Origin of the sequence: Kribbella caucasensis (assembly GCF_004361855.1) — a bacterium.
GTDB classification, from domain to species: Bacteria; Actinomycetota; Actinomycetes; order Propionibacteriales; family Kribbellaceae; genus Kribbella; species Kribbella caucasensis.
The window spans coordinates 173,015-229,488 of the sequence record NZ_SNWQ01000010.1; the positions used below are offsets into that span (position 1 = coordinate 173,015).

Below are 56,474 nucleotides of genomic sequence, written 5' to 3' on the forward strand. Positions count from 1 at the left end.
AGGTCGTTCCGGCGGCCGAAGCGGTGGTACCTCGGGTGGCCACGGTGGCCAGGTGGCGGTGGGATTCTCCAGGAACATGACTTCCTCCCGGCTGTGTCATCCGTGATTCCACCAGCGTGCGCCTGTGATCTCCGCTGTGGAACCCCCAACTCGGGCTGGACGCCTCGTTTGCCGGACCGGCCGGTCATGACGAGATTCAGGTGTGCGGCGAACTCCTGCTTGGTGTCCGGCGACCTCCAGGAGGCGCCGTTGAGCCACGAACGACCAGGGACGCCGGTTCGCCCGGGCATCAGTCCTGCAGCGGTACAGCAAGACCTCGTTGCCGACGCAGTTGCCACTGGCAACTGCGCCCACCGCGCCCGGGGGTGGTCCGTGTGGGTTGAATGAAGCGGGTGGGTCGGGCACTGGACTGGTGGAGGCAGCGGCAGTTCGACAAGCTGGAGCGCCGGTTGTTCTGAACCGTAGCCAGCGCTCTGAGGCCGCCGCTGGGGATCCCGGGCCGACTGCTGAGCTGACTAGAGTGTCAAAGTATTGACGCGAGCGTCAGGCGCGCTTACGTTGGTGTTCTCCAAGGAAGCGAGGGCGCCATGGCTTATGTCATCGGGGTGGATGTCGGTGGGACGTTCACGGATGCGGTGTTGGATGACGATGCGGGGACGGTTGTCGCGGCCAAGGCGCCGTCGACGCCGGACGACTACTCGCAGGGAGTCATGGATGCGCTGGCCGGACTGGCCGAGCAGCTGGCCGAGCCGGTGGAGGAGATGCTCGGCAAGACGCATCACATCGCGCACGGTACGACATCGTCGCTGAACGCACTGGTGACGGGCAACGTGCCGCCGGTCGGGTTCCTCACGACGGTCGGGCACCGCGACTCGATCTTCATCATGAACGTCGAGGGCCGCTACCTCGGGTCGTCACCGGACGAGTTGCAGAACGTGCTCGGTCAGGGCAAGAACCACGGCTTGATCCCCAAGCGGCACGCGCTGGAGGTGGTCGAGCGGATCGACCGGGATGGCAACGTCGTCGTACCGCTCGACGAGGACTCCGCGCGTACGGCGGTGAGCAGCCTGCTCGCGGAAGGGATCCGCTCGATCGCGGTGTCGCTGTTGTGGTCGTTCAAGAATCCGGTGCACGAGCAGCGGATCCGGCAGCTGATCCACCAGATCGACGCGGGCGTGTTCGTCGCGTTGAGCTCGGAGGTGAGTCCGCGGATTCGCGAGTTCGCCCGCAACGCGACCACGATCATGAGCTCGCAGATCGGCCCCGGCCTGCGCGACTACCTGGGCGCGCTCGAACGCCGGCTCCGTTCGCAAGGTCTCGTGGGTCCGCTTCTGGTGATGCAGAGCAACGGTGGCGCGATCGCCGCGAGCGAGGCACCCTCGACCGCGATCAGTACGGTCGGCTCGGTGCTGACCGGTGGTGTCGTCGGTGCGGTGTCGCTGGGCCGGCAGCTTGCCCACCGCAACATCATCACCACCGACGTCGGCGGTACGACGTTCCTGGTCGGGCTGGTCGTGGACGGCGAACCGGTCCGGGCCAGCACCACCATCATCAATCACCATCCCGTCAACGTGCCGACGCTGGAGGTGCACGCGATCGGCTCGGGTGGCGGCGCGATCGCCTGGATCGATGCCGGTGGCAACCTTCAGGTCGGGCCACGCAGCGCGCAATCGGTGCCCGGCCCTGCCTGTTACGACGCGGGAGGCGCGGAGCCGACCAACACCGACGCCAACCTGGTGCTGGGTATTCTCCCGGAGTCCGGACTCCTCGGCGGTCGCAAGGCACTCGACATGGAGGCTGCCCGGCGCGCGATCCGCGAGAAGATCGCCGGTCCGCTCGGCCTCAGCGTCGAGGACGCCGCGGCCGCGATCTACGCGATCCAGAACGCCCAGACCGGCGACCTGCTGCGCAAGACAGTCGTCGAGGCGGGTCACGACCCGAGGTCGTTCGTCCTGTACGCGTTCGGTGGTGCCGGTCCGGCGTACTGCGCGTCGTACGCCGCCGAGGTCGGTGTGCGGGAGGTCGTCGTTCCGCTGGGGCCGGTCGCGTCGGCGTTCTCCGCTTACGGCCTGGCATCGTCGGACGTCGTACTGGCGTCGGAGCTGTCCGATCCCGGGCCGATGCCGTTCGATCCGGTGCGGGCGGCGGACAACTTCGCCGTGCTCGAGGAGCAGGTGCGGTCTGCCCTGGATCGTCAGGGGCTGAGCTACGAGCGCATCGAGTGCGTGCGATCGCTGGATCTGCGCTACACCGCGCAGTTGGCCGAGGTGTCGGTCGAGGTCCCGAACGGGCCGCTCGACGCGACGACGATGGCCGACACCGTCGAGGCGTTCGAGAAGCGGTACGCCGAGTTGTACGGCGAAGGCACCGGCTTCAGTGCCGCCGGGATCCAGGCGATCACCTTCCGCGTCCGGGGGACCGGGGTGCTGCCGTTCTCGCCCGTGCTGCCGAAGCTCGCCGATGCCGACGGATCCGATCCGTCCCCGGCGTTGCACTCGACCAGGAAGGTCTGTCTCGATGCCCGGGTCGGGTACGTCGAGACGCCGATCTACGACTATCGCGCGCTGAAAGCCGGCCACGTCATCACCGGACCCGCCGTGATCGAAGTGCCCACCACGACTGTCGTCGTACCGCCGGAGATGACTGGGGTGGTCGACCACCTCGGCAACCTGACGATCGACACCCAGCGGAGGTCCTGACCATGTCGATGCAGATCCCCGGTTCGGAGTACTTCTCCAGCCGTCCGGTCGACCCGGCGGTGCTTGCCTCCGCGTTGCCCGCGTCCCTGCCGGTGCATACCGTCACGCAGGAGCAGATCGACGGCCTCGATCCGTTGACCTACGAGGTGATCCGGCACCGCCTGTGGTCCGTCACCGAGGAGATGGGCGAAGCGCTGAAGCGGATGTCCGGCTCACCGATCGTCACCGACGCGAACGACTTCGACTTCGCGATCTGCGACGAGCTCGGCCAGGAGGTGCAGGTCGGTCTCTACAACACGATGCTCGTCGGTGCCGTCGACCTCGCGATCTACTGGACCCTGCGGCACAGGGCCGGCAACCCCGGCATCCGCGAGGGGGACATGTTCCTCTGCAACGACCCGTGGGTCGGCGGCGGTCTGCACCAGAGCGACGTGATCGTGTTCCAGCCGGTCTTCCACGACGGCAAGCTGTTCGCCTGGACCAGCGCGATCTGCCACGAGCCTGACCTCGGCGGTGTGGGGCTGGGTTCGTTCTCCCCAGCGGCGCAGGACGTGTTTGCCGAGGCGCTTCCCACGCCGCCGATCAAGGTTGTGCGCGACTTCGAGCTGCAGAACGACGTAGCCGATGCCTGGGTACGACGGTCACGTGTGCCGATGCTGGTCAACCTCGACCTCCGGGCCAAGATCGGCTCGAACTCGGTCGGCCGCAAACGGCTGGTCGATGTCATCGAGCAGTACGGCGCGGACACGGTCAAGGCGGTCATGAAGCGGATGATGGCCGACGCCGAGAGCCGGCTGCGGCGCAAGCTGACCGCGTTGCCCGATGGGACCTGGCGCGCGACCGGCTACCAGGACCAGTCGCACGAGGGTGACCGCGGCGTCCACAAGATCACCGTCGCGATGACCAAGAAGGCCGATCACCTGACCTTCGACTTCCACGGCACCGATCCGCAGAGCGGGGTCATCAACTGCACCTTCGCCGGCATGCGCGGCGGCGTGATGCTCGCGTTGCTGCCGATCCTGGCCCACGACATCCCGTGGTCGGCGGGCGGACTGATGCGTTGCTTCGACCTGGTGGCCGAGGAAGGGACCATCAACAACGCGACGTTCCCCGCGGCCGTCAGTCGTGGTCCGATCGGCCCGGCCTGGCTCACGGGGACGTTGGTCGCGGAGTGCCTGTCACAGTTGCTCGATCAGTCGGTGGACCTCGGCAAGAGCGTCCAGGCTGCCTGCTGCGGTACGTGGGACACCGCGGTCGTAGCCGGGCTCGACGAACGTGGCGAGTTCCCGATGCCGTTCCTCAACGTGATGATGGAGCCGATGGCCGGCGGATTCGGCGCCCGGCCGCAGGCGGACGGCATGGATACGGGAGGTCTGTTCTGCATCCCGATGGGGCGCATCCCCGACGTGGAGATGACGGAGTTCCTCTACCCGCTGCTCACGCTCTGGCGGCGTGAGGAACCTGACTCGGGTGGTCCCGGGCGGCAGCGCGGTGGCGTCAGCGCCTCGGTCGCGGTGACGCTTTACGGGTCGAACAACCCCGCGGGCCTGGTTCTCGCGTCGGCCGGCAAGGCGGTCTCGCAGAACAATGGTCTCGCCGGCGGCTACCCCGGCAACACGGGTCTCGACGCGGTCGCCCGTGGCGCCGACGTACACAGGCTTCTCAAGCAGGGGAAAGTTCCACAGTCGCTAGACGACTTCGGCGATGGTGTTGAACTCGGCAACTGTTACGCGCAGTCCTATCTAGCACCGGGTGAGGTGCTGTACCTGAGCTGGCAAGGTGGCGGTGGGTACGGCGATCCGCTGCATCGCGACCCGGCTGCAGTTGCTGACGACGTACGGGAGCAGAAGGTCTCACCAGAGGCCGCGCTCCAGGTGTACGGCGTGGTCCTGTACGACGGTGTGGTCGACGGCGAGGAGACCGCCGTACTGCGTGATCGGCTGCGGGACGAGCGCCGTCAACGTTCGCAGGCGCCGGAGACAAACGGTGCTGCGCGGATCGCCCTGGAGGGTGCACGACGGTTGGATGACAACCTGGTTGTCGCGGGCAACGAGGTTGGTTGTGCGCACTGCGGTCACCAGCTCGCCGACCTCACTACCGGCACGCAGCTTCAGCTCGCGGTCTTCGAGGGGCCGTCGACAGAGGCTGGTCCGCAGATCACTTCCGACCCGGCGACGTATGTCGACGACGAGGTCGTGTTCCGGCAGCTCTGCTGCCCGGGGTGCTGGACGGCTGTCTACTCCGCGGTCGTGCCGAAGGAACACGTCGACCATGTGTCGGATGTGGGCCGGTTCGCGCTCGCGGGCGGGTCGCAGTGAAGCTCCGTTCCGTGGACGTGCTGGGCGGGGGACCGGGCGGTCTGTACGCCGCCCGGCTCCTCAAGCTCCGACATCCCGACAGCCGGGTGCGGGTCTTCGAGCAGTCGGAGCCGGCGAGTACTTTCGGCTTCGGTGTCGGTCTGGCGACTCGCACGCAGCGGAACCTCGACGCGGCGGATCCGGAGACCCTCGCGGCGATCGTCGCCAATTCGTGGCCGCACGAGATGTCGATGGCGGTCGGCGGCCGGCAGGTGAGCCTGGCGGTGGACAACCTGATCGCGATCGGCCGGTCGACGTTGCTCGATGTACTGCGCAGCCATGCGGTCGATGCCGGAGTCGAGTTCAGCTACAACTCGCGGGTCACCGCGGACGAGTTCGACGCCGACCTTGTCATCGCCGCCGACGGTGTCAGCAGTGGGACTCGGGAAGCACATGCCGAGGTGTTCGGCGCGCGGGTCGACGTACACAAGGGGCTCTATCTATGGGCCGGTGCGGATGTCGCGCTGCCCAGGGCGGTGTTCGTGCCGGTGCGAACCGAATACGGGACCTTTGTCGCGCACGCCTATCCCTATGCGAGTGATCGGAGCACGTTCCTGATCGAGACCGACGAGGAGACGTGGCGGCGGGCGGGGTTCGACGTGACCACCGAGCGGCTGCCGTTCGATGCCAGTGACGAGGACGCGCTCGCGTATCTCGGTGAAGCCTTTGCCGAACATCTGCACGGGCACCGGCTGATCGGGAATCGGACACGCTGGCTCCGGTTCCGCACGGTCAGCTGCGAACGCTGGCACGACGGCAACCTCGTTCTCCTCGGCGACGCGGCCCACACCGCTCACTACTCGATCGGGTCGGGTACGAAGCTCGCCATGGAGGGCGGCATCGCTCTGGCCGCGGCGATCTCCGACTCCAGCGATCTGGAGGAGGCTCTGGTGCAGTACGAGCGCGTACGGCGGCCGGCCGTCGAACATCTCCAGGAGACGGCAGCTCGGAGCATGAGCTGGTGGGACTCGTTCCCGACGCGGCTCGCGCTGCCGGTGGAGCAACTCCTCGTCTCCTACATGACCCGGGCGGGGAAGGTGTCGATCGACCGGTTCGCTGCGTCGGCGGCGGACGTCGTGCGCACGGCGCTTGCTCAGTATGCGCGGTGCGAGGTGGCAGAGGTTGATGACGGCAACCGCGGCGAGTGGGTGTTGCGGCAACCGCTCGGCAAGTCGTTCGGGACGCGTCGAGTGCGGGCTTCGGAGATCCCTGGCCTGCGCCCGGTGCACCTGAGTTTGACCGATCCGTGGGGATCGGCAGCAGATACGCTCGTGAAGGAGATCGGGGCGGACGAGGCTCTGTCCGGCGTACTCCTGACGACTGCTGCGGATACTGGTTCGGTGCTGACGATGTTCGACGTGGCGGAGCGGATCCGGCGCGAGGCGGGCGCCCTGGTCGTGGCTCAGCTCGACCCGAGTGCGACCGACCTCGCCGTCGGCGCCCTCGTCACCGAACGCGTCGACCTGGTCGACCTCGGCGGTGCCGCGTGATCACGGATGAGCTTGTGCCGCCGTTCCGGCCGGAGCTGGCTGAGCGTTACCGGGCAGCCGGGCTGTGGGGAAGTCGCTCGATTGCTCGTGAGTTCACCGCGGTTGCGCAGCGGCACCCTGGTCAGGTCGCCGTGGTCACCGAGCAAGGGAGTCTGACCTACGCCGAACTTGACGAGCAGACCGATCGGATCGGGGCCGGCCTGCTCGATCTCGGGCTCCAGCCGGGCGACCGGGTGATCTTCCAGGTCACCAACCGGTTGGAGACCGTGGTCGTGTGGTACGCCTGCCTCAAAGCCGCTCTGGTACCTGTCGCGACGCTCGCCGCTCACCGGGCGCACGAGATCGCCGAGATCAGCCGGCAGTGTTCGGCGACCGCTCACCTCGTCGAGGCCGGTCTCCCGTTCGACCTGGTCGCCTTCGCCCATGACATCGCCACGGACCACCCAACCCTCCGCCACCTCATCACCATCGGTGCCGAGGCGTCCTCGCTCGATACACTCGGTGCCGACCTGAGCGAGACGGCGATTCGAGCCCGTATCGATGAGGCCCAAAGTGGCGTCGGGCCTGACGATCTGGCGGCTCTGCAGCTGTCCGGCGGCACGACCGGCGTACCGAAGCTCATCCCCCGCCGCCATGCGGAGTACTGGTACAACGCCGCGGCCTACGCTCGTCGGCTCGGCTGGACGACGGAGACCAAGGTCGGTCACCTGATCCCCGTCATCCACAACGCCGGTATCACCTGCGCGATCCACGCCGCCCACAGCTGCGGAGCGACCCTTGTCCTCGGCACCCCGGACGCCGCGGCCTCAGCAGCCCTGCTGGGCGGCGCCGATGTCGACTCCGCGTTGATCGGGCACGGACACTTCGGCGCTCTCCTGCAGCCAGGCTTCCTCGATCAACTACCGGCCTTGCGGCAGGTCCTGCTGTCTGGCACGAAGGTTCCGGAGACGTTGTTCGACGAGCTCGAGCGTCGCGGGATCTGGACGGGACAGCTGTTCGGCATGGGCGAGGGACTGTTCGTCATGAGCCGGCTCGACGATCCCACCGAGGCACGGCTGCGGACCGTCGGCACACCGCTGAGCGAGTACGACGAGGTGCGCATCCTGCTCCCCGGTGCCGAGGCCGAGGCCCCGTACGGCGGGATCGGTGAACTGTGCTGCCGCGGTCCCTACACGATCCCCGGGTACTACGCGGCCGGTGAACGCAACGCGGTCGCCTTCACCTCGGATGGGTTCTACCGCACCGGTGATCTGGCTCGCTGGGGGACGTACGACGGCAAGCCGCAGCTGTTGATCGAGGGGCGCATCAAGGACGTGATCAACCGTGGTGGCGAGAAGATCAATGCCGAGGAGATCGAACTGCTGCTGCTCAGGCACGCGGACATCCACCAGGCGGCCGTTGTCGCGATGCCCGATGCGCGGTTGGGCGAGCGGTCGTGCGCGTACGTCGTCGCCGGCGCGGCTGTCGACCTTGCGGCCGTCCAGCGGTACCTGGAGTCGCTCGGGGTCGCGAAGTTCAAGTGGCCGGAGCGGGTTGAGCAGTTGGACGATCTGCCGCGCACGAATGTCGGCAAGATCGACAAGTCACGGCTCCGCGACCGCGTCGCCGCCGCTCTGCGGGCCGGGGCCGGCGGTTAGAGTCTGCCCATGACTTCAGGGAAGAAGGCGATCGACGCCGACGAGCGGGTGCGGAGCAGTACCCGCCGCGATCTCGTCGAGAGTCAGATCATCGCCGAGGCGACCCGGCTCTTCGCGGAGCGTGGGTTCTCCGGGACGAGCCTGAAGGACATCGCGGACGCGACCGGGCTGACCCGGCCGGCGCTCTATCACTACGTCAAGAACAAGGACGAGATCCTGGCCAAGCTGGTCAGCGAGCTCGCCGAAGGACCGGCGCGTGCGCTGCGCGCCATCCGCGCACGGAGCGAGCTCGGGTCCGCCCAGAAGCTGCGCGAGATCGCCCACGCCATTGCGTTGCAACAGGCGAGCGAACCGGCCAAGTTCCAGCTGCTGATCCGCTCAGAGGCGGACCTGCCCGACGAACTGGTCGGGCCGTACAACCGGAGCCGTCGCGACGTCCTCAACGAGATCGTCGCCGTGATCGAGGCGGGCGTCGCCTCCGGCGAGTTCCGCCCGGTCGACCCCCGCATCGCCGCCCTCGCGGTCATCGGCCAATGCAACTGGGTCGCCTGGTGGCACCACCCCGGCACGCCCGAGGAGAACAGCCGGGTCGCGACGACCATCGCCGACCTCGCCGTCGTCTCGGTTCTCTCCTCCGACGACGCCGATCCGGGCGTGGACCCGCGGACCCGGGCGATCGAGCGCCTCAAGCAGGACGTTCAGCACCTCGAGAAGATCCTGTCCACCGATCAGACGTGAGCCGTCAGCCAGCTCTCGATCCGCTGTGCCGCCAAGGACGTGCCGGTCGCGGCGCCCTTCGTGATCGGGCCACCGAAGTGGGTACCGGGCACGGACTGCACGGTCAGGTCCGAGGCGGCCAGTGCGGCGCTCATCGCGGTGATGTCGGTGGGGTACGACGCTTGGTCACCGGTGAACTCGAGCAGCAGCGTCGGGACGGTGACGCCTGGCGCGCAGTCGAGGAACGTGGCGTTGGTGGACAGGGCCGACCAGGTCGAGAGCCAGGCCTCGGCGGTCGACAGGCGGCCGAAGCCGACCAGGCCGTAGTTGGTCAGGTCGGGGCGCCGGCCGAACAGTGAGCCGTACGGGCGATCGTTGCGATCCAGCGAGAGATCGAGGTTCCGCAGATCGGCGTCGGTGCGGTAGACGGTCATCAGGCGTGGGGCGATCGCGCGGCGACGATCGGCCGCGTCACCGCCGGTCTTGAAGGCGCGGTTGGCCTGCTGGGCATCCGACACGTATTCGCGAGCTTGCGCGTCCAGGCGTCGTACGCGGTCCTCTTGGGCGGCCCGGTACCGATTGATGAAGGCTTCGTCGTAGCTGCTCGACTGGGGTGCCGGGCGGAATCCGTTGTCGGGGTTGAACGGGTCGAGGTCCGGATCGACGGAGAGCGGGTCGGATTCGTCGACCACGGACGGGTCGATCAGTCGCTGCAGGAGGGCGCCTTGGCCGGGATGTGGAGCGAGGAAGATGCACCCGTCGGGCAGCGGCATCGCGGTGTCGGCCAGCGGAACCGGCCGGCCGGACGGCGTGCTCGCGAGGCGTTGACCAGGACGTAGAGCGGCCTGCTGGCAGTAGAACGCGGCCAGCGTCCCACCGCCGGAATGACCCAACGAGTAGACGCCAAAGCCCTTGTCACGCAGGAAAACGTGACCGGCGGCGAAGTCGATGATCGCCTGCTCGTGCAGCAGGTTCAGGTCGTTGTTCGGCGAACGAGAGCCCTGCGTCCAGACGCCGTACCCCATGGTCAGCAAGTACGGAATCAGCGGGTGGTGCGTGACGTCCTGCCGCGGATGCATGATCGTGACGACGGTCGTCGCTCCTCGTGGCACGCGCAGCACGCCGGTGACCTTGGCGTCGTCGCTGGTGTTGAGCTCGTGCACACTGGTCGCGACAGCTTCAGGCCACTCGATGGTGGACGAGTAGCGACCGGCCCCCAGGTGCGTTGCCGTCATCGCGGGTCCACTCGCAGCGCGTCCTTGTCCCACTGGACGATCCGCCCATCGGCCAACCCGGCGACGCAGCTGTACCAGACGGCGTGACGGCATCCGGTGGCGCGCCGGTCTATGACGATCGGGCCGTTGTGCTCGATGACGAAGTAGGGCCCGAGCTTGTCCACCTGGACGCCGTCGGACTGACCGGCGACGTTCGCCACCGAGATGTTCTCCGGTACGTCGAGCACGTACAGCCGGCTCATACGCGCACCTCCCACGACGGGGCGCGTTCGACTATCAGCTCGGCCTTGCGCGTCAGCAGGTCGTCCATCGTGTGGCCCTCGCGCTGCGCGATGTCGACGAGCGCGTCGATGGTGAGGTTGGCGTCCAGATCCTCCTGCGGAGTCACCGGACGCAGCGCCCGGGTGACCTCGACCAGGTAGCCGTTCGGGTCGTGGGTGTAGATCGATTCGATCGTCTCGTGCTGGACCTGCATCTCGACCGGCCATTCGCTGTGGTCGAGCCGGCGGCGGTACTCCATCAAGGCGTCCCCGGAGTCGACATGGATCGCCAGGTGACGCGATCGGACGAACCAGTCCGGCGTACTGTCGCCGAACCGTGCGTAGGCATCACCCTTCCCCTCCGACGACGGCCGCGGCAGCCCGAAGTAGTAGAAGAACGCGATCCGGTCGTCGTTGCCGATGTCGAAGAAGAAGTGGATGAAGTCCGGATGATCGTCCGGACCCCAGCCGGCGGCGCAGATCGAGTGCACGACCGGGAAGCCGAGGACGTCGCGGTAGAACCGGACCGTACCGACCGGGTTGAAAGTGGGGAAGGCAGCGTGGTCGACACCGCGGGCCAGATGCCGTCCGGAGAGATCGTTCATCGGGATAGTCCTCCTTCGCGCCGGAGCAGCGAACCTGCTCCGGGAATGTCGATCGGTAGATCGGCCGCCTTGAGGATGCTGTAGGCGCCGGCCGTCGCGGCCGAGAGCACCGGAAGCCCGAACTCCTGCTCGGCGGATTCGACCAGCGGCAACGAAGGCATCTGCACACATGCCGAGATCACCAATGCGTCCGCGCGAATCAACTCCAGCGAGCGGGCGGCGGCCATCACCAGGTCGCCTTGGATGCAGCCGACCTGACGGTTGTCCTCAACCTCCAGCGCCCGCCAATCCACCACCTCGAAACCCTCCGCCTCGAGGTAGGTCACCACCTTCTCGGCCAGTGGTTTCAGGTACGGCGTGACAATCGCGATCCGCTGAGCCGGAACAGCCCGAAGGGCCTCGACCAGCGCACCGGCACTCGACCTGACCAACGTCCCGGACCCACCTGTGGCGAGCTGCTCAGCGATCAATCCTTCGACGCGCTGGTGCTCGCCAGGACCAACGGACATCAACGCGACGAGGCACGCGTAGAGCAGCACATCCGGATCGGCGTCCCCGAGCTCCATCACGCACCGCTCCCGCTGCGCGTTCATCGCGGCCAGCTGCGCGGGCGACACCTTGGCCATCCGCATCCGGCTGCCATGGAAGGAGAACGTCGCCCCGGGATGCCGGCCGAGTAACGCCGGCAGCTCGGTCTCAACGGTGACATTCGAACTGGGCACAACAAGCCCGACACGTACGTGACTCATCCAGATCCTCTCGCCTCCTCCAGCATTCGACGGATCCGACGAAAAGTCAACACTAGCGTCAATTTGTCCTGGAGGGCACCTCGTCGCGATCCCGTCGCGCGCCATCTCGGTGACCGTGGACGGGACCTTGCCGGAGGATCTGATCCCGCCGTGCCGCCGATCCCGCCGCACGCCACCTGGGACCAGCTGGAGAAGGCCCTGGAATCGATCGTCCGCGGCGACTCCGACCGCGTCGACGTCATCAAGGAAGGCGTGAAGTCCAAGCTCCAGGAGTTCCTGGCCGGTGGACGTGGAGATTCGTGACAAGCAGGTTTGGGTGCGCGCGGCGCTGGCTACCGGTTGGGGATGACAGCTGAGCCGAACCCGGTGGAACCGCTGGGCATCCCGGAAGAGACCGATCCTGGCCGGGCGACGGAGCCCAATCCCATTGACCCCCTTGGGCGCGAAATCCAGCCCTGACGGCAGCCCGGGGCCTCCTCCGCGGACCGCATGGGTGGGCCAAGCCACGGGTACCGAATGTTTGGAGAGGGGTTGACGATGATCGATCCTTGGACGTACCCGACGGATCGCTACTACTACAACTGGTGGGAAGGCCCGGTGCCGCCGGGTTTGGTGGACGTCAGCAATCAGCTGAAACCTCGCCGGCCAACGTGAGCCTTGGGGTCTGCCGTGCTGATCTATCGGAACGCCTGGCGTGCCGTGTGCTGGGTGTTCGGTGCTGTCGGTGTCGCGGCCGCGGTGATCGTGTTGCCGGGAGATGCTTTGTTGGCGCTTGGGCTGCTGACCTTCATTGCCGTGGTTTGCGCGGTGGTCGGCTACCAGCCGGGAGATGCGGTCGGCAGTGCACCGCGGCTTACCCGCGGTGGGCTCGTTGTCATCGTCATCGCAGCAACGACGACGGTGGTGGCGGCCGTGGGTCTTGCGGCCATCTTGGGTGTGGGCATCGTCTGGTTGGCGCTGTTTCTTGGGCTGGTGTCGCCTGCTGCTGTCCGCTGGTACGGGCGTCGGATGATCCGATCCCGGCGTCCACAGGGGGATCATGACGGGCCGCTGGTGGATACGGCGCAACTGTGTCGGGAGTGGCTCGACAGTTACGAGGCCCTGCGGCAGGCTGTGACACCCGCCGCGCGGCTTCGCATCGTGATGGAGCGCCAGCGGTGCTTGGACGAGCTCGAACGTCGCGATCCCGAGGGCCTGAACGCTTGGCTCAGTTCCAACGCCAGTGCCGCCGGCGATCCCAGCCGCTTCCTCTCTGACAGTGGACCTGAGTCACCAACAGGCAGCTGAGTTAGTAGCAGCGCGGCTCTGTCGCGCCGATGATGAATGAGCGATCCCCAGCTGCTTGAGGATGGCAACGATCTGGCAACCGGATCCACCGGTCGTCAACCCGGCGGCCTTCGCTGCCCGCGATACCTACGACCTCAGACCGAGCTCTTGAGCCTCGCGGAGGAAGATGTCAGCGCCGGTCGGCCCGATGCTCGCCGCCTGCTCGATGTTTGACATCAGGGCCCCGCGGAAACCGGAGATCCGGTGGCCGGCGTGCTGGCTCGAACGTCTGAAGGGTTCGTCGAGCCAGCCCCGGCCGCCCCGGGGCGGCGATCCGGACAGCAACATCCAGTCGACGACCGGCAACGGTCGAAGCGGGTCGTTCGTCGGTCGGGTGGTAGGCAAAGAATCGACCGCCGGAGCCGAAGGAGCGCGCGGAGCCGCAGAGGCAGAAGCCCACAAGCTGATCTCGGGGCGTCGCGCCTCGACGTCGTGGATACACCTTAGGAGGAGCGATGGCGACCATGCCGTCGGCCGCCCAGGACGATCTGGTCGGTGTGATCACGAAGGATCACCGTGAGATCGAGCTGATCCTGGCCCAGCTGCAGTTGGGCGAAGGTACGCCGCAGCATCGGCGGGACCTGGCCGATCACCTGACGACCGAGCTGGTTCGTCACGCGGTGGCCGAGGAGATGTACATGTACCCGGCGGCACGCAGAGTGCTTGCCGATGGCGACGACGTTGCCGATCGGGCGATTGCTGAGCACGCTGAGGTCGAGCACATCCTCAAGGATCTCGAAGGCGTCGATGCTACGGATCGACAGTTCGATGACCTGGTCGGCAGGGTGATCGCGGAAGTCAGGCACCACGTGGTGGACGAGGAGCAGCAGGTGCTCATTCCATTACGGGAGGCCTGCGGCGCCGAGGGACTGCAGGAGTTGGGACGTATGGTCGTCAGAGCGAAGGAGTCCGCTCCGACCCGACCGCATCCGTCGGCACCGGACAAACCACCGGCCAATCTCATCCTCGGACCAGGCGTGGGCATGATCGACAGGCTCAGAGACGCTCTCACCGGCCGGGACCGGTGCTGACGCGGAACCAGTCCGCGACAGGGCGTCGTACGGGATCGTGGGACCTTACTTGGGATCCGGCATCGGCTCGACCGGATCGGGCGGTGGTGGTTCGAGCGGACCTGGCGGGCCTGGAGGTGTCGGTGGATCCGGTGGTGTCGGGGGGTGTGGGGTGACTGGTGGTTCGGGCGGGTCGGTGATCGTGGCTTGCGCTGGACCCAGCATGGTGAAGTCCCTTCAGACTGGTTGCGATGGTGTGCTGTCTGCGGGCGTCGTTGGGCTGGTCTTGGCTTGGCGGCGACGGCCGAGGGCCAGGCCGAGGAGGATCATGCCGGCGCCGAGGGCTAGGTGGAGCCAGTTGTCGGCGGTGTTGACCGGGACGAAGTTGGCGCTGCTGTCCAGGTCGATGACCAGGCCGTAAATCCACAGCGCGAGGTAGACGAGGCCGCCTCCGATGAGGAAGAGGTAGGCGCTGGACGCCGTACGAGCCATGGCGAGACCCACCACACCTAAGAGCAGATGGACGATGTTGTGCAGGATGGAGACCTGGAACAACCCGAGCAACATCGTGTCGGTCTCGTGGCCGGCGACGGTCAGGTCGTCGAGGTTCGTGGTGATGCCGGGGACAAAGCCCAGGACACCGACGACAAGGAAGGCGATTGATACGACGACGGCAGCCTTCTGGATCGGTGTAGCGGCCCCGGTCCGTGTGTTCATGTGGGACATGGTGAGGATCTCCTGCCCTTTGTGCTCGGGAAGGGGATGGCCAGTGCCCTGCGGTCTGTGCGTTCAGCCTGGCACTGATCATCCTCGTTCCGTCCACGCTCCTGAGCGGATGCGAAGAGACGAATATTCGGTACCCAGTTCCACTTCGTCCTAACGTGACTGTCAGTGATGGCAGCACGGGGGCGAGGGCGACTCTGAATGAGTTGCTGGGCATGGAGGCGCTTGCCGCGAGCGGTGCTCGGGATCGGCATCGACTCATCGATCGGCGTCTACGTCATCCAGACGGCCCGGCAGCGGGCACCTCGGCGGTCAGGCCCACTCAACGTCTGAGCCGCGCTGGCCGGGCAGCCGCTCTGCGGGTTTGTGGGTCTCGTGCAGGCCCCCGATTGAGTTGCTTCGGCGCCGTTGGCGAATGAGCGCCGCCCGCCGCGCGAACGAGGATGGGTAGCTCTACCGATGCGGGCTCTGTAGCCGCCAGGGGAGCGTGGCACCACTGAACGAAGGAGTGGTTGCCATGACACGTACGGACGTACCCACCATCACGCGGGTGGTTTCCCGCGACGGCACCGAGATCGCCTACTGGACGAGCGGTGACGGGCCGCCGCTCGTGCTGGTGCACGGCACGACGGCCGACCACACTCGCTGGGCGCCCGTGTTGAAGTATCTGGAGCCGCACGTCACGGTGCACACCATGGACCGCCGCGGCCGAGGTGGCAGCGGCGACGCGGCCGAGTACGACGGGGTGCGCGAGTTCGAGGACGTCGCCGCCGTGGTGGACGCCGTGGCCGAGACCTCCGGTTCGGCGGTCGACCTGCTCGGCCACTCGTACGGTGGGTTCTGCGCGTTCGGCGCGGCGACGCTGACCTCGAACATCCACAAGCTGGTGCTGTACGAGGGCTGGCCCGCCCCGAACCCTGCCGCGTTGGCCATCCCGCCGGAGCTTGAGGAGCGGATGGACGCGTTGCTGGCCGAGGGCGAGCGCGAGCGCGTGCTGGAGGTGTTCTTCCGCGAGATCGTGCGAATGCCCGACCACGAGTTCGAGCGGTATCGCGCCCTGCCCGCCTGGCAGGCACGCATCGCCGCGGCGCACACGATCACCCGTGAGGACCAGGCGCATGGCGCGCGAGCCTTCGATCCCGAGGAGGCGAAGAAGATCACGGTGCCGGTGCTGCTCATGGTCGGCGGCGACAGCCCGCCCGCGATGCAGGCCGACTACGAGACCGTCGCCTCTGCCCTTCCGGATGCGCGGGTCACCGTCATGGACGGCCAGCAGCACATCGCGATCGACCTGATTCCGGAGGAGTTCGCGCGCCGCGTACTCACCTTCCTGCGCTGAGACACCGCGCATCCTCTTCACGAGTAGGCGACGACGCCGACAATCGATCCGGCGCGCCGCGAGCGGTCCCGAGCAGCCGATGATCGGCTGTGATGCGCACCTGCCCGCGCCGTTCGGCGTATCGTCGAGATCGGAGGGGGGCGAGATGGCGACGTTGACGGTGGCGGCGGTGCAGGCGAGCTACGTTCTGATGGATCGCATGGCGACGCTCGCCAAGGTAGAGGAGTTGCTGGTCGACCCCGCGGTACGGGCGGCCGACCTGGTCGTGTTTCCGGAGGCATTTGTGCCCGGTACGCCGATCTGGATCGACGGACCGCCGATCTGGGACGGTGACGAGCAGTGGTTCGCGATGCTCGCCGATCAGGCCGTGGTCGTACCGAGTGAGGCCACTGATCGGCTCGGGGCGGCCGCCCGGGACGCGGGCGTGTATCTGGTCATCGGGATCAACGAGCGCGAGCCGACCGGGAGCACGATCTACAACACGTTGCTGTACTTCGATGCCAGTGGCAACCTCCTCGGCAAGCACCGCAAGCTGATGCCGACCGGCTCGGAGCGCACCGTGTGGGGAATGGGCGACGGCTCGATGCTCGACACCTACCCGACACCCTTCGGGCGCATCGGTGGGCTGATCTGCTGGGAGAACTACATGCCGTTGGCTCGGTTCTACTTGTACTCCCAAGGTGTCGACATCTGGGTGGCCCCAACGCTGGCGAGAGGTGACGGCTGGGTCGCGACCATGCGACACATAGCCCGGGAGGGCCGCTGCTACGTCATCGGTGTGAATCCGTGCCTGCGCGTCGACCAGATCCCGGCAGACTTCCCCGACCGGGAGCGAGTGTGGCGAACCGATCCGGACGACCCCGACTGGGTGGAACCCGGCAACACGGTGATCGTCGGCACGAACGGGGAGATCTTAGCCGGACCGGCCCGGCACGCCGAGACCATCCTGGTTGCCGAACTGGATCTCACGAAGGTGCTTTCGGCGCGGCGGCTGTTCGACCCGGTTGGCCACTACAACCGGCCCGACGTGTTCCGGCTCGCCGTCGACACCGCACCACGGCCGGTCGTCACCCCACTGCGCAACAACCTCGACGACGGCTGAGCAGCCGCGATCCACGCTGTCACACCGGGTGGGCAAAGCCCCCGGGCAGATCGCCCGACCGAGTCAGGTTGCAACGCAACGCAACATCGTTGAATCGGTTACGTCCGGAGTACTGCCGTTGCACGCCCACGGTGCGCCGGCCCTTCTTGGCGTCACCGGTCTCGTCGAAACACCGGCGTCACCAGATCCGGCTCCATCCCATCAGCCAGATTCTCCACCGCGTAGGCGGCAACCTCGGCCCGGACCGTCTCGTGGTCCCAGCTCGCCCGACCCAGCAGGTGCTGTATCCGGTCCGGGGAGCCATGGCCGGCATGCTCGGCCAGGCTCCAGCAGTTCTCGCGTCACACAGCCACGCCGATCCCAGATCCCTTACCAGGAAAGCGAATCAGCCAAGGCAACGATCCACGGCTGTAGTACTGGGCGGCCCAGGCGCAGTGCCTGGGCCAGGGCAATTCTCAGAAGCCGTGCTTGTGCCCATCGTCACGACGCTCGCTCACACGAAGCCGTCATCCCGCCGCCGCGCCGACCATCGCCTCCATGAGATCGGCAGCCTCTTCGCTCGTGAGCGATCCCTCCCGGACGAGCGAGTGCCATGTCACGAACGAGATCGCGTGGCCGACGGCGGCCGCCGTGCGCACGCGCACCCGACCTCGCTCGCGGCGTCCCGTCATCAGTGAACGAGCGACGTGGCGGAAGTATCCGACGAACGCCTCGCGGGCCGCCGGCGGGACAGCATCGATATCGCGGATGCCTACCGAGAGCATCGCCTCCGTTTCCTCGTACCACCGATACAGTTCGCGCACCGCGACGCGCAAGCGCTCGTTGGGTGAGGCGATGCCGACCCACGACGTCGGGTCGGGCATGGGGTGCCGCTCGTAGTAGTGGGCGTTGCACGCCTCGAACAGCACCTGGAGATCGGGGAAGTGGTTGTACACCGTGGCACGCTGCACGCCCGCGCGCTCGGCGATGGCCTTGATGGTCGTCTGCGCGGGGCCGAGCGTTTCGTGGAGCTCGACCGTCGCTTCAACGATTCGTTGCCGGGTCTCGGCTTCGGTGAGCGCACGCTTCGTCTTCCGGTATGGGCGTGGCGACGCTATGTTCGCTGAACACATATGTTAGCCAATCTTGACAGGGCGCTTCGCTGCTGCTTCATTGTACGCATGTGTCAGCCAAATGGAGGTGCGGCATGAGTGCAGGGACTGTAGCGGCCACGACCGTCAAGGTTGTCCAGCCCGGTGAAGGTCGGCGCGGCGGATTGATGCCCGGCGTCGGGGTGATCTTCAAGATCGACGGTGTCGACTCCGGTGGCGCCCTCGCCGTCGTCGAACACCCCTTCGAGGTCGGCGGACTCGTCCCGCCCCACGTCCACCACCGCGAGGATGAGATCTCCATCGTGCTCGAGGGCGAGATCGGCTTCCGGTCCGAGGACAAGGAGATCGTGCTCGGCCCGGGCGGATACATCGTGAAGCCGCGCGGCGAGGTCCACGCGATGTGGAACGCCGGGCCGACGCCGGCGCGCATGATCGAGATCATCTCGCCTGCCGGACTCGAAGAGCTCTTCCGGACGGTCGTCGGCCTGACCGAGCGCGGCGAAGCAGAGATGTCGAAGATCGTCGAGCTCGCGAACCGCTACGAGGTCCCAATCGCGGAACCCGAATGGTTCGCGGACGTCATCCAGCGCTACCAGCTCTCCATGCCGACGCCTTAGTCCGGGGCCGCCTGGACGCAAGCCAGGCGGCCCACACCCGTTCGCGATGGACTACCTGCTCGACAGGAACACGATCACGATCTACGGCTGTAGTACTAGGGACATGAACCCCCACGTGTCCGACGAGGGACACGCACCTTAAACAACACGCCTCAACCTCAACGTCTGAGCCCGTGGGAGCGGCTATCTCGAACCCCGAATCCGCTGATTTCCGATCTGGATTGATCGCCGATTGTGGTTAGTTCGCGAAATGCCTTGTAGCCTCTGGGTTTTGCCAGATCCCGATGTGCGTCTGTCGTCATGGTTTGGCGGCAGGGCGCGCTGGTTGAGGTGCGTAAACGGGTGAGCGGTCCCGAGGCACAGATACAACTCCCTTGGGGTGCAGGTGGAGACGTTCAGGTCGGTGGCTGGTGTGCAACTTGGGCTACGTTGTGTGACGGGCATGGGGCGTCTAGAGGGAAGCGCCGCCGCAGATTGTCAGGTGTTGGCCGGTGATCATGGCGCCGCTGTCGGTGAGGAGGAAGTGGGCGAGGGCGGCGACTTCTTCGGGGTGGATGAGGCGGCCGAGGGGTGGTACGACGGGTGGCGTCGCCGCTCGGGCCGGGTCGGCGAGCATGGCAGTGTCTGTCGGGCCGGGTTCGATGACGTTGACAGTGATTCGCCGGGGCACGAGTTCCGTTGCCCAGGATCGCGCCAGGGCGCGCAGGGCGGCCTTCGTCGCGGCGTACTGGCTCTTGCCGGCGACGCCGATGGCGGTCCTGCTGCCGATCAGCAGGATGCGACCGCCATCCGTCATCCTGCTGACGAGGCCGTTGGCGAGGCGGATCGCGGCGTCGACGTGGACGGCGTACATGCGGCTGCCGTCATCGGGATCGAGGTCGCCGAGCCGGCCGCTGACCTGGAAGCCGGCCGCGTGGATCAGGGCATGCACGGATCCGATGTCGCCGACCGCGGTCGCGGTGCTGTCCGGCTGGGCGAGATCACAGTGCCGCCAGCTGAACCCGTCACCGTCGAAGTCCGGCCGCAGCCGGGACAGCCCGATCACGGTCCAGCCGTCCTGGAGCAGGCGTACCGCGACGGACCGCCCGATCCCGGAGCTGACACCGCTGACGACGGCTGTGCGGTCAGCCGGCATTCAGATGTTCCTGGAGGATTGCGGCCGGAATGTGGAGGTAGCGGATCGCCCGGCGGTGATGGGTGAACGCGACATGGAGGTCGCCGCTGTCGTCGACCACGACCGAGGGATAGCTGAGTTCGCGGTTCAGGCCGTCGCGCGAGTTGTTCGACAGCGCATAGCCGTCGCCGTCCGCGAGCACCCGCCGGACTGGCCAGGACAGTCCGTCATCGCGGGAGACGGCGAGACTGAGCGGTGCCCGTGGTGCTCCCCAGAAGGCGGTTCGCTCGGTGGCATCCTCAACCTCGCGCACCCGCGGCTTCGAGCCTTCGACGATGCCGCTCTCGTCGATTTCGTCGTACAGCGAGACCCGGCGCGCGACCGCGTCGGCCCGGCTGCTGTCGTTGAACACGATCGCGGTCAGTTCGCCGGGCAGGGCGATGGCCTGGATCGATGCGTTGTTGTTCGGGAGCTCGGTCGGCCGTGGCGGTTCCCACGTGATGCCGTCTGTCGAGGTACTGCGGTAGATGTTGTCGGCCCAGCGGCTCCGGAAGTACGCCGTGAGTCGCTCACCCGGCACGATGTTCATGTGCACGCATCCGGTGGAATCCGGCACGGGCACCTCCTGCCACGACGCGCCTTGATCGTCGGAGAACCACACGCTGCTGGTGTCCCGATCGCCTGCCCACTTGTGGCCTTCGATCCGCACGCAGGCGAACGTCGGCAGCAGCCATCGCCCGCTCGAGAGGACCACGATCGGCTGGCGAACGAAGACACCGCCGTCCGGTGAGTTGAGCAGTTCCCGGATCGGTCCCCAGGTCACACCGTTGTCGGCGGAGACTCGCGCCCGGACCACCGCGGTGTCCTGGTCGCCGGCGTGCTGCGCGGTGTAGAGCAACCAGAGTTCGCCGGTGGGCGCGGGGAACAGCACGGGGTTCTGCTCCGAGCGGGTGTCGTCGTCGCTGAGTCGCACTGGCTTGCTCCACGCCCCGCCCGGCGCCAGCCGTGAGAACCACACGCTGATGTCCGCGACGCCTTCTTGCGTCCCCCCGAACCACACGCATCCCAGATCACCACCAGGCAATAAGGCGAGCTGTGCCGCATGCGACTGAACGGTCTCGGTCGGCAGGAACGCCTCACCGAGCCCGTCCGCTCGCTCGCGTACGACGCCATCCGTGGCCAGCTGCTCGAGCGCACTCATCGGTCACCCGCCACGCGCAAGTGCTCGGCCGCCGCCTGATCGAGGTGCACGAGATCCGAGGAGACGGTAGCGAAGGTGAACCCCTCGGCCAGCCTTTGTGCAGCGACCGAGCCGTGAGCGGTATGGATGCCTGCGGCAACGTTCGCGGCCTTCGCCGCGGTCCGCACCCGCTCCAGCGCCGACTCGAACACCTCCGCGACCGCGGGGTCGCCGGGAAACGCGCCACCGACGGCCAAGCAGAGATCCGAAGGACCGACATACACACCCGTGAGACCGGGCACGGCGCAGATGCTCTCCACGTTCGCCAGGCCCTCGGGGGTCTCGATCATCGCGAGTACGGCGATCGACGCGTTCACCTCGGCGGGCTTCGGTCCGACCCGCAACATCGACCGCATTGGCCCGTACGAACGGACACCACCAGGAGGGTACGTCGCAGCCGCGACCGCTCGCGCCGCGTCGTCGGCTGTGTTGACGAGTGGCACGATGATTCCGGCCGCACCGGCGTCGAGCGCCTGGCCGATGTGGAACGGATCGTTCGCGCCGACCCGGACCACGCCGACCGAGCTCCCGCCCGCGTCGATGGCGGTGAGCCCACGCAGGATCCCGGCATACTCGATGAGTCCGTGCTGGGCGTCGATGCAGACGTAGTCGTAGCCGAGGCGCGCGATGCGCTCGGTGGAGACGGGGGAGTCGAGCACGACCCAGTAACCGAGGGCGCGGTCGCGGCGGCGAAGCTTGTCGGTGAAGGAACGGGCAGTTACAGGCAAGGGCTCTCCAAGTGTTATCGGTTGTAAGCAGGCATGGGACCGGACAGCACGCGGCCAACTTCGTCACAGGCGTCGAGGACGTCCTCCGGCAAGCGGCCTTGCTGCGCGGCGGCGATGTTGCTGAGTAGCTGCTCGGGCTTGGAACCGCCGAGCAGTACGGCGGTGACGACATCGCGAGACAGCAACCACCGCAGCGAAAGCTCCGGCAGCGTAAGGCCCGCATCAGCCGCGATGGTCGACAACGACGAGACGGCGTCGAAGAGCGGACGGCTCCAATAGCGATCCCGGTACATCTGAGACAACGCCGACGAGCCGAAACGGCCTTCACCGGGGGTGTCGTCGAACGAGTGCCGTCCGGTCAACAGCCCGCCGCCGAGTGGGTTGTAGACAATCGTGTCCAGGCTGTGCGTCGTGGCGTACTCGACGTACTCGGTCTCGATCCTACGGGCGACGAGGTTGTACAGCTGCTGCGCGACGACCGGCCGGGGCGCACCGGCAGCCACGCACGCGGTGGACACGTCGGTGATCTGCCAGGCGGCGTAGTTGGACACGCCGATCGCGCCGATCAGTCCGTCCCGTACGGCGTCGGCCAACGCTCCGGCGGTCTCCTCGAGGGGCACCGACCGATCCGGCTGGTGCAGATAGAAGAGATCGACCCGGTCGGTGCCGAGACGGCGCAGGCTGGCTTCGAGCGACGACCGGATTCCCTGACCCGACAGGAGCGGCCGGCCGCCGGCGTCACCGGGGTAGATACCGGCTTTGGTCGCGATCGTGACATCGTCCGAGCGGCCGCGGAGGATCTCACCGAGCATCTCCTCGCTCCGGCCACCGGCGTACCCGTTGGCGGTGTCGATCGAGGTGACGCCGTTCGCGACCGCCAGATCGACCATCGATCGCGCGCAGTCGAGGTCGACCGTGTCGCCGAAGGTCATAGTGCCGAGCACGAGGCGCGTCATGAGGCGGCCGCACTTTCGGCCGCACTTTCGGCCGCGCGGGCGGCTGCGATGGCGCGGACGACTTCGCGGGGTTTGCGTCCCGAGATGAGCGCTGGTTCGAGTGCGCTGCGCCGGAGCCGTTGTGTGTATTCGTGCTGTGGGCGCTGCAGTACGTCGGCCGTCGTACCCTGCTCGACGATCTGGCCGGACCGCAGTACGGCGACCTGTTCGGTGACAGCTCCGACGACGCCGAGGTTGTGCGAGATGAACAGGTAGGTCAGCCCCTGCTCGGCCCGCAGCGTGGCCAGGATCTCGAGAACCTGTGCCTGGACGGACACGTCCAGAGCACTCGTTGCCTCATCCAGAACCAGCAGGTCCGGCTCGGAGGCGAGCGCTCGCGCGATGCCGATCCGCTGCCGCTGGCCGCCGGAGAACTCGTGCGGCTTGCGGGTCAGCGCCGATGACGGCAACCCGACCTGGTCGAGCAGTTCGGCCGCACGCTTGTCCCGGGTACGGCGAGATCGTTCGCCGCGGACCGCGATCGGTTCGGCCACGATGTGCTGGGCGTCGAGATGCGGGTCGAGCGAGCCGTACGGGTCCTGGAACACCATCTGGATCCGGTGCCGCAGTGGCCGCAACCGGCGCTCGGACAGGGTCGTCAGATCGACCCCATCGAAGACGATCGAACCGGCCGAGGGTCGGATCAGACGGACCAGCGCACGCGCGATGGTGGACTTCCCGGAGCCCGATTCGCCAACGAGGGCAAGCGATCCACCGCGATCCAGCTGGAACGACACGTCGTCGACGGCCCGGTGTTCGCCGTACTGCACGACCAGACCGGAGACCTCCAGCAAGGTCATGACGCCCCTCCATTCATGAGCTCGAGCTTCCGAGCCGTCGGTACGTCGGTGTCGTCCCACGGGCCGAGCTTCGGGATCGCCTCGAGCAGCTTGCGCGTGTACTCGTGCTGCGGCCGATCGACCACGTCCTCGACGGGACCGCTCTCCACGAACCGGCCGGACTGCATCACATGGATGCGGTCGCTCATCAGCCGCGCGACCCCGAGATCGTGGGTGATCAGCAAGATGCCGACACCGGTCTCCTGCTGGATCTCCAACAGCAGATCGAGGATGCCGGCCTGGACGGTGACATCCAGGGCCGAGGTCGGTTCGTCGGCGACGATCAGATCGGCCTCGGCGGACAGCGCCATCGCGATCAGGACGCGCTGGAGCATGCCGCCGGAGAGCTCGTGCGGGTACTGCTTCAGGCGCTGCTCGGGCCGGCTCAGGTGGACCTGCCGGAGCAGACTCAGCGCACGCTGGCCCGCGTCCGACTTGCCACACCGATGCCGCAACCGGATCGCCTCGACCATCTGCCGGCCGACAGTCGCGATCGGGTTCAACGCGGTCATCGGGTCCTGCGGGACCAACGCCACCGTCCGTCCGCGCAGTCCGTTGATGTGCTTGCGCGTCCCGATCACGTCCTTGCCGGTGAGTTCCGCGTGGCCGGTGAGTACGGCGAGATCGTCCGGGAGCAACCGGAGCAGGGCCATCGCTGTCGTCGACTTGCCAGAACCGGACTCCCCGATGATCGTGACGGTTTCGCCGGAGTCGATGTCGAAAGCCACCCCGTCGACGGCCCGGATCACTCCGGCCGCGGTCATCAGATCGACGGTGAGGTCACGAACACTGAGGATGGGCATCAGCCGGTCACCGCCTTCGCCCGCCGGACCCGGTCGCGCAGGCCGTCGCCGAGCAGGTTGACTCCGAGCACGAGCAGCGCGATCGCGATGCCGGGGATCGTCACGAGCCACCAGGCACCGGTGACGAAGAGTTCACGGCCGTCGGAGATGATGCCGCCCCAGGTCGGGTACGGACGTTGCACGCCGGCACCGAGGAAGCTCAGGGCGCTCTCGAGCAGCACGGCCTGGGCGAGCAGCAGGAAGACGACGACCAGGCTCTGCGACAGGATGTTCGGGATGATGTGGCGGACGATGATCTTGATCCGTCCGAGCCCGAGTACCTGTGCGGCGGCGACGTACGGCTTCTCGCGTTCGACCAGGACCAACGCGCGGGTGAGCCGGGCCGGCTCGGGCCATTGCGCGATCGCGATCACCAGCGTGATCACCGGCACGGACGGGCCGAAGAGCGCGACCACGAGCAGCAGCATGAGCAGCAGCGGCAACGACAGCTGCGCTTCGAGCAGCCGGGAGACGATGGTGTCGACCCAGCCGCCGAAGTACCCCGCGGCGGCGCCGGCCGCGATGCCGAGGACTCCGGACAATGCGATGGCCAGCAGTCCGATCAGCAACGAGGTCTGTCCACCGTGCAGGATGCGGGACAGCAGGTCCCGGCCGTTGGGGTCGGTGCCGAGCAGATGTCCCGGACTGAACGGCGGCAGCGAGGTCTCCTTGAGTACGCCGTGCACCGGGTCGGGCAGCGGCAGCACGCGGGCCAGCGCCACCGGGATGATCACGATGCCGGCGCAGATCGCACCGAGCCAGATCTTGATCGTGCTGTAGCGGGCCTTGCGCGCGGCGGCCGATCGGCGCAGCAACCGCCGGCCAACGTTTGACGGTACGGCCGCATCGGTCATCGGCGGGCCTCCTGACCAAGCCGGACCCGGGGGTCGATGAGCGGATAGAGCAGGTCCACCAGCAGCTGGACCAGCAGGGCGAGGACGACGGTCACCAGGACCGTTGCCTGAATCAACGGGAAGTCCCGCCGCGACAGCGCGTCGACGACGAGTTCGCCGACACCCGGCCATTTGAACACGACCTCGACGATGACCACGCCGTTGAGCATCGCGGCGAACCGGGTGCCGAGCGCGGTGACGACCGGGATGGACGAGTTCGCGAACGCGTAGCCCCAGGTCAGCCGGCGCTCGGAGACCCCGCGGGATCGGGCGATGGTCAGGTACGGCGCGGCCAGGTTCACGCCCATCTCGCGACGGACCAGCCGGGAGATCAGCGCCACCTGGAGTACGACGATGGTCAGGCACGGCAGCACGATCGCGGTCATCGAGTTGAACCCGGACGAGGGAAGCCACTGCAGGTTCACCGCGAACACGATCAGCAGCACGAAGCCGATCCAGAAGTCCGGCATCGACTGGCCGGCGATGGTGGCGATGTTCGCCCCGAGCTCGGGAGCGGTGTTGCCGCGGCGCGCCATCCACACGCCGAGCGGGATCGCGACCGCCGCGGTCACGGCGATGGCCGCGACTGCCAGCGTGATCGTGTACGGCAGTCGGTCCATCACGACCTGCAACGCGGGCTGCCGGAACTGGAACGACGTACCGATGTCACCCTGCAGCAGGTTGCCCAGATACGTGAGGTACTGCGACAGGATCGGCTGGTCGAGCCCGAACTCCTGCCGTACCGCGGCCAACTGCTCGCTGGTCGGGTTCGGCGGGGCGTAGTTCGCAGCCGGATCACCGGGCGCCAGCCGGAGCAGAAGGAAGACGATCGTCACCGTGAACCAGGCCGTCAGGACGGTCTGGCCGAGACGCCTGAGAAAGTAGCGCGGCATGGCTCAGCCCGAGACCTTGACCTTCGAGAGTTCGTAGGAGTTGGTCGGCGACAGCTCGAGGGTGGTGACCCGCTTCCGCTTGGCCAGGACGTTGTCCGGCGTCCACGCCCACATCGCCGGCCACAGCGCCCAGATCTTGTCCTGTGCCTGCTTGAGCAACGCGTCCCGCTTGCCGGCGTCCGGCTCGCTGCTCGCCTGGTCGAGGAGAGTGGTCACGTCGGGAAACACGAAGCCGTGGTACGTGTCGCGGGTCTTCTCCTTGGCCGCCGTACCGGCGTACTGGCCCTGCAGATTGGTGATCGCCAGACCGGTCTGGTTGCCGTAGCCGTTGCCGAGCACGTCCCAGTCACCGGCCTCACCACGCCGCCAGGTGTTGATGTCGCCGCCCTTCGGGATCTCCTTCAGTGTCACTTTCACGCCGACGTCGCCGAGCATGCCGACCAGCGCCTCCATCACCCGGGCCGCGCCGGCGAACTCCGCCTCTTCCCAGATGAACGTCAGCTTCAGGTTCGACACGCCTTCGGCGGCGAGCATCGACTTCGCCTTCGCCGGGTCGAACGTGTACCCGCCGGTCTTCGCGAAGCCGGACAGGGTCTTCGGTACGACGCCCTCCGCGGATGAGACGAGTCCGTTCATCAGGCTGGAGATCAACGATTCGTGGTCGACGGCGTAGCTGAGGGCCTCGCGCACCTTCGGGTTGGTGAGCGGGTGGCCGGCCGGTTTGCGGAAGTTGTAGAAGAGGTGGATCAGCCGGGTGCCGGGCTCCTGGACGAGTTCGATGTCGTTCTTCTTCTTGAGCGCGGTGGCCGACTCGGGCGTGATCGTGTCGATCACGTCGGCCTGGCCGGAGGTGATCGCGATGACCCGGGCGCCCTCTTCCTCCTGGTACGACACGTTGACCTCGTCGAGCAGGGCCTTCTCGCCCCAGTAGTTGTCGTTGCGGACGAGGCGGTAGGTGCCGGTGCCGGAGTCGGCCGAGGCGACCGTGAACGGTCCGCTGCCGATCCCCTCGCGCAGCTCCTCGGCCTTGTTGGCGTTGGCCGGCGTGATCAGGATGTTCGACATCAGCGAGTCCAGCGTCACCACGGGCTTCTTGGTGGTGAGCGTGAAGGTCTTGTCGTCGACCTTGGCGAACGTGGGCTGCTCCGGGAACTGCGAGGCGACGTACCCGGCCTTGACCTGGAAGTACAGCTTCAGCGCGGTCTCGACGTCCTCGACCGTGACCGGCGACTTGTCGGAGTACTGGATGTCGCCGCGCAGCTTCACCGTCCAGACGGTCGGCGAGGTGAGCTCGAACTTCTCCGCGAGCACCAGTTGGGGCTTCAGGTCCGAGCCGATCCGGGTCAGCGCCTCCCGGACCGCGCGCTGCACGGTCACGGCGGCGTCGTACTGGTTCAGCTTGTTGTCCAGGCTGACCAGGTTGCGGTTGAGCACGATGCTGAGCTTCCCGCCGGTGCCTGAGCCGCCGCCTCCGCTCGTCGTACCCGAACTCTGCGGACCGGCGCAGGCAGTGACAGCGGATCCGAGCGCCGTACTCGCGCCGACGATGCCGAAGAACTGCAGGATCGCCCGTCGGGAGACCCCCGTGCCCGACTCGGCGGTATCGACCAACTTCTCGATGTCGGACATGACGTTCTCCTTGAAGTCTGCCAGGGGCGCCCGGTGACGGGCTCGTTTCCACAAGATGACATTCTTGCGTGTTCTGCGCAATAGCTGTAGCGTCATTTGCGTGATCTGATCTTTTGAGGCGGCTGCCTGGACAGGTCGTCCGGTTGGCGTCCTCAGTGCTGCGCTCGGACAGCGAAAGGCCTGTCAACGCAGGGCATTCTTGGAATCGGCGAAGGGAGGGGTGATGCCGGAGCTGGCGATCGTCGCGGACGATCTGAGTGGAGCGGCCGAGTCGGCCGCCGCCTTTTTGTTGCGCACAATGCGTATCTCGGTCGGCCTGTACGCCGCGCACCGGCCTCCCGTGGTCGATTCGCGATCCACGAACCGTGTGATCGCCGTCGACACGAACTCCCGGCGACAGAGCCCGGCGGAAGCGGCGGATTCAGTGCGGTCCGCGATCGCGGCCTGCGGCGGTGTGCCGATCCTCAAGAAGGTCGATTCGCTCCTGCGCGGCAACCTTGCCGCCGAAGTGGGTGCCCTGCGGGATCTGTATGGCGTTGTCCCCATCGTTGCGACGGCTCTGCCGGTCGCCGGTCGGGTCGTGGTCGACGGAGTCCTGCGGGTTGCCGGCGTTCCCCTGCACGAGACCGGATTGTGGCATGCCGAGGACCGGCCCGCGCCGCGCTCCGTCGCGGAGGCGTTGGCGCCGCTGGATACCTGTTTGGTGCCCTTGGCAACGGTTCGCGAGGGCGGTGAGATCTTGGCCAAGGCACTCGCGGAAACCGGCGCGGCGGGGCTCGTCGCCGTCTGTGACGCCGAGTCCGACGACGACCTCGACGGTGTCCACGCCGCCGCGCGCCTGGTCTGTGAGCGGCCGGTGCTGGTTGGGTCAGGCGCACTCGCCGGCGCAGCCGCACGTGCCTTCCCCGCCGACGGCCCGGAGTTGGTTGCCCCGGCACCATCCGTGGCGGAGGCCGTCCTGGTTGTGGTCGGCAGTGCGGCTCCCTCGCTGTCCGTCCAGCTGACCGCGCTGGAGGCCGCCGCTGACGTCGTACTGCGGCTCGACCCCCACGCCCTGCTGCGTGATCCGCGCGGGGTACGTCGTTACATCACGGCCCGAGTCCGAGGGTCCCGGTGCGCGGTGGTGAGCCTGGCCGGAGACGCCGGCGTACGGCCTGAGCTTGCACCACAACTGGCTGCCTCGCTGGCACAGGCCGTCGAGCCCGCGGCCGCGGATCACCGCGCTCTCGTTCTCACCGGTGGTGAGACTGCCCGCGGGGTCCTGGATCTGCTCGGCATCGACCGCCTGACGCCGGTCGCGGAGCGCTGCGGGGCAGTGCTTTCCCGAGCCGGTGATCGACTCGTGGCCACCCGTCCCGGCAGCTTCGGCAGCCCAACTTCGCTCGCCGATCTCGTCGCCAGCCTGTTCACCGAACCCGTACCCGAGGAGCCGATATGAGCAGCACCCCCCAGATCGCCGTCACGATGGGCGACGGCGCCGGCATCGGTCCGGAGGTCATCGTCCGAGCGCTCCTCGACCCCACCATCTCGGCGGCCGCGCACTGCGTTGTCATCGGGGATGCCGAGCGACTCCGGCAGGCCGCGCGGATCGTCGGTCTCGAACCCGACATCGTCGCGATCGAGACTGTGGGGGAGGCGGAGTTCACCCCGGGACGGATCAATGTCATCGATCTGGGGTTGTTGCCGCCGGATCTGCCGTTCGGTGCGGTGTCCGCGGTCGCGGGAGATGCGGCGTACCACTACATCCGGGTGGCGAGCGAGCTCGCGATGTCCGGACAGGTGCAGGCGATCTGCACCGCGCCGCTGAACAAGGCAGCGTTGCAGGCAGGCGGGCACATCTTCCCCGGCCACACCGAGCTCCTGGCGGAACTCACCGGCACCAAGGAGGTGTCGATGATGCTGTCGACGCCCAAGGTGAAGGTCATCCACGTCACCACGCATATCGGCCTGATCGACGCGGTGGACCGGATCGAACCCGGGCTGGTCGAGCGCACCATCCGGCGCGGCCACCAGGCCCTGGTCGACGCGGGGGTCGCGGCGCCGAAGATCGGTGTCTGCGGGATCAACCCCCACGCCGGTGAGAACGGCCTGTTCGGACGGGGCGAGGAGGAGACGAAGATCGCTCCAGGGGTCGAGGTGTGCCAGGCCGACGGGATCGATGTTCACGGTCCGCTGCCGGCCGACACGCTGTTCTTCTTGGCCGGTCGTGGTGACTACGACCTGGTGGTGGCGATGTACCACGATCAGGGTCACGGTCCGGTCAAGATCCTGGGACTCGAGGCCGGCGTGAATGTCACGGTCGGGCTGCCGGTGATCCGGACGTCGGTCGACCACGGTACGGCGTTCGACATCGCCGGCAAAGGCATCGCCGACCACCGATCGATGATCGAGGCACTCCGGCTCGCGGTCGAGATGGCTCCGGAGCGAGTGGCGGGCTGATCTTCCTTGGCTGCGTCATCTTCTTGGGTAGGGTGCGAAGCGTGAGCAGGCAGAAGTCGGGGGCGCGACGCGAGCAGATCGTCCGGATGGCCGCGTCCGATGGGCTGGCCAACGTGGAGGATCTGTCCGCGCGGCTCGGCGTCACGCCCTCGACGATCCGGCGCGACCTTGCCCTGCTGACCGCGCAGGGGAAACTCGCGCGCACCTATGGCGGCGCGCTGAGTCTGGAGCCGCATCCGGAGGCGTCGCTGCGTCAGCGCCTGGGCGAGGCGTACGACGCCAAACGCGCGATCGCGGCCTGGGCCGCTCGCCAGATCGTGCCCGGTGAGAACGTGCTGCTGGACGGCGGATCGACCACGACCGCGCTGGCTCAGGAACTCACCAGCTTCACCAACCTTTCCGTGACGACAACCGCCCTGACCGCGCTCGACGTACTGGCCGAAGCCGAGAACATCGAGGTGATCGTGCTGGGCGGGCGGCTGCGGATCATCAGCCAGTCCTTCGTCGGACCGCTCACCGAGGCCTCGCTCGAGCGGATGTCGTTCGACCGTGCGTTCATGGGCGCCGACGGGGTCCGCGTCGACCGCGGAATCAACGAAAAGGATCTCGAGCAGACGCGGCTGAAAGAGCTCATGATGGGCCGGGCCGATCACGTCTACGTCCTCGCACACGGCGCCAAGCTCGGCCAGGGACCCTTCCACGCGTGGGCGGTGATGCCGCCGCGCTGGACCCTGGTGACCGACGACTCGGCGCCGCCCGCCGAGGTCCGCAGGTTCGAGGACAAGGGAATCGAGGTCGTCCTCGTCCCGGCGATCCAAGCGTCGGCAGACTGACCTGCTGACCCACGATCGGGCCCCGGGAACCTCGGTCCCGGGGCCTGATGCTTGTCCGGTCAGCGCTGCAGCTGGACGTTGTTGCCCTGGGCATCCTTGTTCCATCGGGAGTACCAGTCCCAGAGGACCCGTGCCTCCTCGGCGATGGTGCTGTGACCGCGACCGCGGGTGACGCCGTACCTGGCCACGGTCGTCTCGTCCGCGTTCTTCCAGGAGGAGATGTCGTACCGCCCGACTCGCTGGACCGACGCCGGAGTGGTCGGCGTACCGATTGCGTCGTTGCGGTTGATCCAGTACCGCATGGTCTCACCGACGTACGGCGTCGACAGGTCGGCCGGCCAGAAGTCGAACTCGCCGAACAGCACGAAGAACGGAAGTGTCTCGCCGGTGTAGTCGGTCGTCGACGACGTTTGGCCGCCGGAGGTCGCGCCGAGCGCGGCGAAGTTCTTGGAGAGCTCGAGGTTCTTCCCGGCCGCGATCGTCGTCATGCTCCCGTTCGACTGCCCGCCCAGATAGATTCGGCCCGGATCGACGTTGTAGTCGGTCTTGACCTCGTCGAGAAGCAGCTGCAGGAAGGTCATGTCGATGTGGGCGGCCGTCGTACCCCATCCCGTCCGGTTCTGGGTGTTGAGGCCAGTCGGCACGACGAGGATGAAACCTTCGTCATCCGCAACCTCCCACCACCGGGAGAAATCGAACATCGAGTACATCGTCAGCCCGGAACCGTGCAGCGAGATGACGGCCGGCACGTTCTTACCCTTCCTCGCGGCCTGCTTCGCCTTGGCGGGCACATAGATCATGTACTCGCGCAGCCGACCGGCCAGCTCCATCGTCCTGAATTGGACACCGAGCTCGTCGTAGTCAGGTCGCGAGCCAAGAGTGTTGCCGCCGACGTTGCCGCCGTAGCGGGTGTAGCGCGACAGGAAGTCGTCGTAGATGCCGGCGGCGTTCTTCACCTTCTCGGCGACGGCGACGGCGCTGAGCGAGCCGTCGGCGACGTAGTACTTCAGTGCGCCCTTTCGCTGGTAGAAAATCCTTCCACCGTGGAACCCGGCAGACCTGGTCTCGGTCTGGTTGGCGTCCTTCCAATACCGGACGACACCAGCGGCCTTGGCGTCCAATCGGTCCTCCATGATCCAGACCGGAAGCGGGACGCTGCTGCTCGCGACCCGCTGACCGTTCCAGTCCGGCGTCGGATAGAACGTACTGTCCAGTTGCTTGAGAAATGCGGTGTCGATGTCGCTGGCGTTGACGAAGGTCGCCGCGGCGACGAGGGTCGGGTCCTTCATGACGATCTGCTGCAGCACCGAACCGGGGCTGTCGTACCCGACGACGTAGTAGCTCTCGGGCGGGAGGTACCAGGTGCCGCGGCCGTCGGGGGAGTTGACGCTGATGTTGGCGTAGGCCGTTTCGAGGTAGGACCGCTCCTCGTCGGGTGATCCCCACCGTCCGGACGCGTCAGGCTCGAAGACGTACAGGAGAAACTTGTTCTTCTCGGCCAGGTCGATCCATCCGCTCTCGACCAGCCAGGAAACGGTCCGCTCACCCACCGGGACGTTGAGCACGACCATGGAGGCACCGAGATGCGCAGCCTTGGGGACGTAGAGCTTGGCCGTACGGTCCGTGCCCGAGATGGTGCGCTCGAACAGCCCGCTGATGCCCATCTTGATGCCCGCCATCGGCTCGTAGACGGGCGTCGTGGCGCTGAGCTGCTGCACGGGCGGAAGCCCGGACGCCTTGGCCGCCCGCGCGAATCCCGTCAGGGGAACCATCATCGCGGCCGTCAGAACGATGATCAGGAGCCTGTTCTTCACTGTCTGCCTCCAGTGGATGTCGACGAGCCGGACGTCCGGTCATTTCGGCACAACCTTGGCAGGGCTGCGTGATTCACGCAATGGGTCATGCGCGAACTGTGAGCAAGCGGTCGGCCGTGCCCAGGCAGATCACTCCCCGAAATCGGCTCTTTCTCCAGCTAGGGAGGAGATCCATCTGGGGTGAGCCTGCCTAGGTCGCATCGGTGCGAATGAGGTTCGACGTACAGATACGCAACGAGTTGCGCAGTCTGCGCAGATTTTTTCTGTCAGGTCGGGCTGGAAGGGGGGCAGTTTCAGCCGTTGGCGTCAGCGAGGCAGCAGGATGCCAACCTGCCTCTGGATGTCCTGCAGGATCTCGTCGACGCTCAAGGCGATGTTTACGCTCGCCGCCATGCTGACGAACATGACGGCGGACACGATGCGTGCCAGCGCCGCGGCGTCATCCTCTCCGACCCGCTGGTCGCGGCGCAGCACGGCGGCGACGGCTTCCTCGGTCTGCGCGACGATGCCGAGCGCTTCGCGGTGATGGGGCTCCTCGGGGTCGCCGAAAACCATCTCTCGCAAGTAGGTGCGCCCGTTGTCGATCTGGATGCGGTTGCATTCCACGATTGGCTGGACGATCGCCAGCACTGCATCCAGCGCATCGGGAATGGTTTCGGCATCCGCCCGGCCCCGCTCGAGCGCTTCGGCGTAGTGGGCGTTCTGCACAAGCAGGAGGAGCTCGCCCTTGGTCTTGGCGTAGAGGAACAGCGTCCCGGTGCCGATGTCGGCCTTGTCGGCTATCTGCTGGGTCGTGACCTCATCGACGCCGTGTACGGCGAACAGTTCGCTGGCGGCAGCGGTGATGCGGTCGAGTTTGTCCTGCTTGTTCCGCTCGCGCCGTCCGACCGGGCGAGCGGATCCGGCGGTCCTTCCCCCGCCCGCGCCGCTCACTCCTCGTACCCCGGCAGGATGTCGCCGTTCCTGACGTAGGTGAGGGCGGCGGCGACGTCGTACGCGTGGATCGCGGAGGCGAGTGGTCTCAGCTGGTTCGACAGTTCCTCGATCACCTTGCTGGTGAAGAAGGCGTCCCGTGATGCGGTGTCGGTGAACCCGAGGATGAGCGAGGCGTGGAAGTGCTGGTCGTCGGGGTTGTCGTGGGCGACGTCCGGGGTGTCCCACAGCTTCTCGATCCAGGGCAGGAACGTCTGCGTGCGCAACTCCTTGAGCACTCCGGTGCCGGCGAGTGCGGGAACGAGCTGTTTCTTGATGAACCTCCGGAACTCACCGGCGCCGACTCCGTCTCTGCGGCGGAGGTAGACCAGGGCGCGGGCACCGACCGTCTCTCCCGGGCCGGCGACGTCGTACCAGCGGGACGAGTTCGGCGGGCCGGCGTAGAGCAGAGTGCGGCGGAACACGTTGATCTCGTCCTTGTAGGCCAACTGCGTCTGCTTGCGCCCTTGCAGAGGTGAGAGCGCCGACTGGAAGGTGACTTCCGCGACGCCGTCGACCTTGCGGTCGGCGGGGATCGAGGTCTCCACCCCGTCGGTCACCGGCCACCGGCCGGGGTTGTGCTCGGCGAGGTGGATCTGCCGGTACTCCGCCAAGCCCGGAGTGGCGGAGATGATCCCTGAGTGCGGGCCCTTCCAGTAATCCATCCCGGTCTGGCGGGGCTGGTCGGTGCGCACCCACAGCAGGATGGAGGAGGTGAGGTGCTTCTTCACGTCCGGTTGTACGGCGGATGGTGACGTGCTCATGGTGTTGCCCTTCTCTTCTTGTCAGGAATGTGCGTTGCGGTGGTCATCGGCCGAGGAACTCGACGGCGACGGGGGCGAACTTCTCGTGGAACTGGAAGATGCCGCCGTGACCGGAGTCGGGGTAGATGATCAGCTCACTGTCCTTGATGCGCCGGTGCAGATCCTCGGAGAGGATCGAGGGCACCATCCGGTCGTTGTCGCCATTGGCGATCAGAGTGGGCTGGGTGAGCTTCGACAGGTCGTCGGGGGTGGAGCGGCCCCACTTCTGGATCGCCTTCAGCTGTGTCCGGAACGCCTTGACCTTGATCGGTGCGTCGCGATCGGCGGTGCGCTCGTTCAGCCGGTTGACGAACGCGCGGGCGGCGGGTTTGCCGGTGGCGTTGCGGTTGAAGAACAGGAACTCCTTGGCGTCGGACCGGGTCAGGGTGGCGCGCAGGATGTCCCAGTAGGTGGTGGCGACGACCTTGTCGATGTTCTTGCCGCCCTTCGGCCCGGTGCCGGTGAGGACGAGCTTGCGGACGAGCTCGGGGTGCTTCACCACGAGGGCCTGGGCGACGAAGCCGCCGAGAGAGAAGGAGAAGACGTCGATCTTGTCGAACCCGAGCGCCGTGATGAAGGTGTAGGCGTCGTCGGCCATCGCCTCGACACTGTCCGGCACCTGGCCCGTGGACGCCCCGACACCGCGCTGATCGAAGGCGATGACGTGACGCCCCTTCGCGATGGGGTCGATGATGCGCGGGTCCCAGTTGTCCAGGGTCGCGGCGAGGTGGACGAAGAAGACGACGGGGATCCCGCCCTTCGGCCCCAGCTCGCGGTAGCCGTAAGTGACGCCACCGGCGGTGACGGTGCGGGCCGGGGCTTTCGCGTAAGAGGTGATGACGGGCTCGTTCTGGGTGTTGCTCATGACTGCTGTCCCTTTCTGGTTCGGATCGCCCGTCGCAGTTGCGGCGAGTCAGTTCCGAGTAGACTCAATCATGAGTCCCCTCAGAAATTTTGTCAAGGGAGGTTCCGCATGCCCAGCGGAGTACGGAGATCGCGGTGCTCGTCCAGACCTTCGCCCCAGTTGTGCAACTGTTTAGAGTATGATCATAATATTATCGAGATCGCAGCCTCAGACAGGAGCACCGCCATGAATCGGCCAAGCACCATCAGCATCGAGCGTCCGAACCCCAAGATCGCGAACATCACCTTCGCGAACCCGCCTGTGAACCTGGTCGTCGGCGAGACCGTGACGCGGCTTCACGAGCTCGTCAAGGAACTCGGCGACGACCCCGACATCCAGGTCGTCGTCTTCAAGAGCGGTGTTCCCGACTTCTTCATCAACCACTTCGACCTCGCCGCGGCCGCGGACTTTCCAGCGCCGGAGGATGAGGATGAGGTGCCGATCTGGACCGACCTGGTCCTGCGGCTGGCAAACGCGCCGTACATCACGATCGCGTCCATCCGTGGTCGCACCCGGGGCGGCGGCAACGAGCTCGCGCTGGCTCTCGATCTGCGCTACGCCAGCCTGGAGAAGGCGATGTTCGGCCAGCCCGAGGTGGGCAGTGGACTGTTGCCCGGAGGTGGCGGGACCGAGCGACTGCCCCGGTTCGTCGGTCGCGACCGTGCTCTGGAGGTCATCTTGAGCAGCAGTGACTACGACGCCGAGTTGGCCGAGCGCTGGGGGTGGGTCACGCGGGCTCTGCCGGACGCCGAGCTGGACCAGTTCGTGGACACCATGGCGGCCCGTCTGGCGTCGTTCGACAGAACCTCGCTGGCGTCCGCCAAGTCGATGGTCAACCGGGCGTCGCTACCGCCGGACGCCGACCTGGTCTCGGCCTATCGCGAGTTCGCCCACTCGCTCACGCTGCCGGGGTTCCTGGCTCGCGCCGCCGGCGCTCAAGCCTTGATCGCCGAGAAGGGTCTGGACTTCGAGTATCGGATGGGCGAGTACATCGGCATCGCCAATCAACAGGCCTGACGGCGCCGTAGATTACGAATGTAATATAATACGTGGGGAGACCCGGGTGGGCCTCCCCATGAGTGGAGGAGTCGATGGCGCGGTACGGCAAGGAGCACAAGCAGGCGACGCGGCAGCGGATCACCGAGACCGCCGGTCGCCGGTTCAAGCGCGATGGCATCGACGGCTCGGGGATCGCGACGCTGATGGCGGACGCCGGGCTGACCAACGGCGCCTTCTACGCTCACTTCGAGTCCAAGGACGATCTCGTCACCACGATCATTGCCGACCAGCTCCGCGGACAGCGCGAGTGGATCAGCAGCACGGCAACCGACCGCGCCGGGGTGGAGCGACTCGTGCGCGAGTACCTGTCACCCACTCACCGCGACAACCCTGAAGAAGGCTGCCCGTCCGCAGCGCTGCTCGACGAGATCGGGCGCTGCCCGGATGCGGCCAAGCAGGCGTATACCGACGGTTTGCTCGGGTTCATTGACGACATCGCCGCCGTACTGGCGCCACGCGATCCGCAATCGGCGCAGGCAAAGATGCTCAGTGCCTACGCGCTGATGGTCGGAACCATGCAATTGTCCCGTGCCTTGACCGACCGGCAGCTTTCCGATCAGGTCCTCGAGCAGGGCATCCAGAACGTCCTCACCTTGCTCGACATCACGTAGGCCCCCGAGGGCGAGATGGTAGCTGGACTGTTCAGTCAGTGGTTCTGCGCCAGCGCGCCTCGGAAGGTGCGTCGGTATGCGAGTGGTGAGACGCCGATCGCGGCGTGCAGGTGTTCCCGCAGCGAGGTGCCGCCGGCGAAGCCGACCTGGCTCGCGATCTCGTCCACCGCCAGGTCGGTGGATTCGAGCAGATGCCGGGCCCGGCCGACACGTTGCTGGATGAGCCATCGTCCCGGGCTCATGCCGACTTCGTCGTTGAAGCGGCGGGCGAAGGTGCGCAGGCTCATGTGGGATTGCTCGGCGAGGTCGGTCAGGGCCAGCGGCTTGTGGAGGTGTTCCAGCGCCCATTGGCGGGCGGCGGAGGTTCCGTGCGCCGTGGGATCGGGGACCGGGTACTCGATGTACTGGGCCTGCCCTCCGTCGCGCCATGGCGGGGCGACGCACATGCGTGCCACGTGGTTGGCGACCTCGCTGCCGTGGTCCTTGCGCACCAGGTGCAGGCAGACGTCGATCCCCGAGGCGGCGCCGGCAGAGGTGAGCACGTCGCCGTCGTCGACGAACAGGACGTCGGGGGTGAGCGAGATCCTCGTCGCCGTCCACGCCGCCGGCGTCAACCCGACGGACTGGAAGAACCGCGCCCAGGCCACCACCATCGCCGGGATGCCGCTCGTCCTCGGCTGGGACGTCTCCGGCGTCGTCGAGGCCGTCGGCATCGGCGTCACCCTTTCAAGCCCGGCGACGAGGTCTTCGGGATGCTGCCCTATCCCGGCGGGGTGGGCTCGCACGCCGAGTACGTGACCGGACCTGCCCGTGTCTTCACCCACAAGCCCGCCGGTATCGACCACATCCAGGCCGGCGCCCTGCCGCTGGCCGCGCTCACCGCCTATCAGGCGCTGGTCGAAACGGCCGAGGTCCGCGCCGGGCAGCGGGTCCTGATCCACGCGGCGGCCGGCGGTGTAGGTCACCTCGCTGTGCAGATCGCCAAGTCCCGCGGCGCGTACGTCATCGGCACCGCCAGCGCGGCTAAGCACGACTTCGTACGATCCCTCGGCGCGGACGAGGTGATCGACTATCACTCGGTCGACTTCGCCAAGGCAGTCAGTGATATTGACGTGGTCCTCGACCCGGTCTCGTTCGACTCCGGTGCCCGCGCCCGCTCCCTCGAGGTCCTGCGCCCGGGCGGCACCCTCGTCTCGATCCTGCCGGTACCCCGTCGAAGCCGACGAGTTGGCCGCGATCGCCGAGCGGGGCATCCGCTACGAGTCGCTGCTCGTCGAGGCCGACCACGCCGGCATGCAAGCTATCGCCGACCTGGCCGAATGCGGCGCCCTGCGCGCCCACATCGAGGCGACCTTCCCGCTCGCGGAGGCCGCCAAGGCGCACGCCCTCGGCGAGACCGGCCGCACCACCGGCAAGATCGTGCTGAGCGTGCGGGAAGAGACCGGCAAGGCGCAGCTTGCCCTCCGACTCATGCAGGATCTGTTCCAGCGCGGCGACACGGCCATCGTCGACCGGCTCGTGCGGCCGGACTACATCCAGCACAACCCGCTGGCCCCCGATGGCCCCGACGCCCTCAAATACTTCGTCGCCACCACGCGGCAGCAGTTCCCGGACGTCACCTACGACCCTCAACGGGCCATCTCCGACGGCGACGTGGTGCTCCTGCACTCCCGCAACGTCCTCGTGCCCGGCACCCCGGGTACGGCGGTGTTCGACATCTTCCGCTACCAGGACGGGAGGATCGCCGAGCACTGGGACATCCTCCAGAACGTGCCCGCCACCACCGCCAACGGCAACGACATGTTCTCCACCCTCAGCCGACCGCAGACCCAGGCGCCGGGACAGCGGTGGTTCACGGCGTACAACAAGAAGCTGGTCACCGCGTTCGTCGACCAGCTCCTGGTTCGCAAGGACCTGGTCGCCATCGACACGTACGTCGGTACCGAGTACCACGAGCACAGCCCCAACATCCCCGACGGCGCGGCGGGCCTGAAGGCCGGGCTGGGCGCACACTTCGAGCAGTTCCCACAGCTGAATGTGGTGCCGAAGCGGGTCATCGCCGAGGGCGATCTGGTCGCCGTCCACAGCCACTACATCGACACACCAGGGCAGCGCGGCCGGGCGGTGATCGACCTGTTCCGGGTGCGCGACACAAAGATCGTCGAGCACTGGGACGCCTCGCAGGACGTGCCGGAGACCTCCGCCAACGACAACACGATGTTCTGACGGCCGCGGGGCCGTCGCGAATCCCCGCACGGCCCCGCAAGCCGGCTTGGCAATCTCAGATCGCCGGATGTGATCACTTGCCATCGACCGGTGATCGCCGTATGGTCGTACGAACGTAAGGCATACGAACGTAATTCAAAACTATTGGAGCCCGTGATGACAGCAACTCGGCAGGTCGCGCTCGTAACCGGCGCCACCTCAGGCATCGGCAAGGCGACAGCGATCGCGCTGGCCGCCGCAGGCTTTGAGGTGATCGGAACCGGCCGCAACACCGCGCGCCTCACCGCGCCTGCCGGGGTGACCTACCTCGACCTCGACGTGACCAGCGACGAATCGGTCGCCTCGGCGGTCAAGCAGGTGATCGACCGGTTCGGGCGCATCGACGTCCTGGTCAACAACGCCGGCGTCGGCTCAACCGGCGCAGGCGAGGAGTTCTCGATCACCCAGACGCAGGACATCTTCGACATCAACGTCTACGGCGTCATGCGGACGACCAAGGCGGTCCTGCCGCACATGCGGGCGCAACGGCAGGGACGCATCATCAACGTCTCGTCCCTCAGCGGGTTCGTCCCCAGCCCGTTCATGACCGTCTACGTCTCGACCAAGCACGCGGTCGAGGGCTACTCCGGCTCGCTGGACCACGAGGTTCGCGAGTACGGCGTGCGGGTCCTGCTCGTCGAGCCCGGCCCGATCAACACTCCGTTCGCAGGCCACAGCGTGGAGGCCGACACCCCCATGCCGCTCTACGCGGCGGGACGGCGCAACTACGACGAGCTGCTGGAGAAGAACCTCAGCAGCGGCGACGACCCCGCCGTCGTCGCCAAGGTGATCGTCGGGGCGGCCACCGACCGGAACCCGAAACTACGGCGTACCGCCGGTACGACTGCCCGGACCATCAACGCGGTGTACCGCGTCGCCCCGGCCCGGATCTTCGACCGCGTCATCCGCAGATTCAACCGGATGCCGAACTGACGCTCACCTTTCGCGTACCCGAACCCGTCCGAAACCGCCTGGGCACGGCAAACGTGCCCAGTCATGAGAAGGAGTGTCCGTGATCGACATTTCGGCCGACAAACCTCGGCACACCCAGCGACATCCCCCTCCGTCAGACAGGAACACGATGACTGAGCAACCCTTCAACCCGCAGCTGCGGGCCGCGCGATTCCTTCCCCGCACCATCATCACCGCCCGAACGCTTCCCACGCTCCGTGTCCTCACCAAGCTCACCCGGAGGGCTCGGCGGCCGGACGCGCAGGTCGTCTCCGTGGACGCCGACGTGTCAGTACACGTCTTCCGGCCGGCTTCGGCCCGGCCTCGGACGCCGGCGCTGTTGTGGATCCACGGCGGCGGAATGGTGCTCGGCGACGCGGCGCAGGACAGCCGGTTCTGCCGCCGGATCGCCGATCAGGCCGGCGTCGCCTGCCCCTTCACGTAGTGCCCGGCGCCTACCACAACTTCGACTCGTTCGAAGCGAAAGCCGCCATCTCCCGGGCCTTCCTCCAGGCCCAAACCACCGCACTGGACGAAGCACTCAACGGCAGTTGACGGACGCAAGCACCCGAAAGTCCGTTGATGAGTCACTCGTTCGATTTACCGAGGAGAAGTCATGCAGCAGCAACGCCAGCAAACGGCCCGGCGCAGTGCAACGAGCGCAAGGCGTTTTCTGAAGAAGAATGTGGGAATCGCGCTGGCGGTTACCGCGACGGCGGCCGTCCTGGGGTCGGCGCCGTCCGCGTCCGCCGGGACGGGACACTCGTATCGCGGATCCGTTGTCACCGACGTACGGACCGCGGCGACGTTCGACTACGCCGCCGGCGAGATTCCCGAGAACATCACCGTCAACCCTGACGGCTCAGCGACCCTGTCCATGCTCGGCAGTTGCGCGGTGTGCCAGCGCACCCATGGGCCGCAGTTGATGCATATCTCCGCGTCCGGAGACCGCACGGTGCTCGTCACCGGGCAGGTGGGTGAGGCGATCAGCGGCAACACCCGTGGCAATGACGGCACCGTCTACTACAGCGTGTGGGCCCCGGGCAACGCGGCCAGGAACGGCGTGTACGCGCTGCGGGAGAACGGTACCCCTCAGCGCATCGCCGCTCTGCCCGCCGACGCCGGCCCCAATGGGCTGGCCATCGACCCCGCCGGACGCACCCTCTACATCGCGGACAGCTTCAAGGCCACCGTCTGGTCCGTTCCGGTCTCGGGCGGATCGGTGACCCCGTGGCTGACCGATGCCGCTCTCGCGCCCGTGCCGACCGAAGCCCTGCCGATCGGTGCCAACGGGCTCAGGTTCCACGGCGGCGCTCTGTGGGTCAGCAACTTCAACAAGGGAACACTGCTGCGGGTACCGGTCACCGGCACCGGCGCGGCCGGTCCCATCCGCGTTGTCGCGGACGGTCTGCCCAACATCGACGATCTCAGCTTCCCGACCCCCTGGTCCGATGTGGTGTTCGTGGCGCAGAACGGCTCCTCCTCGCAGAACGGTCCGGACAGGATCGTGGTGGTCTACCCGAACGGCACCTACAAGGCGGTACTGACCAGCGCGGACGGTCTCGCCTCGCCCTCCGCGACCGCGGTTCGGGGCGACCGGTTGTACATCACCGACGGCGGGGTCCCCGAGCCCCACGACGCGAAACTGCAGACCGGGAGGATCAACTTCGCTGCTCTGTTTGCCAACGCGGCACACTGACTCGGCCCAGGGCGGTGTCCGGAGCCCAAGCCCCGACCTAGATGGAGGAACGCATGGTGCGGTACACGAAAGAACACAAGCAGGAGACAAGGCAGCGGATCATTGCGACGGCCGGCCGCCGACTCAAAAGCGACGGCATCGACGGCTCCGGAGTCGCGACGCTCATGAAGGACGCGGGCCTGACCAACGGCGCCTTCTACGCCCACTTCGCATCCAAGGACAGCCTCGTCGCCGTCGCGATCGCCGACCAACTGCACACATTGCAGGCGAACATCGTCGCGCAGGCGGAGCCCGGCCTGGCCGGCCTCGAACAGATCGTCCGCTGGTACCTGTCGGCCGACCACCGGGACAACCCCGGCGACGGCTGCCCCAACGCCGCCCTGCTCGACGAGATCGGGCGCTGCGATGACGCAACCAGGCAGGCGTACACCGACGGCGTGCTAGTTGTCATCGACGGCTTCGCCGCCCGCCTGGCCCCACACGATCCGCCGTCGGCGCGCCTGAAGTCGCTCAGCCTCCTCGGCATGTTGGCCGGGACACTGCAGCTCTCCCGTGCCCTGACCGACCGGCAGCTCGCCGACGAACTCCTCGAACAGGGCATCCGCAACGCCCTCGCACTGCTGGATACCGAGCAGCACAACTGAGACGCCATCGGCGTATCGCCCGCATGCTGCGACCCCACAACAGAAAGAACGTCAACATGCCTTCCCTCAATGGAGCAGTCGTCCTGGTCACCGGGGCAAACGGCGGCATCGGAAGCCACTTCGTCCACCAAGCTCTCGCGCGTGGAGCGGCGAAGATCTACGCCACGGCCCGCACTCCTCGCACGTGGGACGACGAGCGCATCGTCCCCCTCACCCTCGACATCACCGACGCCGAATCCATCGCCGCGGCCGTGGCCGAAGCGCCGGACGTGACGGCGCTCATCAACAACGCGGTCTTCGACGCCGTCGAGGCCGGCGAGTACGAGGTCCTCGCCGATGAGCTGACCACCCAGGTCAAGGCGGCTCTGAGCGGTCCGGTCGAGGCGCTCTATCCGGAGCTCCGCTCCCTCGACCGGATCGCGGTTCCTGTCGCAGGAGGAGGGCTCGTCTGAGCAAATCCAGGAGTCCGGGACTTGCTCTTCTGGGTTCATACCTGTGCGGTGTACGGCGAGATCTGGTGCCGTATGCACGAACGGTTCTTGCCGTGGGCAACTTTGACTGGTCGGACGTTGTCACTGGTCTGACGGGGTTGTCATCGGGCGCGGTGTTGTCTATCGTGGCGCGTGGTTGGGAGAACAGCCAGGCGGCGAGGGTGCCGCCGGTGTCGACGGAGATCGAGGATCCCACCGCCTCCAGGTCATCTGCTGTACTGCGCTGTGCCCGCGCTCGGCCTGATCAGTCGTGGTTCGGATTCGCCATCGCCACACCGTGCACATCCCGCCGCCGAGCCAGCACGCGAACGGTCAGGGGTGAGAACAGTGGCGTGGATGATTCATTGCTGCGGTGATCGGCGCAGAGGCAACGACTGGCTGATCGGCGGGGTGGGCTGACGGGCACCGCGGTGATGGCGCCGCGAACGAGACTCACGTACGTCGACAGGCACGGGCACCCGATCAACCGCAGCACCTGGCTGGCCTTGTCCGCCAGGCGTGAGTACGTGGTGATCGAGTACGACTGCGTGGCCGGGGGTCGTCACCAGCCCGGGGCCATTCAGCAGCAACGAATGCACCGAGCCCAGCACGTCCACCAGAGGCTCATCACTTCGCCCATCTGTAGCCACGGTGCCACCCGTTCCTGCCCTGACCGACCTGCTCCCGGCAACCGATCGAGCCCACGGGCGGAGGGCGGACAGCTACAGATGAACAGTGACGGCAATTCAGACGCTACGCCGTCTGGCAGCGATTACCAGGTGGCGGGGTGCTCCCGCGGAGACGGCCGGCCCTGGCGGCTGGAGCCGGGGGGGTGGGCTCAACAAGACGCGCAGAGTCGACCGTCTTGCCTCCAGTGTTACGCCATCGCCTTCGCGTAAGCCGCACTGACGTTCAAAGAGTGGTCAGTTCGCAACCGAATGTTGAGCAAGCCGATGCGCCCAGGGCATGGTGCGTGCGGACACCGTTCGCGATTACTTCGGTGAATCCGTCGTACGTGGGATGTCGGGGAGCTTTCGGGTGGTGATGAGATGCCGGGCTACCGCGTTGAGCTTGATGTTGTTCTGTTGTGAGTATCGGCGGAGTACATCGAATGCCTGGTCTGGAGTGAGGTTGTAGCGCTCCATCAGGATGCCTTGAGCCTGGCCAATGGTATTTCGGGCGTCCACGGCGAGGGACAAGGTGGTTGTCTGCTGGGCAGTGGCGACGGCGACGGCGGCATGCTGCGCGAGAATGTGTGCGGTGGCCTCCTCGTCGCGGCCGAAGGCGTACGGCTTCTCCGCGATGAGATTCAGGGCACCGGTGGCCGCATCGTCGGCGTGGACTCGGACACTCAGAACGCTGCGGAGTCCGAGTTCGACCATGGCGGACGCCCAGGTGGGCCAGCGATGCTCGGTGAGCGTGTCCGGCACGAGTTCGCTCACTCGGTCCGCGATTCCAGCCAGGCACGGTCCTTGCCCGCAGTCGAGCTGCGTGCGGATGGCCTGTTCGGCGAGGGGGTCGGTCACAGCTGCGACCTCGAGATGACTGCCGCGGCGGACCAGCACGAGGCTGGCGTGATCGCAGCCGACGGCTTGCAGCGCGAACCGTACGATCGACTCGACTGTTGTTTCGACGGTGGGTTGGCTGTGCAGTCGCATCGCGAACTCGGCGAACATCTCGGCAACGCTGCCGTCGTCGTCTTTCTCCACGCCGCTCACCGTCCCCAGGCGATCCCGGTCTGGCGACTGACGAACACCGTCCCGGCCTTCGCTGCTACTCATGGACAGTAGCCCTTCACCAACGATTGAGCACAGGGGTGCGGTCCAGGGTGAAGCGTCGGCTGATGCGCGCAGTGATCAGTTGACTCCGTCAGACGGGCACTACCCGCGCCGGCTCGTCAGTGTGCACGCGTTCATTCGAACATGCACGAGCGAACGGCAACGACCGCCGCTGCCCAGGCGTGAGACACACCTGGGCAGCGTCACCGGCAATGGAGTACGAAGTCGGCAGCGCAGTACGTCGCCAGCACCGGTGTTCATCACCAGTGGTGGGCGATGTCGATGACGAGCCGGCTGTTCGAGCCCGGGCCGGCCAGGGTGAAGGTGCGGAACGGGAGCCGGGCGCGGACGCCCACACCGAGGGTGGTCTGGCCCTCGAAGCTGCCGGCGTGGGCGACCTGGCGGAGCGTGCGGAAACCGGTGACGTTCACCAGTTCGCGCCGGTTGGCCGGGCGATAGGTCGACTGATAATCGGCGTCGTAGTCCGGTGGCGTCACGATGATCTGAAGCTTGGCTCCGCCGCGTAACGGCACGGGGTCCCCGGAGCCGTCCATGGAGACGACCGGCACGTACCGAACGTCGTAGCTCAGGTAGCCGCCACGGACGTCGACCACGACGCGGTCAAAGCAGGCGTGCCGGCCGGCCCGAACGTTGGTCAGGGCACCGTAGCTTGCGGCGGTGCCGGACCGCCTTCCGGCTTCGGGTAGCGAACCCCAGCCGGACGGGCAGGCGGTGGTCGCGGGGGAGGCCGTCCATCGATGGGCGATGTCGATGACGATGCGGCTGTCGTTGCCCGGGCCGGCCAGGGTGAAGGTGCGGAACGGAAGCCGGGCACGAACGCCGACACCGAGGGTGGTCTGGCCCTCGAAGCTGCCGGCGTGGGCGACTTGGCGGAGCGTGCGGTAGTCGGTGACGTTCACCAGTTCGCGTCGATTGGCCGGCCAGTAGCTTGTCTGACCCGCCGGCGTGTAGTCAGGCGGCCGCACGATGACCTGAAGCTTCGCTCCGCCGCGCAACGGCACCGGAGCCCCGGAACCGTCCATCGACACGGCCTTGACGTAGCGGACGTCGTAGCTCAGGGAGCCGCCGCGGATGTCGATCACCAGGCGGTCGAAGCAGGCGTGCCGGCCGGCGCGGACGTTGCTCAGGGAACGGTCGTAAAGCAGGTTGCCCGCACGATGACCTGATTCAGGCAACGAGCCCCAGCCGGACGGGCAGGCGGTGGTTGTCGCTGCTGTCCGGATCGTCGCGGAGGAGGCGGTGCCGGCGAAAGTCGGTACAGCGACCGCGCCCACCGGGACGGCGGCGACGGCGAGAACGGCCAGTGCGGTTCGGATCGGTCTGCGGATGGTGTTGGTGGTCTTCATGATGTCCTCCTCTGGACACTCACTTAGACACCTCCCAGCGCCTCGCAGTTTGCCTCTGGACTTGGGGACTTCACCCGCGCGGACGATCTGACCGCGACCTTCCGAAAACAATTGGCTGGGTTCATCACCATTAACAGGTTCGCCTCCTTCAACAGCGCAACGGGCTCGGCCAAGGCGGCTCCCCGCGCCTGCCGCGATTGTGCTTGAGGCGGCTGTGCCGGCTGAGGCCGTCTTGCGTCAGGCGGATCCACTGCAGTAGCCGGTGGATCCGCCTGGCCTGTCTGCGTCAGCTGCAGCCGGGGAACGCGAAGGAGCCGATCCTCGTCTGCCAGCCGTTGTTGGAGGAGTTGCGGTAGTACTGGTTGACGTACCAGAAGGTGCAGTCGTCGACCGGGTCGACGTTCATCGACGTGTAGTCGCCCCAGCGGTTGCTGACCAGTTGCGATCCGGTGCCTGCGATCATGCTCGCCTCGGCCTGCATCGTGCCGAGTGGTGCGGTGGCGAGCCGTCCGGTGAATCGGACACCCGGGAACACCTGCTGGCTGGAGACGCTGTAGCCCAGCGCCATGTTGCCCCTCTCGTCCATGGCGATGCTGCCCATCCAGCGGTGCACCTTGTCCGCGGGCGAGTAGGTGCCCTGCTGGAAGACGCTCCAGCCGGAGCCGGTGTTGCGCAGCTCGTACCAGCGAGTGCCGGCGAGCTTGGGCTGTGCTTCGACGGACTGGTTGGTCACCATCGCCTGGTGCGTGCCGAAGTTGCGGTAGGCCAGCCGCCAGATCGGCCGCTGCCGATACGACAACACGTCGATCAGGTTCTTGGTCCCCGGCTGCGGGATGCACGCGCGGGAGTTGTTGCCCCGGCACGGGAAGATCGAGTCGAACGATGCCACCGGCAACGATCCGGTGAAGGTGAAGGTCGATGCGGCCGGCGTGGCCCAGTCGACGTGGAACTCGAACACGTTCAGTGCGTCGGCCGGCGCCCCGTACTGTGCCCCGTCGTCCATCGAGCCGACGTAGAAGTTCGGCGTACCGGCGGGCGGCGGCTGGTTGCCGTCCAAGTCGGTGGGCAGCAGGCCGTCGCCCCGCAGCCATGGGGTATTGCCCGGTGGCAGGAGGAAGCTCACCACTGCGGCGTTGGGATCACCGGCGTACAGCTGGTCCTTGTTGACGACGTAGGCGCCGTTGCCGGCGAAGTTGTCGTCCGGGTCGAACTCCCTTGTGCTGATGTAGAGCCCGTCCGGCCAGACGCCGTACTTGGGGTAGTCGGGGAAGTTCAGGCCGGTCGGTACGGCGTACCGGAAGTAGGCGCCGAGCGGGTCGGACGTCTGCGATACCGCGATGCAGTTCCAGTAGTTCGGGCCGAGGGCGGTGAATTGGGTGAGGATCCAGCGGTCCGCGAACTGGTCGTGCAGCACGATCGGGTCGCCCGCGCTGTCGGAGCAGTGGGGGATGGCGAAGCCCTGCCACAACGTGCCGAGGTCGGCCGGTCCGAACAGCTTCGTGCCGAACTTGTTGTAGATCGCGAAGCTGAGGTTCACCATCTCGACGTAGTGGTTCGGACCGACGTCGCCTACCGGGTCGGGCGGTGAGACCTGCTGGATGTTCGGCACGCCCTCGAACGACTGGATCAGCGTCGGCGCGTCACCCGCTGCCGGTGTGGTCTGTAGGGCGGCATCACCGCTGTACCCGGTGTCCCGCGGTACGGCGCCACGCTCGACAGGGCTGGTTCCGGTCCTTCGCGGTGCGACGACCTGAAGATCGCGCAACGGCTTGCTGCGGTCGAAGGCGGCGACCTTCGACACCTTCGGCTTCTGCTGCTGTTGCCGCTCGGGAGCGCCGGAGGCGCTGGAGACGGCGAGCGTCGATGCGACGAGTGCCGCCCCGACGATCGCCACTATGAGGCCTCGGCGGCGCGAGGCTGTGGACACGGTGCGCATGGGGTTCCTCCCGGTGCACGTGCGAGCGCGACCGGTCCCCGCGCGACACCCCCAAGTCAGTCGCACCCCGGGAGCGGCCACGGGTGCGTCGACGACGTACCACCAACCTCGGTAGCACCACGACCACGCCGGGTCAACAGGCTGCGCGCTGACAACCCTGGCGCGGTTCGAGACCCGGGCACGCTGGCCGGCGGATACCAGCCCAACTCGGCGTCCCGGCCACCTGATGTCCAGTCGGGAGCCTGGCCGCGAAGCCCGGCGAACTCGGCCTGCCGTCGTGCCGGTTGCCGGTGCTCAGGCCGCTGTCAGGCGTTGCGGGGATTGTCGGGTCGTGTTCGGATGGTGACGCCGTGCAGGGTGATATCGACCAGCGCGCCGGCGTGCTCGACCGCAGGCATCGGCTGGCCGGTGATCGCCCGCACGATCAGCACCCCGGCCAGCCATTCGACCAGCAGCTGTGCGTCGGCGTCGGCGCGAACTGGTTCGGCGCGCCGCCGGGCCCGGTCCAGCGCGGCGGCGGTCAGGTCGGCCCGGTGCCGAAGGTAGCGGCGGTACGCGGCGGCCGCTGCCGGCGCACGGCAGGCCTCGGTGACCGCGAGCCGGATGAACTCGACGCCACCTGGGGTGGCGGCGAATGCCAGCGTGTCGCGGTAAGCATGTTCGAGGTCGCCGCGCAAGGTGCCGGTGTCTGGGTCGGGGATCTGCACATCGAACAGCCCGGCCAGAGCGTCCTCGGCGAGCTCGGCCTTGCCCGGCCAGCGGCGGTAGATGCTGGCCTTGCCGACCCCGGCCGCGGCGGCGACGTCGTCGATGGTCATCTTGTCGAAGCCGCGCTCCAGCAACAGGCCGATCGCGGACTGCATGATCCGGGCCTCGACTTCGGGGTTCCGCGGTCGACCGCGCCGCGCCGACCCTGGCTCGGGCTCAAGCGCGGTGCGGGTCTCGGACCCGGGCCTGGGAGCGGACGGAGGCTCGCGTTCGGAGGCGAACATACGGCGGGTCCTCCTCATCTCTGGTAGGTCGGCGGGCTGCTGGACCTATAAATCCAGTAGGGCAGCGGGCTGCTGGGCCGTCCAGGGGTGGAGGAGTGTGACTTGCTGACGTGTCCGCGAGGGAGCCCTGGTCGAGAAATGACTTGCGCCCGTGAGGCCAAGTCCCAGTCCTGTGAGGCTGCTATCGCGCTGAGGACCAGCCGGTACCGTCCGGCGAGCAGGTTCGAGTTGATCGTCTGGTACGGCGGCCTCCGTAGCCGTAGTCGAGACGCTGGAACAGGTGCCACACGACCACGTGGTCGTACGCGCGTGGCCTGGTCGGGTGCGGCAACGCGTGTTCCGGCCTGGTCGGAATCGGGTCATTCCGGTGGCTGTTCGGACGGTGGCACCTTGACCACACGCCGGGCTCCAGGGATGCGTGTCGTCAGGACGTCGCCATCTGCGTGGTCTGCTGAGCCGCCCATTGGGCGGCTGCGTCGGCGACCGGGATCGTCGGGTTCACCAACCACGCGGCCTCGAGTCCATAGCAGTACGCGATGATCTCCATTGCCTTGAGCCGCGGGTCGATGTCGTCGCGCATCTCGCCGCGCTGTTGTGCGGCGCGAAGGGTCGCCGTCACGCGATCGATTGTCGTCCCGTAGCCCTCGACCAGGCGCGGGTGGAGGTCGGTGTCGGGGCTGACGTTCTCCCCGAGCACGACGGTGTTCATGCCGAGCAGGCTGTACACCGTGTCGTCGTGCTGGCTCGGCCAGCTGGCCATGTGCCTGGCGATGATGTTCACGATCTTGACGCCGGGGTCGGGGCCGTCGCCCCACAGCCATTCCTCGGTGAAGGCCAGGTGGCGGTCCAGTACGGCGTTGAGCAGTGCTTCCTTGCTGCCGAAGTGATACAGCAGTCCGGTCTGTGACACGCCCGCCTCGGCCGCGATGTCGGCGAGGCTTGTGCCGCGTGCCCCGTTGCGGGCGATGAATCGCACGGCGACGTCGACGATGCGCTCCCGTGTCTCGAGGCCCTTGGCCGAGGTCTTGGGCTTCTGGGCGGCGCGCACGGTCGATCTCCCTCGCAGTGGTCGTGACGGTCGCCGCCAAGCATAGACAACTGACTGAGTACTCGGTAGCTTTTGCAAAACAGACTGAGTACTCAGTCTGGAATGATGGCAACGAGAGGACGGATCCGATGAGCGCAGTGTTCGGGCGGGGGGCCTCGGTCGGCCGCGATGGGGACCCTCCGCCACGGCCGCACGAGCAGGTCCAGGCGTTCCTGGACAGCTCCGGTCCGTCGCCCGATCCATGGAGCGCCGACATCGCGATCGTGCGGGCGGACGCACGCGAGAAGGTCCTGGCGGTGACCGGCGAGCCCGTGCCGGTGGCTTCCGTTGAGTCGATCGACGCGGACGGCGTGCCGGGCCGGCTCTATCGGCCCACCGGCGGGGAACGAGAAGTGCTGGTCTGGGCGCACGGCGGCGGCTGGATGCACGGCGACCTCGACACCGCCGACGGTGTCGCCCGCGCTCTCGCGAACCGGGCCGCCTGCGCGGTCTTGTCGATCGACTATCGGCTCGCGCCCGAACATCCCTTCCCGGCCGGCTTCGACGACGCATGGACCGCGATCACGTGGGCACGGCGCAACTTCGACAGCGTGGCCGTCGGTGGCGACAGCTCGGGCGGCAATCTCGCCGCGGCGGCGGCGCTCAAGGCGCGCGATGAAGGCGTCGAGCTGGCGGCCCAGCTGCTCGTCTACCCGGTGCTCGACAGCACCGAGGACACCGACTACAAGATCGCGTTCCAGCAGCGGTATGCCCGCTTCGCGGGCCGGCCGGGCTTCGGCTCCAACAGCTACCGGCGGCTCGAGCACATCTGGGAGACCTACGTCCCCGACCCATCGGCCCGCAAGGCGTCGTACGCGTCTCCGCTGCACGCCGAGTCTGTGTACGGCGTCGCGCCCGCGACGATCATCACTGCCGAACACGACTTCCTCCGCGGCGAGGCCGAGGACTACGCCCGGCGCCTGAGGTCGGCCGGCGTACCGGTCGAGCTGCACGAGTACGCAGGCCAGATTCATGGCTTCTTCGAGATGTTCGCCGTCATGACCGACGCGCATCATGCCGTCGGCGTGGCCGGCGACGCCGTCCGTCGCGCCTTCCAGTCCAGCCACCCCAACGAGCCTTCGAAGGAGTTCTCGTGCGATCACTGACCCAGTACCGCGGAACCGTCCGGGTGGTCGCCATCGCCGCGGCCGCTGCACTGCTCCTCGCCGCCTGTGCACCCGGCGGGAACTCCGAAGCCGGTCCGGGCCCGTCCAAGGAGGTGTCCACCGGCGTCGGCAGCGAGCCTGTCACGCTGAAGCTGCTAGTCAACAGCGGCGTCGACGTCCCGTTCTACACCGCCCTCGGCGAGCTGTTCCACGCCAAGTACGACAACGTCACCGTCAAGGTGGAAAACCAGGACTACGCCACCCTGACCACGAACATCGCGCACATCCTCGCCGGGAGCAACGTGCCCGACCTCGTCCGCGTCTCGCAGCTGGGCAACCTGATCAAGGACCACCTGCTGACCAGCCTCGACCCCTATGCCAAGGCGTACGGGTGGGACAAGTGGCCGCAGTCGCAGTTCGCCTCCACCCGCGTCGGGCCGGACGGCAAGCAGCGCGGGACGGGTTCGCTCTACGCGGCCGGCGCCGGTTTCGGCCTGACCGGGGTGTATTACAACAAGGCGCTCGCGCAGCGGATCGGCATGACGCGGCCACCGGCGACCGTCGCCGAGTTCGAGCAGCTGCTCGCCAGGGCGAAGGACGCCGGGCTGCAGCCGATCATGATCAACGGCAAGGACGGCGGCAGCGTCTATCCACTGCAGAACCTGGTGATGTCCTCCGCGGGCGACGCACAAGCCGTCCAGGACTGGAACTACGCCAAGACCGGCGCGAGTATCGACAACGCGGCGACGGTCAAGGCCGCCACGACGCTGCAGCGCTGGGGACAGGCGGGATACCTGCCGGCCGACGTGAACGACATCGACCAGACCCGGGCGCCGGCCGAGTTCATCAGAGGCAACGGCGTGTTCTTCCCGAGCGGCAACTGGCAGGCGCCAGGACTCGACAAGGCCGGGGCCGGCCAGTTCGGGTTCTTCCTCTTCCCGGCCGGCGACGCCGGTGGCCCGTCGTACGCGATGACCGCTGCCGCCAACCTGGGGATCCCGGCAAAGTCGCCCCATTCCGACGTCGCGGCCGCGTTCCTGGACTTCGTGCAGACCAGCCAGCAGGCGCGGCAGGACACGGTGACCCTCGGCGGCCTCGTGCCCGCGGGCCCGGCGGACGCCCCCGCTCCGACCGCGCCCGAGGGGTCGGCGGTCGCCGCCACCGTGAGCGCGTTCCAGGAGCTGCTGAAGAGCAACGGGTTGGTCGGCTTCATGGCTGATGCGACGGCTTCGATCCACGTCAACAGCCTCATCCCGCAGACGCAGCTGCTGCTGGCCGGCAAGACGACGCCCGAGGCGTACGCGGCCAAGGTGCAGTCCGACTACGAGCGAGACCTCGGGCGATGATCCCGGCGAACCGACCCGGAGGTGATGCCGTGCGGAGCATCTCGAGCCCGCCGGTGATGCGGCAGGCTTCGCCTATGGCGGAACCGTCGAGCGCGTCAGCCCCAACGCAAACCGTCGTACCGTGCCGAACCACACGGCGGGCCCGGCACTGGAGGGCGCTGCTCTGGGTAGCGCCGGGGTTCGGCATGTACGCCGTGTTCGTGCTGTTCCCGATGCTCCAGTCCGTTCAGTATTCGTTCTACGACTGGGACGGCATCGGCCCGGCGACGCCGGCCGGGCTGGACAACTGGAAGGCGATCTTCACCCAGCCGGAGCTGCTGCACTCCGTGGAGCACGCGTTCATCCTCATCATCTTCTACACGGTCCTGCCGGTCGGGCTCGGGCTGGTCGCGGCCTCACTCATCCGCGAACTCCGGCCCGGTGCGTTCAGCACGACCGCCCGGGTGGTGCTGTTCATCCCGCAGGTGCTGCCACTGGTCGCGGCGGGCATCGCCTGGACCTGGATGTACTCCTCGGACGGTCTGGTCAACGAGGTCCTGCGCGCGGTCGGCCTCGATCAGCACACCCGGGCGTGGCTCGGTGACTTCACGTTCGCCTTGCCCGCGGTCGGCGTCATCGGGGTCTGGGTCATGCTCGGCTTCTGCACGGTGCTGCTACTCGCGGGCATCGGCAAGATCGATCCAGCGCTGTACGAGGCGGCCCGGCTGGACGGCGCCGGGCGGATCAGCGAGTTCTTCGCAGTGACGCTGCCCGGGCTGCGGAGGGAACTCGTCGTGTGTACGACGTTCACGATGATCGCGGCACTGGCGAGCTTCGACGTCATCCAGATCGCAACGCAGGGCGGCCCCGGCTACCAGACGATGGTGCCTGGCGTGGAGATCTACCGGCTGACGTTCCTGCAACAGCACGTCGGCCAGGCCTCGGCACTCGCGGTGTTCCTGGCCGCCCTCGTGCTGGTGGTCATCTGGCCGATCCAGCGTCTTGGAAGGGAGAAATGACGACGTCCGCGGTGGCCCACCGCGTCACGCGCACCGCCATCCTGCTCGCGCTGATGCTTTTCGCGATCGTGCCGCTGCTGAGTATGTTCACCACGGCGCTCGCGGCGCCGGGCAGCACGCCCCAGGGGCTGAGCTGGCCGAGCGACCCGCACTGGAACAACTTCGTGGACGCGTGGAGCGCGGCGAACTTCCTCGCTCTGTTCCGCTCGAGCACGCTCATCGTGCTGGGCGTCGTCCCGGCCACGGTCGCCATGGCCACCGCCGCGGGCTACGCCCTCGCCCAGCTGAACGTGCCCTTCGGCAAGGCGATCTACGGCCTTCTGCTCGTTGGGCTGACCCTGCCGTTCGAGGCACTCATCACCCCGCTGTACTACGACCTTCAAAGCATGGGACTGCTCGGGACGCGGCTGGCGATCGTCCTGCCACTCATCGGGCTGCTCATGCCGTTCGGCGTCTTCTGGATGCGCGCGCACTTCCTCGGCGCCGAGCAGGCGCTCACCGAAGCCGCGAAGGTCGACGGCGCAAACACCTGGCAGACGTTCCGCCGTATCCACCTGCCACTCGCCACGTCCGCGTGGTCCGCGTTGGCTGTGCTCTTCTTCCTCGCCAGCTGGAACCAGTACCTGCTGCCCCTCGTCCTCGTCGACGACCCGACGAAGCGAACCGTGGCCGGTGGGCTGGGCGCCTTCCAGGGCCAGTACGGCACCGACATCGTGCTGCTCTGCGCCGGATCGCTGCTGATCATCCTGCCTTCGTTGGTGATCTTCCTGATCTTCCAGCGCAACTTCGTCAAGGCGCTGATGCAAGGAGCCGTGAAGTGATCTGTCGGCGACGGATTGCCGCGGCCGGGCGGCGGCAGCGCGCGTGCGGTAACTCGCGTGTGACGCCGCTGGTGGCAATCAGGGCGGCGAGGCTCTTAGGCCGGTCATTGTGGACCGGTAGCAAACCCCACGATGGCACTCGGCCGAGGGAGGGAACCGCCAAGGCGCCGACTCACAGTGCGAGCACGGAAGTTGATCCAGGTCGGGGCTGAGCAGCTCCGGGAGTCCGGGATTTCCCGTTCCGGGTTCTGGGCTGCCCGGACTGCTACGAGACTCGTGCCGAGAGCAAGCAATGGGCAGCCGGGCATCGACTCGGAGCGCAATGAGGAGCAACAGGCCAGGTCGAAGCACCAACACCGAGCGGGATGGGAAAGGGTTCAAGTCCCCAGGGACTTGAACCCCCACGTGTCCGAGGAGGGACACGCACCCTAACCACACGCATCGAGCTCAAGAGCTGAAGTCCACAGCGCCATGGACGTCGGCCGTTGGCTGAGGGGATTGGGGGGGTGCCCTGCTCCGAGGAGCCAGATGCTGCGCTGTGCGGACTGTCCGATGCGAAGCCTGCTCTGACCTCCAGGGGCACCCTGCCCCAGAGTCAGGCGGCCAGTCACGATAGATCCACAGTGGACCGAGGAGGATCAAACCCAAAACCAGGGCTGCGCCCCTGAGCGCAGCCCCGGTCCGGGCCTAGTTTGCGTACCTCGCGAAGCCGGCCGCGAGTTGCTCGACGGACTCCCGAGCCGGGACCGCGTCTGCGAGCCGGCCGTGCCCATCGGTCGTCTCGAGGTCGATGACCTTCAGCGCGTCGTCAGTGCGGTGGTCGTCGGTCACGCGCTTCAGCAGCAGCAGGGCGCGGCAGCGGCCGGCGACCCCGAGCGCGAGCGCGAACTGACGAATGTGGCCGGCTACCGAACCTTCCGGCAGGTCCAGCTCCTGCCTGGCGTGCGGTTCAGGCGACGTGCCGTCCCAGCCGGCGAGGTGGGCGTCCATCGCCGCCTATCGGGTGATTCACGTCAAGCTCAAAGAGCTCGCCCGGGTAGAAGTCCGTCGTTCCACAATTCGTTGGCATTGGCAGCACGGTCGTGTTCGGGCGAATGTTCTGTACCGTATGAAGAATGGCGCGAAATGTCGCGCCGTTGGGTTGGGGGCTGCCGTGACGAAGTCGGGCGAGCACGGGCGGGACGATATCGCCGGGGCGGAGCAGGCTTATCAGTTGGCGATTGATTCCGGGCACGCCGACCGGACACCGAAGGCGGCGTTCAATCTCGGGGTGCTCCGTGAGGATCGGGGCGATTTCGCCGGGGCGGAGTGGGCCTATCAGTTGGCGATCGACTCCGGGCACGCCGACCAGGCCCCGAAGGCTGCGGTCAACCTCGGGGTGCTCCGTGAGGGGCGGGGCGACTTCGCTGGGGCGGAGCAGGTCCTCCAGTTGGCGATCGACTCCGGGCA

54 protein-coding genes and 2 pseudogenes (2 of these 56 running past the window's edge) are annotated in these 56,474 nt (G+C 67.2%); 28 read left to right on the plus strand and 28 right to left on the minus strand.

Annotated features, from left to right (window positions below; genetic code table 11):
* Positions 1-78, minus strand: the 5' portion of a protein-coding gene (locus EV643_RS21625) for an ATP-dependent Clp protease proteolytic subunit (RefSeq protein ID WP_133801921.1). 567 nt of this gene lie to the left of the window's left edge; 78 of the gene's 645 nt are visible here — the first part of the coding sequence; it begins with the start codon at positions 76-78; its stop codon lies beyond the left edge, outside the window.
* Between the two features lie 509 nt (positions 79-587).
* Between EV643_RS21625 and EV643_RS21630 the strand changes: the two genes are divergently transcribed.
* Genes EV643_RS21630 through EV643_RS21650 form a run of 5 tightly spaced genes read left to right on the plus strand, consistent with a single transcriptional unit; the run spans position 588 to position 8,921 of the window.
* Positions 588-2,699, plus strand: coding sequence for a hydantoinase/oxoprolinase family protein (locus EV643_RS21630; RefSeq protein ID WP_133801922.1), 2,112 nt, complete (start codon positions 588-590; stop codon positions 2,697-2,699).
* A 2-nt stretch (positions 2,700-2,701) separates the two neighbouring features.
* The gene (locus EV643_RS21635) at positions 2,702-5,017 is read left to right on the plus strand and encodes a hydantoinase B/oxoprolinase family protein (protein ID WP_133801923.1); all 2,316 of its coding nucleotides are present in this window, start codon (positions 2,702-2,704) and stop codon (positions 5,015-5,017) included.
* The gene (locus EV643_RS21640) at positions 5,014-6,546 is read left to right on the plus strand and encodes an FAD-dependent monooxygenase (RefSeq protein WP_133801924.1); all 1,533 of its coding nucleotides are present in this window, start codon (positions 5,014-5,016) and stop codon (positions 6,544-6,546) included. Before EV643_RS21635 ends, EV643_RS21640 begins: the two co-directional genes overlap by 4 nt.
* The gene (locus tag EV643_RS21645; protein ID WP_133801925.1) at positions 6,543-8,183 is read left to right on the plus strand and encodes a (2,3-dihydroxybenzoyl)adenylate synthase; all 1,641 of its coding nucleotides are present in this window, start codon (positions 6,543-6,545) and stop codon (positions 8,181-8,183) included. Before EV643_RS21640 ends, EV643_RS21645 begins: the two co-directional genes overlap by 4 nt.
* A gap of 9 nt (positions 8,184-8,192) precedes the next feature.
* Entirely contained in the window at positions 8,193-8,921 is a 729-nt protein-coding gene (locus EV643_RS21650; RefSeq protein WP_133801926.1) for a TetR/AcrR family transcriptional regulator, read from the plus strand.
* Here the strand turns inward: EV643_RS21650 and EV643_RS21655 are convergent.
* Genes EV643_RS21655 through EV643_RS21670 form a run of 4 tightly spaced genes read right to left on the minus strand, consistent with a single transcriptional unit; the run spans position 8,912 to position 11,749 of the window.
* On the minus strand, positions 8,912-10,135 hold the full coding sequence (locus EV643_RS21655) for an alpha/beta hydrolase (RefSeq protein WP_133801927.1): 1,224 nt from the start codon (positions 10,133-10,135) through the stop codon (positions 8,912-8,914). The genes EV643_RS21650 and EV643_RS21655 overlap by 10 nt on opposite strands.
* A complete protein-coding gene (locus EV643_RS21660; RefSeq protein WP_133801928.1) occupies positions 10,132-10,377 on the minus strand; it encodes a hypothetical protein in 246 nt (81 codons plus the stop codon). The genes EV643_RS21655 and EV643_RS21660 overlap by 4 nt, the downstream gene beginning before the upstream one ends.
* Entirely contained in the window at positions 10,374-11,000 is a 627-nt protein-coding gene (locus EV643_RS21665) for a VOC family protein (RefSeq protein WP_133801929.1), read from the minus strand. Before EV643_RS21665 ends, EV643_RS21660 begins: the two co-directional genes overlap by 4 nt.
* The gene (locus EV643_RS21670) at positions 10,997-11,749 is read right to left on the minus strand and encodes a maleate cis-trans isomerase family protein (RefSeq protein ID WP_133801930.1); all 753 of its coding nucleotides are present in this window, start codon (positions 11,747-11,749) and stop codon (positions 10,997-10,999) included. Before EV643_RS21670 ends, EV643_RS21665 begins: the two co-directional genes overlap by 4 nt.
* Positions 11,750-11,899: 150 nt before the next feature.
* Here EV643_RS21670 and EV643_RS44225 point away from each other — a divergent pair, with 150 nt between their 5' ends.
* From EV643_RS44225 to EV643_RS21685, 3 genes are all read left to right on the plus strand, one after another.
* Entirely contained in the window at positions 11,900-12,052 is a 153-nt protein-coding gene (locus EV643_RS44225; RefSeq protein WP_166665520.1) for a hypothetical protein, read from the plus strand.
* Between the two features lie 366 nt (positions 12,053-12,418).
* Positions 12,419-13,036 (plus strand): hypothetical protein, encoded by a 618-nt coding sequence (locus tag EV643_RS21680; RefSeq protein ID WP_133801932.1) that lies wholly within the window; start codon positions 12,419-12,421, stop codon positions 13,034-13,036.
* Between the two features lie 494 nt (positions 13,037-13,530).
* Positions 13,531-14,106 (plus strand): hemerythrin domain-containing protein, encoded by a 576-nt coding sequence (locus EV643_RS21685; protein ID WP_238165708.1) that lies wholly within the window; start codon positions 13,531-13,533, stop codon positions 14,104-14,106.
* Positions 14,107-14,322: 216 nt separating this feature from the next.
* Here EV643_RS21685 and EV643_RS21690 read toward each other — a convergent pair whose 3' ends face one another.
* A complete protein-coding gene (locus EV643_RS21690; RefSeq protein WP_238165709.1) occupies positions 14,323-14,802 on the minus strand; it encodes a DUF4383 domain-containing protein in 480 nt (159 codons plus the stop codon).
* Positions 14,803-15,325: 523 nt separating this feature from the next.
* Between EV643_RS21690 and EV643_RS21695 the strand changes: the two genes are divergently transcribed.
* Complete coding sequence (locus EV643_RS21695; RefSeq protein WP_133801934.1) at positions 15,326-16,147, plus strand: alpha/beta fold hydrolase; 822 nt, start codon at positions 15,326-15,328, stop codon at positions 16,145-16,147.
* A gap of 145 nt (positions 16,148-16,292) precedes the next feature.
* On the plus strand, positions 16,293-17,249 hold the full coding sequence (locus EV643_RS21700) for a carbon-nitrogen hydrolase family protein (RefSeq protein ID WP_133801935.1): 957 nt from the start codon (positions 16,293-16,295) through the stop codon (positions 17,247-17,249).
* A gap of 103 nt (positions 17,250-17,352) precedes the next feature.
* Here the strand turns inward: EV643_RS21700 and EV643_RS45770 are convergent.
* Positions 17,353-17,590 (minus strand): annotated as a pseudogene (locus EV643_RS45770) (transposase); the annotation flags it as partial.
* A gap of 165 nt (positions 17,591-17,755) precedes the next feature.
* Complete coding sequence (locus EV643_RS21705) at positions 17,756-18,361, minus strand: TetR/AcrR family transcriptional regulator (RefSeq protein WP_133801936.1); 606 nt, start codon at positions 18,359-18,361, stop codon at positions 17,756-17,758.
* Between the two features lie 74 nt (positions 18,362-18,435).
* On the opposite strand from EV643_RS21705, the gene EV643_RS21710 reads away from it, so the two are divergent.
* On the plus strand, positions 18,436-18,957 hold the full coding sequence (locus EV643_RS21710) for a cupin domain-containing protein (protein WP_133801937.1): 522 nt from the start codon (positions 18,436-18,438) through the stop codon (positions 18,955-18,957).
* A 451-nt stretch (positions 18,958-19,408) separates the two neighbouring features.
* Here the strand turns inward: EV643_RS21710 and EV643_RS21715 are convergent, their stop codons facing one another.
* From EV643_RS21715 to EV643_RS21755, 9 genes are read right to left on the minus strand one after another with little or no spacing between them, the layout of a single operon-like run.
* Entirely contained in the window at positions 19,409-20,092 is a 684-nt protein-coding gene (locus EV643_RS21715; RefSeq protein ID WP_133801938.1) for an SDR family NAD(P)-dependent oxidoreductase, read from the minus strand.
* A complete protein-coding gene (locus tag EV643_RS21720) occupies positions 20,082-21,272 on the minus strand; it encodes a sialidase family protein (RefSeq protein ID WP_133801939.1) in 1,191 nt (396 codons plus the stop codon). Before EV643_RS21720 ends, EV643_RS21715 begins: the two co-directional genes overlap by 11 nt.
* A complete protein-coding gene (locus EV643_RS21725) occupies positions 21,269-22,039 on the minus strand; it encodes an HpcH/HpaI aldolase family protein (protein ID WP_133801940.1) in 771 nt (256 codons plus the stop codon). Before EV643_RS21725 ends, EV643_RS21720 begins: the two co-directional genes overlap by 4 nt.
* A gap of 14 nt (positions 22,040-22,053) precedes the next feature.
* Entirely contained in the window at positions 22,054-22,995 is a 942-nt protein-coding gene (locus EV643_RS21730; protein WP_133801941.1) for an aldo/keto reductase, read from the minus strand.
* Positions 22,992-23,834 (minus strand): ATP-binding cassette domain-containing protein, encoded by an 843-nt coding sequence (locus EV643_RS21735; protein WP_133801942.1) that lies wholly within the window; start codon positions 23,832-23,834, stop codon positions 22,992-22,994. Before EV643_RS21735 ends, EV643_RS21730 begins: the two co-directional genes overlap by 4 nt.
* Positions 23,831-24,676: an ABC transporter ATP-binding protein gene (locus tag EV643_RS21740; RefSeq protein WP_133801943.1), complete on the minus strand. Its 846-nt coding sequence runs from the start codon at positions 24,674-24,676 to the stop codon at positions 23,831-23,833. Before EV643_RS21740 ends, EV643_RS21735 begins: the two co-directional genes overlap by 4 nt.
* Entirely contained in the window at positions 24,676-25,569 is an 894-nt protein-coding gene (locus EV643_RS21745) for an ABC transporter permease (protein WP_133801944.1), read from the minus strand. Before EV643_RS21745 ends, EV643_RS21740 begins: the two co-directional genes overlap by 1 nt.
* Positions 25,566-26,501 (minus strand): ABC transporter permease, encoded by a 936-nt coding sequence (locus EV643_RS21750; protein ID WP_133801945.1) that lies wholly within the window; start codon positions 26,499-26,501, stop codon positions 25,566-25,568. The genes EV643_RS21745 and EV643_RS21750 overlap by 4 nt, the downstream gene beginning before the upstream one ends.
* Before the next feature lie 3 nt (positions 26,502-26,504).
* Positions 26,505-28,130, minus strand: a complete 1,626-nt coding sequence (locus EV643_RS21755; RefSeq protein ID WP_133801946.1) for an ABC transporter substrate-binding protein — start codon at positions 28,128-28,130, stop codon at positions 26,505-26,507.
* Positions 28,131-28,353: 223 nt separating this feature from the next.
* On the opposite strand from EV643_RS21755, the gene EV643_RS21760 reads away from it, so the two are divergent.
* Genes EV643_RS21760 through EV643_RS21770 form a run of 3 tightly spaced genes read left to right on the plus strand, consistent with a single transcriptional unit; the run spans position 28,354 to position 31,402 of the window.
* A complete protein-coding gene (locus EV643_RS21760) occupies positions 28,354-29,568 on the plus strand; it encodes a four-carbon acid sugar kinase family protein (RefSeq protein WP_133801947.1) in 1,215 nt (404 codons plus the stop codon).
* Entirely contained in the window at positions 29,565-30,569 is a 1,005-nt protein-coding gene (gene pdxA, locus EV643_RS21765) for a 4-hydroxythreonine-4-phosphate dehydrogenase PdxA (protein WP_133801948.1), read from the plus strand. Before EV643_RS21760 ends, pdxA begins: the two co-directional genes overlap by 4 nt.
* Positions 30,570-30,610: 41 nt before the next feature.
* Positions 30,611-31,402 (plus strand): DeoR/GlpR family DNA-binding transcription regulator, encoded by a 792-nt coding sequence (locus EV643_RS21770; protein ID WP_133801949.1) that lies wholly within the window; start codon positions 30,611-30,613, stop codon positions 31,400-31,402.
* A gap of 59 nt (positions 31,403-31,461) precedes the next feature.
* Here the strand turns inward: EV643_RS21770 and EV643_RS21775 are convergent, their stop codons facing one another.
* From EV643_RS21775 to EV643_RS21790, 4 genes are all read right to left on the minus strand, one after another.
* The gene (locus EV643_RS21775; protein ID WP_133801950.1) at positions 31,462-33,216 is read right to left on the minus strand and encodes a CE1 family esterase; all 1,755 of its coding nucleotides are present in this window, start codon (positions 33,214-33,216) and stop codon (positions 31,462-31,464) included.
* 306 nt (positions 33,217-33,522) lie between these two features.
* Positions 33,523-34,149 carry a TetR/AcrR family transcriptional regulator gene (locus tag EV643_RS21780; RefSeq protein ID WP_133801951.1) on the minus strand — a complete coding sequence of 209 codons (627 nt, stop codon included), beginning with the start codon at positions 34,147-34,149 and terminating at the stop codon, positions 33,523-33,525.
* Positions 34,146-34,952 (minus strand): strictosidine synthase, encoded by an 807-nt coding sequence (locus EV643_RS21785; protein ID WP_133801952.1) that lies wholly within the window; start codon positions 34,950-34,952, stop codon positions 34,146-34,148. The genes EV643_RS21780 and EV643_RS21785 overlap by 4 nt, the downstream gene beginning before the upstream one ends.
* 43 nt (positions 34,953-34,995) lie before the next feature.
* Positions 34,996-35,856: an alpha/beta fold hydrolase gene (locus EV643_RS21790; RefSeq protein ID WP_133801953.1), complete on the minus strand. Its 861-nt coding sequence runs from the start codon at positions 35,854-35,856 to the stop codon at positions 34,996-34,998.
* A 225-nt stretch (positions 35,857-36,081) separates the two neighbouring features.
* Between EV643_RS21790 and EV643_RS21795 the strand changes: the two genes are divergently transcribed.
* Positions 36,082-36,912 carry an enoyl-CoA hydratase/isomerase family protein gene (locus EV643_RS21795; RefSeq protein WP_133801954.1) on the plus strand — a complete coding sequence of 277 codons (831 nt, stop codon included), beginning with the start codon at positions 36,082-36,084 and terminating at the stop codon, positions 36,910-36,912.
* A 74-nt stretch (positions 36,913-36,986) separates the two neighbouring features.
* Entirely contained in the window at positions 36,987-37,565 is a 579-nt protein-coding gene (locus tag EV643_RS21800) for a TetR/AcrR family transcriptional regulator (protein WP_133801955.1), read from the plus strand.
* Between the two features lie 35 nt (positions 37,566-37,600).
* Here the strand turns inward: EV643_RS21800 and EV643_RS46955 are convergent, their stop codons facing one another.
* A complete protein-coding gene (locus EV643_RS46955) occupies positions 37,601-38,011 on the minus strand; it encodes a GlxA family transcriptional regulator (protein WP_370452333.1) in 411 nt (136 codons plus the stop codon).
* On the opposite strand from EV643_RS46955, the gene EV643_RS46960 reads away from it, so the two are divergent.
* From EV643_RS46960 to EV643_RS21835, 7 genes and pseudogenes are all read left to right on the plus strand, one after another.
* The gene (locus EV643_RS46960) at positions 38,010-38,363 is read left to right on the plus strand and encodes an alcohol dehydrogenase catalytic domain-containing protein (RefSeq protein ID WP_370452334.1); all 354 of its coding nucleotides are present in this window, start codon (positions 38,010-38,012) and stop codon (positions 38,361-38,363) included. The two genes, EV643_RS46955 and EV643_RS46960, sit on opposite strands and share 2 nt — an antisense overlap.
* A gap of 171 nt (positions 38,364-38,534) precedes the next feature.
* Positions 38,535-39,788: pseudogene (locus EV643_RS44985) on the plus strand (zinc-binding dehydrogenase); the annotation flags it as partial.
* Positions 39,789-39,947: 159 nt separating this feature from the next.
* Positions 39,948-40,763 carry an oxidoreductase gene (locus EV643_RS21815; protein WP_166665528.1) on the plus strand — a complete coding sequence of 272 codons (816 nt, stop codon included), beginning with the start codon at positions 39,948-39,950 and terminating at the stop codon, positions 40,761-40,763.
* A 148-nt stretch (positions 40,764-40,911) separates the two neighbouring features.
* On the plus strand, positions 40,912-41,226 hold the full coding sequence (locus EV643_RS21820) for an alpha/beta hydrolase (protein ID WP_133801957.1): 315 nt from the start codon (positions 40,912-40,914) through the stop codon (positions 41,224-41,226).
* A gap of 171 nt (positions 41,227-41,397) precedes the next feature.
* Entirely contained in the window at positions 41,398-42,480 is a 1,083-nt protein-coding gene (locus EV643_RS21825; protein ID WP_202869680.1) for an SMP-30/gluconolactonase/LRE family protein, read from the plus strand.
* 53 nt (positions 42,481-42,533) lie between these two features.
* Positions 42,534-43,124, plus strand: coding sequence for a TetR/AcrR family transcriptional regulator (locus tag EV643_RS21830; protein ID WP_133801958.1), 591 nt, complete (start codon positions 42,534-42,536; stop codon positions 43,122-43,124).
* Positions 43,125-43,180: 56 nt separating this feature from the next.
* On the plus strand, positions 43,181-43,576 hold the full coding sequence (locus tag EV643_RS21835; protein ID WP_133801959.1) for an SDR family NAD(P)-dependent oxidoreductase: 396 nt from the start codon (positions 43,181-43,183) through the stop codon (positions 43,574-43,576).
* A gap of 1,010 nt (positions 43,577-44,586) precedes the next feature.
* Here the strand turns inward: EV643_RS21835 and EV643_RS21840 are convergent.
* The 5 genes from EV643_RS21840 to EV643_RS21860 all read right to left on the minus strand — a co-directional run bounded on the left by EV643_RS21840 (position 44,587) and on the right by EV643_RS21860 (position 50,715).
* A complete protein-coding gene (locus EV643_RS21840) occupies positions 44,587-45,303 on the minus strand; it encodes a GAF and ANTAR domain-containing protein (protein ID WP_238165711.1) in 717 nt (238 codons plus the stop codon).
* A gap of 329 nt (positions 45,304-45,632) precedes the next feature.
* The gene (locus EV643_RS44990; RefSeq protein ID WP_202869681.1) at positions 45,633-46,739 is read right to left on the minus strand and encodes an AMIN-like domain-containing (lipo)protein; all 1,107 of its coding nucleotides are present in this window, start codon (positions 46,737-46,739) and stop codon (positions 45,633-45,635) included.
* 286 nt (positions 46,740-47,025) lie between these two features.
* Complete coding sequence (locus EV643_RS21850; RefSeq protein WP_133801961.1) at positions 47,026-48,675, minus strand: hypothetical protein; 1,650 nt, start codon at positions 48,673-48,675, stop codon at positions 47,026-47,028.
* Between the two features lie 305 nt (positions 48,676-48,980).
* Positions 48,981-49,667, minus strand: a complete 687-nt coding sequence (locus EV643_RS21855; RefSeq protein WP_133801962.1) for a TetR/AcrR family transcriptional regulator — start codon at positions 49,665-49,667, stop codon at positions 48,981-48,983.
* A 424-nt stretch (positions 49,668-50,091) separates the two neighbouring features.
* Complete coding sequence (locus EV643_RS21860; protein WP_166665529.1) at positions 50,092-50,715, minus strand: TetR/AcrR family transcriptional regulator; 624 nt, start codon at positions 50,713-50,715, stop codon at positions 50,092-50,094.
* Between the two features lie 128 nt (positions 50,716-50,843).
* On the opposite strand from EV643_RS21860, the gene EV643_RS21865 reads away from it, so the two are divergent.
* The 4 genes from EV643_RS21865 (at position 50,844) to EV643_RS21880 (ending at position 55,025) form a co-directional block, all read left to right on the plus strand.
* Positions 50,844-51,860: an alpha/beta hydrolase gene (locus EV643_RS21865; protein WP_133801964.1), complete on the plus strand. Its 1,017-nt coding sequence runs from the start codon at positions 50,844-50,846 to the stop codon at positions 51,858-51,860.
* Complete coding sequence (locus tag EV643_RS21870) at positions 51,848-53,206, plus strand: ABC transporter substrate-binding protein (RefSeq protein ID WP_133801965.1); 1,359 nt, start codon at positions 51,848-51,850, stop codon at positions 53,204-53,206. Before EV643_RS21865 ends, EV643_RS21870 begins: the two co-directional genes overlap by 13 nt.
* Before the next feature lie 185 nt (positions 53,207-53,391).
* Positions 53,392-54,204 carry a carbohydrate ABC transporter permease gene (locus tag EV643_RS21875; protein ID WP_202869682.1) on the plus strand — a complete coding sequence of 271 codons (813 nt, stop codon included), beginning with the start codon at positions 53,392-53,394 and terminating at the stop codon, positions 54,202-54,204.
* On the plus strand, positions 54,201-55,025 hold the full coding sequence (locus tag EV643_RS21880; RefSeq protein WP_133801967.1) for a carbohydrate ABC transporter permease: 825 nt from the start codon (positions 54,201-54,203) through the stop codon (positions 55,023-55,025). Before EV643_RS21875 ends, EV643_RS21880 begins: the two co-directional genes overlap by 4 nt.
* 687 nt (positions 55,026-55,712) lie before the next feature.
* On the opposite strand, the gene EV643_RS44230 is transcribed toward EV643_RS21880, so the two are convergent.
* Complete coding sequence (locus EV643_RS44230) at positions 55,713-56,015, minus strand: hypothetical protein (protein WP_166665530.1); 303 nt, start codon at positions 56,013-56,015, stop codon at positions 55,713-55,715.
* A 163-nt stretch (positions 56,016-56,178) separates the two neighbouring features.
* Between EV643_RS44230 and EV643_RS21885 the strand changes: the two genes are divergently transcribed.
* On the plus strand, positions 56,179-56,474 hold the beginning of the coding sequence (locus tag EV643_RS21885) for a tetratricopeptide repeat protein (RefSeq protein WP_166665531.1). 700 nt of this gene lie beyond the right edge of the window; only the first 296 of its 996 coding nucleotides appear in the window; the start codon lies at positions 56,179-56,181; the stop codon falls past the right edge of the window.

Bases quoted from the DNA above. Each gene is read 5' to 3' on its own strand.
- EV643_RS21795 (WP_133801954.1), top strand. From the start codon at position 36,082: ATGAATCGGCCAAGCACCATCAGCATCGAGCGTCCGAACCCCAAGATC.
- EV643_RS21700 (WP_133801935.1), top strand. From the start codon at position 16,293: ATGGCGACGTTGACGGTGGCGGCGGTGCAGGCGAGCTACGTTCTGATG.
- EV643_RS21735 (WP_133801942.1), bottom strand. From the start codon at position 23,834: ATGACCTTGCTGGAGGTCTCCGGTCTGGTCGTGCAGTACGGCGAACAC.
- EV643_RS44230 (WP_166665530.1), bottom strand. From the start codon at position 56,015: ATGGACGCCCACCTCGCCGGCTGGGACGGCACGTCGCCTGAACCGCAC.
- EV643_RS21865 (WP_133801964.1), top strand. From the start codon at position 50,844: ATGAGCGCAGTGTTCGGGCGGGGGGCCTCGGTCGGCCGCGATGGGGAC.
- EV643_RS21800 (WP_133801955.1), top strand. From the start codon at position 36,987: ATGGCGCGGTACGGCAAGGAGCACAAGCAGGCGACGCGGCAGCGGATC.
- EV643_RS21705 (WP_133801936.1), bottom strand. From the start codon at position 18,361: ATGTGTTCAGCGAACATAGCGTCGCCACGCCCATACCGGAAGACGAAG.
- EV643_RS21750 (WP_133801945.1), bottom strand. From the start codon at position 26,501: ATGCCGCGCTACTTTCTCAGGCGTCTCGGCCAGACCGTCCTGACGGCC.
- EV643_RS21660 (WP_133801928.1), bottom strand. From the start codon at position 10,377: ATGAGCCGGCTGTACGTGCTCGACGTACCGGAGAACATCTCGGTGGCG.
- EV643_RS46955 (WP_370452333.1), bottom strand. From the start codon at position 38,011: ATGTGCGTCGCCCCGCCATGGCGCGACGGAGGGCAGGCCCAGTACATC.
- EV643_RS21835 (WP_133801959.1), top strand. From the start codon at position 43,181: ATGCCTTCCCTCAATGGAGCAGTCGTCCTGGTCACCGGGGCAAACGGC.
- EV643_RS21875 (WP_202869682.1), top strand. From the start codon at position 53,392: ATGTACGCCGTGTTCGTGCTGTTCCCGATGCTCCAGTCCGTTCAGTAT.
- EV643_RS21650 (WP_133801926.1), top strand. From the start codon at position 8,193: ATGACTTCAGGGAAGAAGGCGATCGACGCCGACGAGCGGGTGCGGAGC.
- EV643_RS21850 (WP_133801961.1), bottom strand. From the start codon at position 48,675: ATGCGCACCGTGTCCACAGCCTCGCGCCGCCGAGGCCTCATAGTGGCG.
- EV643_RS21720 (WP_133801939.1), bottom strand. From the start codon at position 21,272: ATGAGTGCGCTCGAGCAGCTGGCCACGGATGGCGTCGTACGCGAGCGA.
- EV643_RS21825 (WP_202869680.1), top strand. From the start codon at position 41,398: ATGCAGCAGCAACGCCAGCAAACGGCCCGGCGCAGTGCAACGAGCGCA.
- EV643_RS21790 (WP_133801953.1), bottom strand. From the start codon at position 35,856: ATGAGCAACACCCAGAACGAGCCCGTCATCACCTCTTACGCGAAAGCC.
- EV643_RS21820 (WP_133801957.1), top strand. From the start codon at position 40,912: ATGACTGAGCAACCCTTCAACCCGCAGCTGCGGGCCGCGCGATTCCTT.
- EV643_RS21690 (WP_238165709.1), bottom strand. From the start codon at position 14,802: ATGAACACACGGACCGGGGCCGCTACACCGATCCAGAAGGCTGCCGTC.
- EV643_RS21695 (WP_133801934.1), top strand. From the start codon at position 15,326: ATGACACGTACGGACGTACCCACCATCACGCGGGTGGTTTCCCGCGAC.
- EV643_RS21730 (WP_133801941.1), bottom strand. From the start codon at position 22,995: ATGACGCGCCTCGTGCTCGGCACTATGACCTTCGGCGACACGGTCGAC.
- EV643_RS21665 (WP_133801929.1), bottom strand. From the start codon at position 11,000: ATGAACGATCTCTCCGGACGGCATCTGGCCCGCGGTGTCGACCACGCT.
- EV643_RS44990 (WP_202869681.1), bottom strand. From the start codon at position 46,739: ATGAAGACCACCAACACCATCCGCAGACCGATCCGAACCGCACTGGCC.
- EV643_RS21635 (WP_133801923.1), top strand. From the start codon at position 2,702: ATGTCGATGCAGATCCCCGGTTCGGAGTACTTCTCCAGCCGTCCGGTC.
- EV643_RS21880 (WP_133801967.1), top strand. From the start codon at position 54,201: ATGACGACGTCCGCGGTGGCCCACCGCGTCACGCGCACCGCCATCCTG.
- pdxA (WP_133801948.1), top strand. From the start codon at position 29,565: ATGAGCAGCACCCCCCAGATCGCCGTCACGATGGGCGACGGCGCCGGC.
- EV643_RS21685 (WP_238165708.1), top strand. From the start codon at position 13,531: ATGGCGACCATGCCGTCGGCCGCCCAGGACGATCTGGTCGGTGTGATC.
- EV643_RS21760 (WP_133801947.1), top strand. From the start codon at position 28,354: ATGCCGGAGCTGGCGATCGTCGCGGACGATCTGAGTGGAGCGGCCGAG.
- EV643_RS21710 (WP_133801937.1), top strand. From the start codon at position 18,436: ATGAGTGCAGGGACTGTAGCGGCCACGACCGTCAAGGTTGTCCAGCCC.
- EV643_RS21785 (WP_133801952.1), bottom strand. From the start codon at position 34,952: ATGAGCACGTCACCATCCGCCGTACAACCGGACGTGAAGAAGCACCTC.
- EV643_RS21815 (WP_166665528.1), top strand. From the start codon at position 39,948: ATGACAGCAACTCGGCAGGTCGCGCTCGTAACCGGCGCCACCTCAGGC.
- EV643_RS46960 (WP_370452334.1), top strand. From the start codon at position 38,010: ATGCGTGCCACGTGGTTGGCGACCTCGCTGCCGTGGTCCTTGCGCACC.
- EV643_RS21715 (WP_133801938.1), bottom strand. From the start codon at position 20,092: ATGCCGGCTGACCGCACAGCCGTCGTCAGCGGTGTCAGCTCCGGGATC.
- EV643_RS21755 (WP_133801946.1), bottom strand. From the start codon at position 28,130: ATGTCCGACATCGAGAAGTTGGTCGATACCGCCGAGTCGGGCACGGGG.
- EV643_RS21745 (WP_133801944.1), bottom strand. From the start codon at position 25,569: ATGACCGATGCGGCCGTACCGTCAAACGTTGGCCGGCGGTTGCTGCGC.
- EV643_RS21670 (WP_133801930.1), bottom strand. From the start codon at position 11,749: ATGAGTCACGTACGTGTCGGGCTTGTTGTGCCCAGTTCGAATGTCACC.
- EV643_RS21855 (WP_133801962.1), bottom strand. From the start codon at position 49,667: ATGTTCGCCTCCGAACGCGAGCCTCCGTCCGCTCCCAGGCCCGGGTCC.
- EV643_RS21630 (WP_133801922.1), top strand. From the start codon at position 588: ATGGCTTATGTCATCGGGGTGGATGTCGGTGGGACGTTCACGGATGCG.
- EV643_RS21830 (WP_133801958.1), top strand. From the start codon at position 42,534: ATGGTGCGGTACACGAAAGAACACAAGCAGGAGACAAGGCAGCGGATC.
- EV643_RS21740 (WP_133801943.1), bottom strand. From the start codon at position 24,676: ATGCCCATCCTCAGTGTTCGTGACCTCACCGTCGATCTGATGACCGCG.
- EV643_RS21655 (WP_133801927.1), bottom strand. From the start codon at position 10,135: ATGACGGCAACGCACCTGGGGGCCGGTCGCTACTCGTCCACCATCGAG.